Here is a 42,040-nt window from a genome sequence, read left to right on the forward strand (position 1 = left end):
ATTCCAATTGGTTCATCATTGAAATTGCGGTTTGAAAATTTGTTTCCGAAAAACCTAATATCGATTTGGACAATAATAAGGCCGTAACAAGCCCTACTGACACTGCTTCGCCATGTGAATATTTTTTATAAGCAGTAAGAGACTCAATGGCATGGCCTGTTGTATGGCCTAAATTAAGAACTGCCCGAAGACCTGACTCTCTTTCATCTTCTGCTACTATACTCGCCTTCACTCGAACTGATTCTTCTATCGCATAACGCACAGTATCCGATTTTTCATAAAAATCTGACCGTTTCCGTTTTGAAAGAGTTTCTAAAAAGAGACCGCCATCTAAAAAAGTATGTTTTACCACTTCAGCGATCCCACAACTCCATTCTTTTTTTGGTAAAGTTGATAAAGTAAAAAGGGGTGCAAATACAAACTCTGGTTGGTAAAACGCCCCAACCATATTTTTACCAGAATCAACATTGACGGCTACCTTACCACCAACGGACGAGTCAACCGAAGCAAGTAAAGTTGTTGGAACTTGGACAAAACGAATCCCACGTTGGTATGTGGCCGCAATGAATCCAGCAAAATCTCCCACAACTCCACCACCAAACGCTACGATGACGGCATTTCGATCGGCTTCTTCTGCAATCAATTGTTGGTAAACTTTTTTCACACGATCAATGTGTTTATTTTTTTCTCCTGCCTTTAGATAAATAAAACTAAAAGGAATGGATGTGTTTTTTAATTCTTTTGTGATGTATTTTTCGTAAATCCCTGCTATTTCGCGGTTTGTTAAAACAAAGATATGGGATACTTTTTTGAGTGAACTAAGTTTTTCAGAAAGACCAACAAAGTCTTCATGTAATTCGATAGGATAACGAAATCCCGATCCAACAATTTCTCTTTCTGATAACTTCATGGTTCATTCACCCATGGGCTGGAAATATATCGAGGTTTATTTGTACTTTTTGCTCGGAAGTAATGTTTTATATCTGGCCTTAAATCCATCGCCAAAATCTCTTTGGGAGTGAAATACCCAAATCCTGAAATTGCTTTTTCTTTGGCATTGAGAACTGGCAATAGTTCTTTCACTTTAGTTAAAAAAACAATTTGAATCAGATGTCTTTTTTTATTAGGATCGATGGATTCGTTGAGTAATAGAAATTCTGTGTGGCTGACTTCAAGAGACAATTCCTCTTTTAGTTCTCGTTTGAGAGCCTCTTCTCCTGATTCTCCAAATTCAATCCCACCACCAGGAAGTAACCAGTATCCTGATTGTTTTTTTTGTTGTTGGACGAGTAAAATTTTTCCTTTTGAATCTTGGATGAGAGCCGCGACACGGACACGCATGGATTTGGATTTTAACAAAAAATCGATCATAATAATTTTAAAATACGTAGAGCCGATTTTGCAGCCATTTGTTCAGCCCTTCGTTTATTTTTTCCATCACCACTTGTTTGGAAGTATTCTCCACACGACACTGAAACTAAAAATTCTTTATCGTGATCAGGCCCTTCTTCTTTCAAAAGAACATACTCTGGTAATTTTTTCCATTTCTTTTGGCAAAATTCTTGTAAAATGGTTTTATAATCTTTTGTTTCTTCTGCATTTTCCACCACCTTTTCCATCTTCTGGAAATGAGGTGTTAAAAAGATCCGACAACTGTTTAAACCTTGGTCTAGATATAATGCGCCAAGAAAGGCTTCGAAACAATCTGCTTGTAAATTGAGATTTGCTTCTCCCTTTTCCTTCTCCCCTTTTCCCAGAAGTAAAAAATCAGGAAATCGGTAGAGACGTGCTAGTTTGGCAATGGCAGGTGCTGAGACCATTTTGCTCTTCAATTTGGCGAGGATCCCTTCCTTGCCCTTAGGAAGTGATTTGTAAAGGTATTCGGCTGCAAGGATTCCAAGCACAGAGTCTCCTAAAAATTCCAATCGTTCGTTATCAGAAAGGTAACGATCTGAGTCTTCATTGGCAAATGACCTATGAACAAAAGCTAGGTGGAGGAGTGAAACATCCTTAAAACTCGTATTGGTAATGGATTGTAATTCTTTGAGGTTTGCGATTCTTTCGGGAGAAAGTTTGATGCGAATGGTGTTAGACAAGGGAAAAAGATCCGGGTTCCTCTATTCGGGGAACCCGGTTTTTGGATTGGGAATTACCCCTTAAGTTTATCGATGAATTTAATTACATCGCCTACGGTTTGGATTTTTTCTGCGTCTTCATCAGAAATTTCCACACCAAACTCTTCTTCAAGAGCCATCACTAGTTCAACTGTGTCAAGAGAGTCAGCACCAAGATCATTGATGAAGTGAGCTTCAGGTGTAACTTCTGATTCATCAACACCAAGTTGTTCTACGATGATTGACTTAATTTTTTCGAAATCTGCCATTTTATATCCTCCAGGCCACTGTGAACAGTGGGGCAAGTGTTAAATCGTTTTCCGCCAGGTATATATGTACGCCTAGCGTTTTTTTAAAATGAAATTGTCGGAATTTTTGGCAAGTCTAAATAGATTATTTTCCTCTTGAAACCTTTGACATCATTCTAACATCACCTAACAATTATTAATATCAAAGGACTTTCCATCTTTCCTACAAAAAAGAACCAATCCGTTTCCCATTTCAGCCAATGATAATATCTTACGCCGATTTCCAATCGATTGATCCATTTTAGCAGATTTATATTCCGTTATAACGAATACTCCTTCCCCTTTTGCGCTTCAGTGGAGAAACCGTTCTTAAGAATTTCAATTTTAGGAGAATTCCATGATTCAGAAATGGTCAACAACTCTTTCCGCATTCCTCCTCGTTTCCTTTTTCGCATCTTGCGCTGATAAAAAAGAGGACAATCATGCATTACTCGCAGGGCTACTGTTCCTTGCTGCCAACCAAATCAAAGTGAATACTGCGAGCGATTTGGTGAATGAATCCAACGATGATTACAACCAAAACAATTGGGGGCTCATCACAGCGTCTACTCTCAATCGTTTTGTTTCCGATTGGCAGGCAAACAAACCAAGCCATATCACAGGAAACCTGATCATCTTACAAACGGATGTTGCAAACAAAGCGAATGGTGGAGGCGAAGCATGGAATCCCTATGTCAAATCAGATGCAAATAAGGGTGTTTATGTTTATGCGCTCAATGATTACAAACCTGCTAGTTTGCCAAGTGGTGGTTTTCGTTTTAACCAGACAAGAGATTCTGGTCTTTTTTCCAATTCCATTCGATACCAAGCCAATGGCGAGTTTGTTGATGATTGGTTGAATACCTTTGGGATCAATCCCACAAAAGATTTGATCGTTTTTGCTGTAGGTACAGGAAACTCAGGCAACAATAGCGAAGATCCTATCACTGGATCGGCACCTGCAGCAGCAACTGCTGCTGGTGGAGTTCAAGATATAACTCGTGGAGTGTATTGGTTACGATATTGGGGAATTGATATCAAACACCTTGCGATTTTAAATGGAAACTTACGTAGTAATTTTGCACAGGTGTATCCGACTCAAACGAGTGCAACAAAAAGCACTCTTCCAGTAAAAGGAAATTTCACTGTCAAAAGTATTAGAATCGACAACACTGTCATTACATCGGGACTCGAGGATATCTACGAAATTGCAAAAAACAATTTAGAAGCACAAATACCAGGACTGACGACAAAACAGTTCTTAATTGATGCAAGACCAACAGCGCAATTTACCGGAGCCTCTGGACTTTCTGATGATAGAAGTACCTTAAACAACATCCCAGCTCAAGCTACAAAAGGGTACATCACAACATCATATGCGTCCTCTGGAGGCCCAACAGCTGGGGGAACACAAACATTTGTTCCTTTTGAAGGAAACATCAAGGGAGCTGTTTCTTTTCCCTGGCTAGCTTTATTTGAGGGAATCAACGATACAGGCACTTCCATAGACAATGCAGCAGCTTTTGCGATTGGATATCGTTACAAATCGAAATCTGCTCTTAAAACCATTTTTGCTAATAAAGGGTATACTTCTGGTGCCACAGTCGTTAGCCAATGCCGAACGAATTTTGAGGCGCAAGTCAACGGATTTGCTGCACTGAATATCCTAGGATATCCATCGACATATTATGATGGTTCCCTAGTTGAATGGACAGCCTTGGTAGCAGAACATGCATCTTCCGCTATCAATCAGGTACCTACTGATTTCAAATGGAGAACTGATTTGGCAAGCGTCTCAACTAAACTCTGGGATAATACTGCCACTTATATTGTTCGACCAACGGTTAATCTCACAGCAACCACAACAAAAAAATTCATCCAAGAAGACAAAGCTTACAAATAGTTCTGAATCTTTTCCCAGTTTACCCACACTCGTCTCCTGGTTAACGCCAGGGGACATCCTTTTCGAATTTCCCTTTTCAATTTTAGTTTTCCAACTTATTTTGTCTCTATGGCAAGGAATGAAAAAGAAGAGTCCATTCAGATTGGATTCCGTGAGGCACTGGCATTAATTTTACCTTACTTTCGAAAGAAAATTTGGATCCAGTTTCGTTCTGTGATTTGGATTGTCCTCTACCTCACTCTCTTCCAACTCCTTGTGTTACGTGTGCCAATCAAAGAGGCAGGACTGATCACATTAGGAATTGTTTCCGTGATCATTGGACTTAGTTTTTTTTTGGAAGGTTTATTCCTTGGTCTCATGCCACTTGGGGAAGCTTTAGGACTTAAACTTCCACAAAAATTAGGCATCGTAAGCATCATGGCATTTTCCATCTTACTGGGAATGGGGGCAACATTAGCGGAACCTGCGATTGCCATCTTAAAAGCTTGTGGCAGTAAAGTCACCCCATGGGAAGCACCTTTACTCTATTATTTGTTAAACGAAGGTTCGGATACCCTTTATATCTCCATCGCCACAGGCGTTGGGATTTCAGTGCTTTTAGGGATGTTACGTTTTTTATATGGATTTTCATTGTCCAAAGTTTTAATCCCATCGATTCTTTTATTGTTAGGTGTGAGTATTTTTGCCTACTTCGATGAAAATTTAAAATACATATCCGGACTTGCCTGGGATTCAGGTGCTGTGACAACGGGACCTGTGACTGTACCTCTCGTAGTGGCATTAGGGATCGGAATTTCTAAAGTATCAGAAAAAAATGAACAAAGTAGTGCCTATGGGGTGGTAACTCTTGCCTCATTATTCCCCATCCTTTCAGTTTTTTTGGTAGGGATTTACTTTTCAATGCAGGTTCCCAAGCCAATGTTAGAAGGAGAATTTTTCCAAAAAGAAATCCATTCAACGAAAGGTAAATTTTTGTTAGGTGGAAAAACCAAAGATTTCGAAACAAATCAAAAAACAAGTTCCACCACTCCAAATTCCCTTAAAAAGATTCCAAAAGGGATAGGAAATCATATCTACGATGCATTTATGATTGCCCTTCGCGCCATTTTACCTTTGTCCATTTTTTTGATCGTTGTCTTGTATTTGGTATTAAAAGAAAAAATTCCGTATCCAGAAGAGGTAAGGCTTGGCATTCTATTTTCGGTGATTGGACTCACCATCTTCAATTTTGGAATCATGTTTGGACTGAACCAATTAGGAGACCAAGTGGGATGGAAACTCCCTTCCACGTTTCGTTCCATCGAACTCACTGACTCAACTAAATACATTCAAAACTTTAATCCCAAAGCAGTTTTTACTGCCCTTAACGAAGAAGGAAAGGAAGAGAAGTTCTTTTACCTAAAGGAACGAAAATCCTACACAGAAATTCCCTATAGAGAAGAAAATTGGGACCAATCTAAAAAAGTTTATGAATTCACTCCCATCCATGGACCAATCTTTGGAAAAGAAGACAATTTACTTGGTTATGGTATTGTGTTGGTTTTTGCTTTTGTATTAGGATACTCTGCCACGTTAGCCGAACCAGCGTTATCTGCTCTTGGCAATGCTGTGGAGGAAACCACTGTTGGAACCTTTCGAAAATCACTTCTCATCCAATCCGTTGCCATTGGAGTTGGGTTTGGGACATTGATTGGAATTTTAAAAATCATTTTGGAGATTCCTATTGTTTGGATTTTAGTCCCGGTGTATTTATTTTTATTACTTTTAAATCGATTGAGTAAACCTGAGTTCATCGAAATTGCTTGGGATAGTGCGGGCGTGACCACGGGCCCCATCACCGTCCCCCTTGTGATTGCCATGGGACTTGGGATCGGAAACCAATTGGGAACAACGGATGGATTTGGAATTTTGGCATGTGCTTCGGCGTTTCCTATCCTCACGGTTTTAGTGATGGGGATCCTTGTGGAAAATTCTCGTAAACTTTCGTTAGACGATTCGGAACAAAAACAAAAGTAACCTTATGAAACAAAAAATGTCTAGGATCACTGCCATTGTCCATCGAGACCTAACAGAATCAGTGATTTCCGCTCTCAAAAAAAACGGAATTCTGTACTACCATTTAGAACAAGGAAGGTATCCAGTTCTTGCCAAAAGAGGAGTATGGTTTTTGGATTTTTACCAAAACCAATCCATTATCGATACTCCTGTTTCCATATTTGAAATCCTATGTGAAGAGAAGTCAGAAAATTTTTTACTCGCCCTCATCCGTGATTCTGCAGAACTCAATGTACCAGGGCATGGAAGTGTCTATTCAGAATCCATTGATTTCATAGGAGAAACACCGATTGGGTACACATTTACATCCAAAGAGAAAAGGGAACCAATAGGATTTACAGGTCTTACTGGAATTTTTTGTGTGTTACCGAGGGGTTCCGCTGAACCAATCGCCCGTTTGGTGTTACAAAATGGAATTGCTGTTCCCACCATAAGTTTTGGAACAGGGACTGGCCTTCGAGATCGATTGGGACTTTTAAGGATCACAATCCCCAAGGAAAAAGAAATCCTTAAACTTGTGGTTCATTCTTCAGACAGTGAACATGTACTCGATTTTATGATTGAAGTGGGTCGATTGGATTTACCCGGTAGAGGGTTTATTTTTGAATTCCCCGTTGGGAAAGGCCTTCTCAATACCAAAGTGAGTTTGGAAGGACCCAAACAGGCCGCAAGCATGGACCAAATCATTTCCGCCTTAGACCAGTTATATGGGAATATGGATTGGAGGAAAAAATCTAACCAATTTAGAATATCAACAAGGCATAGGAATTATTTTGAAGGAGTGAATTTAGTCCTTAACTGCAAAGAAGAGATGATTGAATTTGTAACAAGTGCCGTACGTAAAGTAGGTGTGACAAGTTCCACCATTTCACTCAACCGACTTTCCCATACAGGAAATACAGATAGTGTTTTCACACCTGCAAGAGAAGTGGCGACAGTCCTCATCCCGAAAAAAAATCTCACAGAAGTGATCGAAGTTTTAAACGAGATCCAATATTTTTCATCAAGTTTTGAAGGCATTGCCTATACAATGGAAATTCCCAGAGCCTTCTCTTACCAATCGAAGAAATCGAAATCCAAATAGAGCAGAAATGTAGGATTAAAAAGATGGGATCAAAGGAATTCTATTTCAATTTGAATCGATTATCGAATCAAACGCTCATAAATTTGCAAAAAAATCACACCTAAACCACCGATCGTTGCCCCCACAATTGGGATCCCTAAAATTCGAATGGTGAAGTTGATGGCATCCAATCTTTTTTCAATGGATTCAAAACGAGCGTCCATTGTCGATTGCATGGATTCAAAACGAGCATCCATATTTGTTTGAAAGGATTCGAATCGAAGATTCATCTCATTTCGCAAAGATTCTGACCTTTGGTTCATATCATAGCGAATGGAATCGAATCCCGTTCTCACTTCCTGGTGCATGGGAAGAATCTTTGTTTCTTGCATGTTGGTCAAACCTTGGTCTCGTTTCGCTTCAATAGTATCAACGATCCAGTCTTGGATTGCAACCGCGATTTTCGTATCGATATGGGCTTTTTCTAGAATTTGGTATAGTTTTGGTTGGGTACGCATTGATTTCTCTTTGGTATAGGAGAAATAATGCGTTCTTGGTTCTACTTTTTATGACAAAATCTTCCACTTGAGAATTGAATAGCCCAAGTGGAAGGAGTGATCCTAATTTTAGTGACCGCCACCTGGCAAAAATCCACCGCCATTGATATCAAGGATATGACCTGTGATAAAAGAAGATGCGTCAGATGCTAAGAAGGCAATTCCATTTGCGATGTCTTCAGGAAGACCAGCACGTTTCAATGGGATCGCTTGCACCATACCTTGTCTGATGTTCTCAGGGATTGCTTCAGTCATTTCTGTTGCAATAAAACCTGGAGCAATTGCATTACAACGAACCTTTCTAGATGCCATCTCAAGAGCTACAGCTTTTGTGAAACCAATCACACCTGCTTTTGAAGCAGAATAATTTGTTTGTCCAATGTTTCCATTTTCACCAGAGATAGAAGATAAGTTGATGATGGATCCACCATTTTCTTGTTTCATCATCACTTTGATTGCTGCTTGTGTACAGAGATAAGTTCCTGTTAAATTTACAGCAATCACTGCATCCCACTGCTCTTTTTTCATTCTCATGAGAAGTGTGTCGCGAGTGATACCAGCGTTATTCACAAGGATATCAACAGATCCAAATTCTTTTTTTGCAGAATCAATGAGTTTTTGCGCATCTTCTTCCACAGATACGTTTGCTACAACGGCAATGGCTTTATAACCTTTAGATTTAAGTTCTTCTGCAGTTGCATTGGTTGCCTCTGGGTTCATGTCTGCTACGACGATGTTTGCACCAAGAGATGCAAGTTTCAAACAAGTTGCCTTTCCAATTCCTCTTGCACCACCGGTTACGATGGCTGTTTTCCCTGATAAACTGATCATTTTTGGTTCCTCTTTTTTCTAATTCCTAAACAATTTACTTAACAAAATTCTAAAAAATAAAATAAAACCGATCCATCGATTCGTTTAACGAAAAAAAATCTAGTATAACAAACACTAAGCGATGGGAACTTAACTCCATCAATTGGAATCTCCCAAAATGGTTTTGTATTCACCAAGTCTTTCTCGTATCCTTTCGTTGATTCCATGTTTGGCACATTCAGCAATCACTCTCACTGCATTTTTAACAGCTAAAGCATTGGAAGACCCATGTCCAATCATACAAATGCCTTCCACACCTAACAGGAGTGCCCCGCCATATTCAGCGTAATCTAATCTTTTTTTCACGGCAGTAAAAGTGGATTTTAATAATAATGCGCCTGTTTGGGCAAGACTGGATTGCCTTATGGAATTACGTAACACATTAAAAATAGATTTTGCAAGGCCTTCAGTGGCTTTTAATACAATGTTTCCAATAAAACCATCACATACGACAACATCAACTTCGCGACCACTGCCATATAAATCTCGGCCTTCTACATTCCCAACAAAGTTAAATGGAATTTTTTTTAAGAGATCAAAGGTTTTGACGGAAACGGTATTTCCTTTTTTGTCTTCTTCCCCATTGGAAAGTATGCCTACCTTTGGATTTTTGACACCAAAGAGTTCTCGTGAGTAGATTTCACCCATAACCGCAAACTGTGCTAAATATTCGGGTTTGCAGTCTACATTGGCACCGGCATCTAACAAGATAACAGGTGGTCCTTCTTCTCTTGGAATGGGTGCAGCAATAGGAGGACGCAAAACACCTGGTAGTCGGCCAAGATGCAATAATGCAGCGGCCATAGTAGCTCCAGTGTTTCCAGGTGAAAACACACCGATACATTCTTTATCTGCTACCAAACGAACTGCTTTGACTACGGAAGAATCCTCCATAGCGCGAACTGCTATCGAAGGAGAATCATTCATACCGATGATTTCGGTAGAATGTATGACACGGATTTTTTCTGTGTCATAATCGAATTTTAACAGGATATCAAGTAACTCTTGTTCATCGCCAACGAGCGAAACAGACAGTCCGAATTCTCGTACTGCCAGTACCGCGCCCTCGACGATTGCTTCAGGGCCGTAATCTCCGCTCATCGCGTCCACGGCGACCCACATAACGGTTAGTTATCTTCGGTTGTTTTTTTAACTTTTTGAGCGACTACGAGTTTTCCCTTATAAAAACCGCAATAAGGGCAAACACGGTGGGACAGAACAAATGATCCACAATTGGAACACGGGTTTAAGTTAGGTTTGCCAATCGCATGATGGGCTCTTTTTGTTCTAACTTTCGATTTTGATTTACGTCTCTTTGGGACTGCCATGGCTATCCTCTATGGAATTATAACTGGTTTTTACTATGTTTTGGAAATCCGATGTGAAAACAATATTTTAATTTTCTAGGCTCTCGATAAGAGACCGTAATTCGGCGTGTTTGTGATAAAAAGAGGAGCGATTGCTTACCAAACGGGCCGTACTATACAAAATCGACTCAAATTCTTTGAGTCCATTGGCTTTTAAGGTTCCACCAGTGGAAACTAGGTCCACGATACAATCCGAAAGGCCCACAATGGGTGCTAGTTCAATGGATCCATAAAGTTTGATGATTTCACAGGATATGCCTTTGGAAAAAAAATACTCGCGGGTAAGGTTTGGGTATTTGGTGGCCACACGCACTTTGGAACGTTTGGCAAACAGATCAAAGTCAGGGAAGGAAGCGAGAGAAAGCCTGCATGCACCTAGTTTTAGATCCACAGGGGCTACAAGGTCAAAACCACCCTCTTTTAAGATGTCCCAACCAACAATTCCTGCATCCGCCGCAGCTTCTTCCACATAAGTGCAGACATCTTGGGATCTAACAAAAAGTAAACGGAGGCGTTTGTCTTCGGAGACATAGGTGAGTTCTTTGGAACCCTCAGATGGCAAGTTTTTTAGCCACCCTTTGGATTGCAAAAGAAGAGCAGTTTCTTCGGCAAGCCTACCTTTCGGAAGAGCCAAAGTTAACATAGATTAGTTTTTCCCGAGTTTCAGCAGTAAATAACTAGAAAGGAGTTTGACTTCTTCCCCAGATTCTGCGCCATCAAGTTTCACAGCTTTTTCCAGGAATTGTTTTGCTCCTTGTTTGTCACCAGTGAGGTAAGACAATCGTCCCGCTTGGTAGTACGACCACGCCTTAAACCCATTGAGTTCACGTGCCGGTTCCACCACTGTTGCTGCGATTTTATAATTTTCTAATGATTTCCCATTATTTTTTTCACGTTCACGGTAGTTGCCCGCAATGTAAAAATAAAGAGCTTTGATTTCTTTTGGAGTGTCGATTTTTTTTGCCGCATCTTCTAGGTAAGTTGCTGCCTTTCCGAATTCACCTTTTTCTGCATACAATTTGGAAAGGTCTTTCCAAACACGAAGTTCCATACGACCGGTACTTTGGTTTTGTAAAAAAACTTCCAAACTTTGTATTTGTGCATCCAAACTAACATTTGCTTTTTGGTGGGTAAGTTTTAAATCTTCTAATGTAACAGTTTCTTTTTCAAATAAGTATTGTCTATACTCAAAAAAACCGATGACACAAGCTAACACAATAATGGCGGAAGCGAGAGAAATAAAAACTGACTTACGATTTTTAGCTAAAAAATGAGTGAACTTTAAAAACAAAAGTTCTGCTTTAGAACCTTCAAAGTCAGCGAACTCATCCTTTTGGATGAGTTCGGCTTGTTTTTTTTGTTCGATGATGTTCTTTTTGTGAAACTTATCCATAGACCTATCGGTTTTGGTTTAAATTCATAAAAGATCCGATGGATTCACGTGAAGGTTGGTTGTCTTCCTTCATGTATTTCGCCATCTCTTCTCTTTCTACCGCTTTATCAAAGTCTTTGATAGAGAGAGAAATCTTTTTGTTGTTAGGTTCAATTTTCACAACCACTGTGCGAACGGAATCCCCTACTTTATAAAGATCTTCTAATTTAATGTTTCGACCATCTGGGATTTCAGAAATATGAACAAGGCCTTCGTAACCTGGTTCTACTTCTACGAATACACCGAAACTAACAATCGACTTCACACGGCCTTCCACAAGTGTACCCGGTGGGTATTTTTTGCGGAGTGCTTCGTATGGGTGCTCGGAAAGTTGTTTCAATCCACAGCTAATTCGTTGTGCGTCTAAGTTCACATCGAGGATTTTGTACTGAACCGATTGGCCTTTTTTGAGTAGGTTTAGTGGGTTCTTTTCTTTTTCATCCCAAGTGATATCAGAGATGTGAATGAGTCCTTCAATTCCACTTTCTACTTCCACAAATGCACCGTATTTCGTAATGCCTGTGATTTTACCTTCGAGCACGTTTCCGGCACGAACGTTAGCAGAAAGAGCTTCCCAAGGGTTAGGGAGGAGTTGTTTGAGTCCGAGAGACAAACGTCTTGCTTCGAAATCAATGTCTAAAATTTCAGAGTCAACTTCTTGGCCTTTTTTCAAAACATCTTTTGGATGAGGCGGTTTTTTAGCCCAAGAAAGTTCTGTTGTATGGATGAGACCTTCCAAACCTTCTTTGAGTTCTACAAAGGCTCCGAAGTTGGTAAGGGAAGTCACGATTCCTCGTACGACCATTCCTTTTTCAAGTTCCTTCTTCGCCCAAGCCCAAGGATCTTCATACAACTGTTTGATGCCGAGAGATAGTTTGTTATTTTCCTTATCAACTTCGAGTACGATGACTTCAACTTCAGCGCCGATGTTAAAGTATTGTTTGAAAGGAGCAAATTTTTTATAAGAGATATCGTTTTGGCGGAGCAGTCCCACCACTTCGTAAACAGAAAGAAAAACACCAAAGTTGGCGATTTTCACAACCTTTCCTGTAACTTTGTCCCCTACTTTGACTTTCCCGAGGAGTTCTTCCCATTTCTCGCCGTTGATTTCGTCGAGAAGGGTTTTACGAGACACCACACCGGTTCTTGTTTTTTCATTGAGTTCAATGATTTTGAATGAAAACTCTTTTCCACCTTCAGTGGATTCTTTAAATCGAACTCCCACATGAGATGCGGGAAGGAAGAGCTGAATGCCTTCACTTTCCACAAGGTATCCCTTGTTTTTCACTTCTCCAACGATTTTACCCGAAAGTGGGTAACCGTTTTGGCTTGCATCTTTGATGGTTTCCCAACCAACTCTTTGGTCCGCTTCTTTTTTGGAGAGGACACAATACCCGTCGACCCGTTTTTTGATGATCGCACTGACTTTCTCACCACGTTTTGGCGTTTCAGAGAAGTCTTCACGAGAAACACGAGCTTCTAATTTTTCTCCAATATCAAGGAAAACAGTGTCACCGATGACATCGACTACAGTCCCTTCAATCAGGGTGCCTTTTCCTGCGGAGTTCTCTTGTTCTTGTGCTTGTGACTGCGATTCCCACTTCTCTAATAATTCGCCGAAGGAAGTGGTCTCATTTTTGGGGGAGGATGGGTTGGTTGAATTCAATGGTTACCGGGATACAAAACTTAGATTTGCCCAGAGGGTGAAACCTTGGACAGGATAGTATTTAGGACAGTTTCTGTGTCGAGGGTGCTCGTGTCAATCAGGATTGCGTCCGAAGCTTGTTTGAGTGGGGCCACAGTACGGGTGGTGTCACTTTCATCCCTGGCCACGATTTCCTCTTTGATGTGGTTTAGGTCGGCTTTGAAGCCTTTGGCAACTAATTCATCATATCGGCGTTTGGCTCGGACTTCCACAGAAGCAGTGAGAAAAAATTTGTATTTGGATTTGGGAAATACTTCTGTTCCGATATCGCGGCCGTCCATAACCAATTTATGGGTTTTGGCAAATTCTCGGATGTGGCGGTTCAGAATTTCTCGGAAGGCACGTCTTGGGGCTATGTAACGGATTTTTTTTGTGATTTCTGGGTCTCGGATTTCATGGCTTATGTCCCTTTCGCCTAAAAACATAAGGTTTTCCCCTTGGGAAGAAAGTTCACAATGTACGGGGATCTTTGCGACTGAAAATCCGAACTCAGCTTCCTCTTTCTCAAGAAGGGTGGCATCGGCAAGTTTTTCGGTGAAAAAGGGAAATCGCGACTCATCTTCTTTTGTGGTAAGGAATTTTTCCCAGAGTGCAAAAGTCAACGCACGGTAAAATGCGCCTGAATCCAAATAATGATACCCCAGTTTATTTGCGATCATTCGGGCAAGGGTACTTTTTCCGGAACCGGCAGGTCCATCGATGGCGATTACGTTTTCTATCAATTGTAAACTCATAACTAGATGACCAAAATACTAGAGAGGAATTGAATTCGTCGAGAGGAATTCTTGGCGGGAATCTTAAGCTAACCAGAGGTAGTTGTATTCCTATTGACATGTTTTTTTTCGTCCCAATGATCATCGGAAGAAGGTGGGAATTTCGTGAAAGTTCGAAATCGTAATCTGGATCCAGAACGCATTGCTGACTTTGAAAGTTTCCGCAGTGGGATTTTGGAACTCATTGTCAAAAATGCTCCCCTTCCCTCCATTCTCAATGAAATCGTTTTAGGGATTCAAACCCTTAACCCATCGATGGTATGTACGATTGTTCTCATCCAAAACTCGAAAATCAAAATTGGTGCTGCCCCCACATTGCCAAAGGAATACAATGATGCCATCGAAGGAGCAACCATCGGCCCGGAAGCTGGTTCTTGTGGGACCGCAGCTTACACTGGCAAACGAGTCATCGTTACTGATATCGATAAAAGTCCATTATGGAAACATTATAAAGAAATCGCATTGAAAGTGGGACTACTTTCTTGTTGGTCAGAACCCATTCGTTCTCATGACGATACCATCCTTGGAACCTTTGCGATTTACCACCATGAAATTGCAAGTCCAGATGAATTTGATATTTTTATCATCACGGAAACAGCAGACCTTGTCAGTATCGCAATCGAAAAATCAAAGACATCAATGCAACTCACAGAAAGTGAAAAACGATTTCGTGATTTTTTTGAAAAAAACTCATCTATGATTTTGATCATTGATCCAGAATCAGGAGAGATCCTGGACGCCAATGAATCTGCAGTTTTATTTTATGGGTATCCCCACAAGGAACTCACCAAAATGAAAATTGATCGAATCAATCATTGGGATGAAACAGAGAAGGAACAAAAAAAAATTTCTGATTACCGGGAAGGCAAAAGTTTTTTAACCTTCACACACCTTTTGGCAAGTGGTGAATCAAAACAAGTGGAAGTATATTCAACACCACTTGAATCGAACCATCGCCAACTTCTCTATTGCATCATCCACGATGTAACGGAACGAAAGATTGCGGAAGAAAAAGTAAATGCCCTTCTCTTAGAAAAAGAAATGATCCTACGTGAAGTCCATCACCGAATCAAAAACAATATGACAATTCTAAGCAATCTATTACAGCTACAAATGGTATCAAATGATAATGATGCTGTCAAAAATTCCTTAAAAGAAGCGACAAGTCGCATCAAAACTATGTCAATCCTCTATGATAAGTTGTATGCGGGAAAACCTGTCCAAGAATTTTCTTTAAAGGAATACTTGGAACCACTTTCAACGGAAATCATTTCCTTGTTTCCATTTCCAGTACAACTCCAGTTCGTCGCAGAAGATTTCAAACTGAGTCCGGAAAAATTGCAAGCCATTGGGATCATCACGAACGAACTCCTCACCAATAGCCTCAAATACGCTAAAAATAATACAAATGATCTAACGATATCCATTCGAGTTTCGAGAGAAGGGAACCATTTTCATTTGGAGATTCGAGACAATGGGAGTGGGTTTCAAATTGAAACCACAAACACCGAAAACCAAGGTTTTGGAATCAATTTGGTGACTATGCTCACCAAACAGATTAAAGGTGATTTTTCCTTTTTTGGAGGGAATGGAGCCGAATATAAATTCAAGTTTCCTTTTTAAAATTCTTTTTCCTTTTTAGTCAAAAACAAAACGCAAATGACTCAACTTAGTTTGGATTCCAAAACTTTTAGGTTCATATGTTTGTAACCTCATCCATCCCAATCGATTCAAAACGATTTTAGGATATCAAAAAAACCTGGGAAACTTGTGTCAACCCAGCTTGTATCATCAAACGAAAGTTCGACGCCCGATAATTTTGACAGGATGGCGAAACTCATTGCTATCCTATGGTCCATAAAGGTTTCGATTTTGGTTTTTAGTATGGAATCAATTTCACCAAATTCATAACCGTCTTTCACTTCATTTACCTTCACACCTAATTTTTCTAAATTGGTGACCATGGAATGGATTCTATCTGACTCCTTGGCTCGGAGTTCCTCGGCATGGGAAATTTGGAAACCACCTTCGGAAAAAAGACCTGCAATGGTAAGGATTGGGATTTCGTCTATGATAGAGGGGATTAAATCTTCTGTGATGATCGTTCGCTTTAGTTTGGATGGGTATACAAGTAAATCTCCAATCTCTTCCCCACATTCCACTCGTTTGGCGATGATTTCAATTTTACCTCCCATATTTTGTAATACAGTGAGGATTCCTATCCGAGAAGGATTGAGTCCAATGTTTTTGATGAGGAGAGGTTCACTTCCCCCAACACAAAGTCCAAACACAATGTAAAATGCTGCACTGGAAATATCCCCCGGGATCACATACTTAGTCCCTTCAAAGTTGTAGGGAGGTTTGACAATAAAGTGAACAGGAGAGTGGTGGACAATGTTTCCACCTAGGAACCGAATCATGTTTTCGGTATGGTCTCTCGAAACTTCCGATTCTTTGTATTCGATTGAGATACCAGAAGCCAGAGCAGCAAGCACAAGTGCACTTTTGATTTGTGCTGAGGCGATCGGACTTACATAGGAGTAACTTTGGAGTTGTTTTCCATGGATCTGAAGTGGCGCTCGATCGTTCCCTGCAACGGAAAGGATATCAGCTCCCATTTCTTTTAATGGGTTCATGATCCTTGCCATGGGACGTTTGCAAAGAGATGCATCCCCTGTGAGAGTGGCATTGATTCCAGGAAGGCCTGCAATTAGCCCTGCCGAAAGCCGTATCCCTGTCCCTGCATTGCCGAAGTCCAATACCTTACTTGGTGATTTTAGATTGTTTTTGCCAGGGCTTACCACTTGGTAACTCCCCTTCCCTAGAGATGTGACAGAAAGTCCCATTGATTCAAAACAATGTAAGGTATGAAGAGGGTCTTCCCCTTCTAAAAAACCATGGATTTCGGATTTTCCTTGGGAAAGGGCACAAAAAAGCACCGACCGATGTGAGATTGACTTATCCCCTGGGACATAAATTTCTTTTTTGGCATTTAATTTGATTTGTGGTCGTAACATGTTGTATTTTTCTAAAAAGTATTTTGCAATTTGGCGCTTCTTTATTAGCGTTTGTCGGAAACCTAAGTTTCTTTTACGAACAACCAAATGCCTCTAGATACCAGTAAAAATAACCAAAAGATCCCAGTCAATCCAGGTGAAGTCCTTTTCATTGGCGGTAAGGCCTCAACGTCTATGAACATCCTCCACGAGGGTTCCGTACGAGTGGAGACTACTCTCGGCGATACAAGCATTGTACTTTATAGTTTGGATGGAGCAAACCTTACACCTGGTATCTTTGCACTATTAGAGGGGACACCTTACCCTTATACAATTCGTGCCAAAACAACATGTGTGGTATCCACGTATGTAATGAACCAAGCCAATGCAAAAAAAACACTCACGACAAAGGTATCAGTTGGGGTGATGGCCGTTCGTACCTTACTCAAGGAAATTGGAGAACTCTACAAACGAGTATTGTCCATCAAAGGACTTTCTGCAAAGTTTGAACAGACCATGGATAACCTTGGTGCCGTTTATTATATTTTAAATCCTTCAATCTTTTCTGATGTCACTCCAGGTGCTCTGATCACTCGGGATGATAATATCATTGATCCTGTGATGAAACTCATCCGAAACAATTTAGCTGGTTACCAAGAACACGGTGGAATTTTACCAGACAAACCTTCAATCACATTTTTAGAAGAAGACCATGGAGAGTTTTTCGAAAAAGATTATAATGAATCCATTGAATGGAATGATGCAGAATTCCATTTCATTCGAAAAATCCTTTCTGTGAATCCAAAAATTTCACAAGCTTTGTTTGAAGCCGATCCAAGTCTTTTGCAAAGTGCTGCGGAAAGTTATGTAAAAACCTACCGCGAGTTATTCGAACTTCTGAGCAAAGAAACTTTTGATTTATCTGAAATGATGAGTTCTATGTTTGCAGGAGAAAACGCACTCTTAGAAAAATTCAACCTCACATTAGATTTATTTAATACGGGTTATTCGACGATTCCTTCCACTACCCTTCTCCCAATCACGGAATGGGCATTAAAAAAATCAAAAGCATTACTTGAGGAATACAAACAAATCTTTGGAACAAATTATGCTTCACTTGGCAATAGTTTGGACAAATTAGAATCCAAACAAGCGGAGCTCACTTCCAAATACGGCCACGAACTCAGTGCACAAAAAAACAAAGAAGAAGCGATTGCACAAGGAGGGGATCCTATCCGCGCAGGGATTGATACCAAAGCGTTAAAAGTGGAGTTATTAAATTCCGCAAGTCAGATTCTCAATTATTCCCAAGCAGATCCCGAAGCAGTGAAAGAGTTTTCCACTTTAATGGTAAAACTTAAGTCTTTCAAAAACCCACTGGATCCAGAACCTGATAATCGTAAAATTCGTAGAACCATCGCCAAAACCTATTGGGATGTTTATAAAAAATCCTTCACCAAATGGTTACAGGCAGGTAAACAAGCACCCAAAGCCGTCGAACTCATGTTACGTTACGGTTATTTTGATGAAACCTTACTTGATGATGGGCATATCGTAGAACTTGTAGGGCGTTTGTACCAACCTGGAGGGAATCCGAGTGCTCCCATCCACCATGGCACCGATTGGTTAGAAAAAATTTATTCACGAGAAGTTCCAACTTCCGTGGACGAACTTGGCCAAACCTTTTTTGAAAAATTAAAAATGGATCTAAAAGACTCAGGGATCAAATCCGAAAAGGACATCCCACCTGATTATGATACAGGAGAAGCGAGATTAGCATCAGAAATATCTTCCATGTATGAACCAAACGTTCGTTTGACGTCAGGGAATATTGCGAGTCACTTTCCAATCCTTACAAAATACCATATCACAATCCCTCTTGAAAAATGTTTTGTTTCCAAAGATGATGTCGAAAAAGCCTTACAGTATATATTAAGTATTGATTACACTGCTTTCAATCGTGAGGTCATTTACCGAAATGAAGAAATTGGAATCAAAAACGAATTCATCCAAAGATCGATCATTCCTGATTTTATATTAGTTCCATCGATTGGACCGAAGATCATGATGTGGCAAGACCTTTCCATTTTCCGTGGCGCAGGTTCAAAGGAATCAAGAGGTCGAATTTGTATCCCACATTTTGTAACAGGTGATCTCAAAACCTTTATGTTGGAAGCGATTGCGGCTTTCCGATGGGAACTTTGTAAAAATATCCTTGGACCCGATTGGAACAATGTGGGAATCCCATCCATCACAGCAGATTACACAGATTATGTGCAGTTTTATAAAAAAAGTAAGGATCTGTCTCCAGAACTCAAAGAAAAAATTTCTTCTGAGTTCAAACGATTCCGTACTGACCGAGATAAATTTGCATACGACTATTCTTTATGGATTCGTTATGAAGCAGAAGGTGTACAACGGGTAAACCGTGTTGTCCGTTCGATCTTTTACAGACATATCCCTTTTCACAAAAACATTCGTGAGAAGGTTTCCACCCAACCAGCGTATTCTGAACTTCACAACCGCTTCAAAAACATTCGGACCCGCCAACACAAAGAATTTGAAAACAAGTATAAAAAGTACATGGATGCAAGTGGAAATTTACCAAAAGAATTGTATGAGAATTTAACGTTTTACGAAGTTTAATCCTTGCCAGATTCCATAAACGCAACATAGTTGCATTTATGGAATCCACTCAAAATGCTGATGTTGCGATCATAGGTGGGAGTTTTTCGGGACTCTCTGCGGCCCTTTCGCTTGTTAGATCCCTTCGCAAAATCATTGTCATAGATGCAGAAAGACCGTGTAACAAAAATACGCCTGCTTCTCATAACTTGATCACCCATGATGGGATTCACCCATCCATGATTCGTAAAAAAGCAATATCTGACTTAATGCAGTATCCAAACTTTCAATTATTGTTAGGAGAAGTTACAAAAATCAAACCAGATGGATCTGGATTTTTAATCCATGGAGATGGTTTTTCTGAAATCCAAACCAATAAATTGATCTTTGCGACTGGCTTAAAAGACATTTTACCGGAGATTCCTGGATTTGCAGAGGCCTGGGGAAAATCGGTCATCCATTGCCCGTATTGCCATGGATATGAATTTGTGGGCTCCCATACAGGTTTATGGATGAATGAACCAGGTGTATACGAACATTCTAAATTTCTAAAACATTGGACCAAGGAATTAACTGTTTACACAAATGGACCCGTCCAGTTTCCAAAAGAAGAACAAATCCAATTAGAATCAGAAGGGATTTCTATCGTCACCGATGTCGTAAAGGCGCTTTATCATTCGGAAGGACAGATTTCTTCGATTTCGTTCGGTTTTGGAAAAGAACATCCCATCCAAGCTTTGTATACGAAGTTACCAATGATACAACATTCAAGATTACCAGAAGAACTTGGCATTAAACTTTTACCCAGTGGTCATGTAGAAGTGACAAATTTTTATGAAACCAATTTACCAGGAGTTTATGCAGTAGGAGATATGGCTTCAATGTTTCGGTCGGTAGCACATGCAATCCACTCAGGGAACTTGGCAGGGGCAATGCTCAACCGAGCTATGATTTTGTCTTAATTAAACTTCTTCTACAAAGTAAGGTCTTGTGTATTCGCGGACAATCTCTACCACAAATCGACCCCATAACTTCGGGTCTTCTTGTGAGATGTTCACTTGTTTGATTTTAGGAAAGTAGGCTGTTGGTTTAAAAACAGTATGGGTCAACTCGAGCGCCCGTAAGTAATTATCCAATCGTTTCACTTTTACAAAATTGATGATTTCGGTTTGGATTTTTTCTTTGGGAAGGTATCCCACAATGATCATACGAGGAAACAGGTTTTTCTTGAGGAGTCCAATGAAGTCTTCAAAACTATCCACACGGTCTATAAAACCTTCGTACGCACCACCACCCAAATTCATGATCTGAGTCACAATGTCCATGGAAAAGGACACCCCTTCCATCGTAGACATGTCGGAAATGATGACAAGTCCTTCGTCTGGTTGGAAAACCTTAAACATATCCGCACCTTTGAAGTGCCTACGAAGCAGTTTTGCGGCAGAAACGTCAATTTCCTGAGCTTTTGCCAGAAGTACTTTCCCTTGTGGGTCCAAAATGGGGTCTCGGGTGATGAGATACCGTTTTTTCACGGCATTTTGGTTCATTACTCGAAAGGCCTTTACTTTTTCTTCAATTTCATCTAAAGTAGAGTAACCAATTTTGAGTACGTTCTCCCGTTTTCTTTTCCCTATGTCTGTTTCTTCCATGAAAGCTTGGTGCCTAAATCTTTGTATTGCTTATCCTATGGTAATTCTGCCAATGTATAGCATATTTTTGTCTAAGGGTTAAAATGCGGTTCAAATTTTACGGTTTTCTATGCATTTGTTTTGTTTGGGGATGTTCTTCTGTGGATTTTATCCCTGAACCCGATTTTAGGCCAAATGATCACCGTTATAGGGTGCAAACATGGCAAGAAGTGGAAATCTTAAGAGAAAGACCCAAAAAACTCTTTAAAATTGTGGGAGAAATCATCATTCGCAATACAGAAGACCTTACTTGGGAAGAGTATGAACCCAGATTGAAAAAGGACATGTTCCAACGTAAAATCGATGGAGTTTGGATGACGGAAAAAAATCAAACCATGATTGACAATGTCTCGGTACAAACCATGGACCAACGAGGTCGCACCACGAATTCCTACCTCCAACAATCAAACCTTCCCTATTGGAAAGGATATGCCTTTCGTTATAAATAACACCTATGCCAAGAAAATTTGATTCTGAAATTTATATCGCATCTAATGACGAATGGATCTTTCGCGGAAATCCTATCGATAAAGAAGAAATCCTCACCTATTTTCGTAACAACCTTCATGGAAATGAAAAAGGTGTGTATATCGAAAATACCTTTGGAGAACTTTCGGAACATGGATATGTAAAAATAGATGGGTTTCCTTGTCATGTTGTCCATGTGGAAATTGATAAAGGAGAAATTACCTTTATCACAGATGATGGCCGTAATTATCCATTTGGTGAATTTGAGATTTATGAAACGAATGACGGTGGAATCCTAGGACTTAGGTCAAATGAGGTTAGGATCAAATACCGTTTCACTTGGAATGCGGCAAAAGAATTGTCAGATTTGTTGATTGAAGAAGAGGGAATTACCTATTTAGATTGGGGTGGTGTAAAAATGCAAATTCCAATGTATGAGGGAGAAGTGAAAGTTCCTCTCCCCACTGACTACAGTTAATTGGAAGGAGCTTCTTCGTCTTTTTTTAGTTCCAACCAGAGTTCATTTGCTTCCATAAAATCTTTTTTTAAGGAAAGAGCTTTGTGAAGGTATTGTAAGGACCTTTCTGGACGGTTCCAAAGTTTGTAAAGTGTTGCTAAGTTGAAATATGAGATGTGAGGTGCATCATTTCTTTCACAACGAACAGATTTTTTTAACCAATACACTGCTTCTTTGTCATTCCCCATTCTGAGGAGTAAAACACCAATTTCATTGCATGGATTTCCATATTCATGGTCTAAACTGACTGCTTTGTAATACGAAGCCAAAGCATCACTCCAGGAACCTAGTGCGTTTTGGACAAGTCCCAAGTAAAAATAAGCTTCCTCTGATTCTTCCAATTCTAAACTGGAACGAAGGTGGAACTCGGCACGGTCTAAATCACCGATTTTAAAATGGTCTTTTGCTAAATCTAAAGAAAGTTGGAAAGAACTTGAAGACAAAGAGATCCTCACCTGTTTTCTTTCATTTTCGGAAGTCTTAAAAATCTCCTTGAAAACTTATTTTTTATTTTTGCAAAAGTAGAGTTAAATCCTCGGCAATTTGAGAAGCTGTCAAACGGTAATGCTCTAAGATTTGGTTCCTTTCTCCGTGGTGGATGGGTTCCAAAGGTAGGGCAAAAGTTTTTAAAAACTTGCCGATGAGTGAATTTGGAATTTCGTTTAAGAGGTAACCAGAAGCACCTGCGTGGAGGTAACTTTCATCTAAAATCACAAATTGTTTGGTTTTTGTAATGTAGGAATGGACAAGATCCTTATCGTATGGTCGTAACCAAAACAAATCAATCACAGAAACAGAGATTCCTTCCTTTTTCAAAATCTCAGCAACCTGTTTAGCAATAGGTAACATAAATCCAATAGAAAGAATCAGTAATTCGTTTCCTTCCAATACGACTCTTGCTTTTGCTTTTGTCACTTGGTTTGGAGTTTCAAACTTTAACTCACGTAAGTCGCCGTTGTCTTTTGGAAAACGAATCGCAATGGGATGGTCTGTATAGTCTTTCATAAAATGAAGGCTATCGATGATGTCTTGGGCCGAACTTGGAACTATAATGTCCATATTGGGAAGACCTGCAAGATACCCTAAGTCAGACAAACCTTGGTGGGTCTCTCCATCGGGTCCTACAATCCCTGCTCGATCAATGACAAACCGAACCGGTAAGTTCATTAGGGATACGTCTTCGACCAATTGGTCAAGAGCTCTTGTCAGAAAAGTAGAATAAATACACATAAATGGAATGGCACCGCCATTTGTCATGGCACCTGCAAAGGCAACTGAGTGTTGTTCGGCGATCCCCACATCAAAGGTGTGGTTTGGATAGGTCTCGTGATAATCCCGTAGACCTGATCCTTCAATCATTGCCGGTGTGATGACCGCAACACGTTTGTCTTTGTTTGTTAGATCGATCAGAGTTTTTCCAACGATTTTCGATAGACCAATTTTATTGGCATCAGCGGAAGCCATTTTACCCGATTCTTTATTAAACGGTGTGACTCCGTGGTATTTTATCGGATCTGCTTCTGCTGGTTTGTATCCTTTCCCTTTTTGTGTGAGAACATGCAGGAGGATGGGGCCTTGGATTTTGGATAGGTTTTGCAACATCTGAACCACACGATTCACATCATGTCCATCGATGGGTCCAAAATAAGTAAATCCCAAGTCCTCAAACAGCCCACCTGGGCGCATCATAAAATGTTTGAACGAAGTTTCCATATTATGAGCTAGCGCCTGCAAGGCGGGCCCAATGAGTGGAATCCATTTTAAAAATCCATAAAAGGCAGTTTTCCCTTTATTATAAACTTGGGAAGAGATGATTCGATTGAGGTAGTTGGAGATGGATCCAACATTTTTGGAGATCGACATGTAGTTGTCATTGAGGATCACAAGCATATTCGGTTTGATGTGACCACCATGGTTCATGGCTTCGAGTGCCATACCCGTGGCAATGGATGCATCTCCAATCACAGCAGCGACTTTATACGACTCTCCCATCAGGTCACGGGCACAGGCTTCTCCTAAGGCTTGGGAGATGGAAGTGCCAGCGTGGCCAGTGTTGTACAAATCATACGGAGACTCTTCGCGTTTGGGAAAACCAGAAAGACCCATCCATTTGCGAACCGTAGGGAGTTCTTTTTTACGACCCGTAAGGATCTTATGTGGGTAGGTCTGGTGGCCAACATCCCAAATGATTTTGTCTTTCGGAGTTTGGAAGACGTAGTGGAGGGCGACTGTGAGTTCGACAACACCAAGGTTACTGGCGAAATGCCCCCCCACATCGGAGAGGGTGTCGATGATGTATTCCCTGACGTCACGGCAGACGGCAGGGAGGTCCGTTTCCTTTAAGGTTCTAAGGTCTTCTGGAAAATTAATTTTGTCGAGATATGGATACGATGGCATTGAAACTTCATGTTGCCGCCTTTTGGAGAGGCCGCTTCATTTTCTCCATATCTTCTGGGTTTGTGATTCCAAGCAATTCGTAAATCCGAACAGGTTGGGTTTTTCCTTTTACACGCACCAAATCGAGTTCTCGTGTCACCACGCGGTCTTTTACTTTTTCGTAAGTGTATTCCGAGATGATGATATTTGTGGTGTACATTTTGTTAGATCCTTCCAATCGGGAACCAAGATTGATTGTATCACCCATACAAGTGTATTCCATCCTATGTGAGGAACCCATGTTTCCGACTACGGCCGGACCGGAGTTCAGTCCACATCCGATATCGATTACAGGGACATTCCGCTCAGCCCATTTTTGTTGTAGTACTTTCAAATGATCGAGCTGGGCAAGTGCTGCCACACATGCGTAATAAGCATGGTCTTCCAAAGGAACTGGTGCTCCCCAGAAAGCCATAATCGCATTACCCATGTATTTATCGATTGTTCCTTTGTATTCAATGATGATGTCCGTCATCGCAGAAAGGTATTCATTCAACAATTTGACCAGGTCTTCAGGTCCTAATTGTTCGGATATGGTTGTGAATCCACGAACGTCAGAGAAAAAGATGGTGATTTCTCGTTTCGAACCACCAAGTGCTAAATTGTCTGGGTGTTTGAGGAGCTCATCCACAACGTCTTTGGATACGAATTTCGAAAAGGTTTGGCGAATGTATTTAACGTTTTCCTCTTCTGTTAAAATCCTAAATCCAATGATGGCCACGAAGACAACAATTTGTTCGATTGTAACAGAAGGTAAAACCGTGATCAAGTTGAAGGCTTGGAAAATATAAAGTGCTGCCACAACATACAGTAATAACTGCGTTAACATAATCGCAAAACCGATATGTGTTTTCACACGTGGTTGCAAAAATCCGATCATCACACCAAGTCCCACATAAATGAGAAAAATCCCCCAGTTCGGTACAGTGGACAAAAAGTCTTGGTTTAAAATCGTGTTAACTGCATGAGCGTGGTGTTCAATTCCAGACATATCGCCAAACGGAGATAAGTGGGAGTCTTTCGAAGCCCCACGGCCTGTAGCATAGTACATCGCAACTAGGAAAATTTTGTTATTAATTTGGTTTGCTTCGAGTAATTCCTGATTCCAATCATTGGTGACTTCGAAGATTTCATTTTGTTTGAAAGAATACCTTCCTCCCACAAAGTTGATTTCCATTTGGCCTTCCCTATCAATGGGAATGACCACTTCCCTATTTTCATTTGGGATATGCATGACATCACGTTCTTCAAATTTACGAGCTTTGACGTTGAACTCGCGAATGATTTTTTTAGGGATGTTCTTTAGTTTAACATAATGGCCCATATTCACTTCGACGTCTTTTTGCACATTGATCCCGTAGTACTGGCAAACAATGAGTAAATCGATGGAAGGGAAATATTCTGTTTCACGATCACGTCCCGAGTTGTAAACCTTAACCACAAGAGGCATCTTTCGGTTGAGTCCAGATTCGTCTTTTTTGACGTTCGCAAAACCAAGACCAGCTGATAAATCACCGATTGGCTCGATTGGTGGTTGTGGGAATTTCACCCAAGAAATTCCTGCATCGTTTTCATCGATGACATTTTTGATTTGGAATTTTCTTAAGATATCAATTCGTTTCTCTAAATTGAGTACAGCTTCTTTGGACTCCGCACTGACTTCCATAGGGTAGTCAAATAAAACATTGCGATTCTTTTGCAATGCAGCGACCATCTCTTCGGTTTGGCCTGGTTTGTAATCTACGAAGAAAATATCGAACATTAGAATATTGTTCGAATCTTTAAATGTTTCTATGATATCCGCATAATAACTCCATGGCAGTGGCCAAGTCCCTTGCAATTTTTCAAGTGACTCTGTTGTGATACCAATGATATTGATATCCTTTCTGGCATTGGCTGGAGGATTGTATTGGATGTATTCAATACGACCTGTATCTCCTTCACTTTCTGTTTTGGTATTGGAACCTCTTAAAAATTGAAACCGAAATGAAATGGAATTTTCTTCCAACTCTTTCAAAGGTTGGAATGTATTTACCATCGTATACATAAAAATGGCAATTACATAAGACAACCAAATAGCACCTGACCTTTGTTTGTCTTTGGAAACTTTTTCAATGATTTTATATACAAAGTAGGAGGACGCAAGTAGGAGGAGCATCCCACCAATTAGGAAGGAATACTCGTATACCCAACCTGTCATCAGAACGGAAACGATCACACCAAGTGACCCAAGTGTGGCAACGGCAACACTGAGGTAATCCAAAATCGAAAGCGATTTTGATTCTTTGTCGGACATAGAGCCTCTTTATTCGTTTAGGAATTTCCGACCATTTTCTCGGAAATTTTAAAGAGACTCAAATGTTTTTGAGAGATTGTGGAAAAAAATTTAGGGAATGGATGCCCGAATCTTTGCAATGTACTCAGCCAAAGCATTTTGAGCAGTGGTCACGTTTTCCCCATTTTCTTCGATCACCCTTTGGATGGCTGATCCTATGATGATTCCATCTGCATACCCAGCGATTTGGCTCGCTTGTTCTGGAGTGGAGATCCCAAATCCTGCACAAATGGGAAGCTCGAGGGTATCTTTTAGGAATCGAATCCTTTCTTTTAAATCCACCGAGAATTCCCTTCTCTCCCCAGTCACCCCAAAGGAAGTCACATAGTAAATGAATCCTGATGAAGTTTTCTTTAAGGCTTCAATTCGTTTTTTCGTCGAGGCTGGAGTGACCAAATGAATCAAATCCATATCCCTATTTCTTAATTCTTGGAAAAGGGTTTCACTTTCTTTGGTATCAAAGGGTAAATCAGGGATCACAAGACCCACAACACCCGCGTCCTTTGCTTGGTTTAAAAAGTTTTGGATCCCACAATGGTAAATTGGGTTGAAATAAGTAAGATATACAAGTGGTGTTTCTTTTTTGTGTAAGTGGATTTCCTTCGTCACTCGAAAGATTTCCTCAAACGAAAATTTATTTTTTAAAGAACGAGCCACTGCTCTTTGGATCACTGGTCCATCTGCTACAGGATCCGAAAAGGGAATTCCTAATTCTAAAATATCGGCTCCATTGTCCAAAATCGTTTTCCCAAAAGTTATGGAGTCATTGTAGTTTGGATCTCCCATCGTAAAATATGGGATAAAAGCCGATTTTATTTTCCCACTATCAAAAAGATCTTTTATTTTACTCATTTGTTTTTTCACCTAACAAACGCAACACTTCAGTTACGTCTTTATCACCACGACCCGATAGACAAATGATGAGGTCTTTCTTTTTGCCTAAATCTTTTGCAATATCACGGGCTACATGGAATGCATGAGCCGTTTCCAATGCAGGAATGATTCCCTCTACACGTGTAACTTCCAAAAAAGAATCTAATGCTTGTTCATCGGTAACCATACGGTAATCAACCCGTTTGGTTTGAGATAGGAAAGCATGCTCAGGTCCAACACCAGGATAATCAAGCCCTGCGGAAACTGAATGTGCAGGTACAATTTGCCCACCATCATCTTGGATGATGAGAGTTTTTGTTCCATGTAAAAATCCTGTTTTACCATAAGTCAACGTGGCAGAGTGTTCTCCAGGTTTTGGTCCCAGTCCTCCTGCTTCGGCACCATAAATGGCAACGTGTTTGTCTTTTAAAAAAGCATGGAACATTCCAATTGCATTGGAACCACCACCCACACAGGCAACAATGGCATGAGGGAGTTTGTGGTTTTGTTTTTTGAATTGAGAACGAGCTTCTTTTCCAATAACAGATTGTAAGTCTCTTACAATTGTTGGGAATGGATGAGGCCCAATGGCTGAACCCACAATGTAATGAGTAGTGGATACATTGAGTGCCCAATCTCGCATGGCTTCACTCGTTGCCTCTTTGAGTGTGGCTTCACCTGCCGTGACTGGTAATATTTTAGCACCTAACATCTCAATTTTTTTGGCATTGAGATTTTGTCTTTGCACATCTACCGCTCCCATATAAACAACGGTTTCCATTCCAAACATAGCACCAACTGTTGCCGTTGCGAGACCATGTTGGCCAGCGCCGGTTTCAGCAATGATTCTTTTTTTGCCCATAAATTTGGCGATTAACGCTTGTCCAATGGCATTATTGATTTTATGAGCACCCGTATGATTTAAATCTTCACGTTTGAGCCATATACGAGCACCTCCCCAATGTTTGGTGAGACGTTCTGCATATGTTAAAGGACTAGGTCTTCCGACATAGTTTTGTAAGTAAAACTCTAGTTCTTTTTTGAACTTTTTACTTTTCTTTAACTTTTGATAGGTGGATTCAAGCTCTTCAAGAGCTTCTGTTAGAATTTCTGGTGCGTATCTGCCACCAAATTCTCCAAAATATCCAGGTTGGTTTTTGCCCATATGTCCCAAGATAAGGGGATAGGCGAATATGAAAACTGCTTCTTATGGGGGAAGTGAGGGATTTTTTCGATAGAATTCCCCGCCCGCATCGAACTGGGTGGGGATAACCACCCGCCACCCAATGACCTCTGTTTATCACAAAGGCCAATGATTATCGAGACGTTTCGTTGATCTTCAAAAAATTTTTTATAAAATGTTCATGTTCCCGCAAGAGAAACACCCGTTTGGAGCTCCTCTTCGAGAGTATGAATTTTCTTTTGGATATTTTTTACCAAATCTTCATTTGTCGTAAAGTGAATTGTCTCTTCTTCCATTGACTTTCGATTTAGGATCGTGATTTCATTTTTTTCTAAAAATCCTTTTCCTAACGTGATTCGAATCGGAAAACCAATGAGTTCAGAATCTTTAAATTTAAAGCCAGGGCCAAGGTCACGATCATCCCAAAGCACTTCTATACCCGCTGATACGAGAGAATCGTAAATCGATTCTATTTTTGCAATATCGTCTGGATTTTTCGCAATACTCACCAAACAAACCGTAAACGGAGCGATGGAGATCGGCCAAAAAATCCCTTTTTCATCATTACATTGTTCAATAACGGTGGCCATACAACGGTTCACTCCAATCCCGTAACAACCCATGGTTGTGATTGTGGCTTTCCCTTTATCATTGAGAACGGTAATGTCGAAAGCTTTCGAGTATTTTTGACCAAGTTTGAAGATATGGCCCACTTCAATCCCCTTCTCGGCGGTGAGTCCCGTTCCGCAAGAAGGGCATGGGTCACCAACTTTTGCTTGGGAAACATCAATTTTTGTAACTTCCTCTTCTTTGAAAAAAGATGAAAGTTGAACGCCTGCAATGTGGTGGTCTGCTTCATTGGCGCCAGCAATATAAGATAAATTCCAATCAATTAAAGCATCAATGTAAACTTTGAGTGATTCTGATTTCGGGAACCCTGGACCAATAAAACCAGGAACTAGACCCAGTTTCTCCATTTCTGCAGGTCCCATTGGCCTCAGCTCATTGCAACCCAAATGATTTTTTAGTTTGTTTTCGTTTAGCTCGCGGTCACCTTCCAATAAAACAAGAACGTATTGTCCATCGGCAACAAGTGCCACAGCTTTCAAAAGATTCTCTTCTTTTGTATTTAAAAATTCTGCAACTTCTGCAATTGATTTTTTAGAAGGAGTGTGAAGTTTGCCTTTTCCACTAAACGCTTGTTTTGTTGCATTTTTATTCGTTATAACAGGAGTTTTTTCAATATTGCCTGAGTAATGACACGATGGACAAATCGTTAGAGTTTCCTCTCCAATTGGTGACACTACCATAAACTCTTCTGATGCAGAACCACCCATATTTCCAGAATCAGCTTGTACAGGAATGGTTGAGAGACCCATTCCTGCAAATATCCTGCGGTAAGTCTTTCTCATAGTTTGGTACGTTTTATCTAAGGATTCATCATCCAAGTGAAAGGAATAAGCATCCTTCATAGTAAACTCACGAGATCGGATCACCCCAAATCTTGGGCGGATTTCATCACGAAACTTGGTATGGATTTGATATACATTGATCGGTAAATCTTTGTAAGAACGAACCATCGGTTTCACTAACACACAAAACGATTCTTCATGTGTGGGACCAAGGCAACTTTCATTATCATGACGGTCTTTTAATCGAAACATTTCTTTACCCATTTTGTCCCAACGACCTGACTCTTTCCAAATTTCACTTGGAGTTAAGATGGGGAGTTGGAATTCCAATGCACCGGCATTGTCCATTTCCTTTCTGACAATGTTTTCAATTTTACGAAGGACTCTTAAACCCATTGGTAAATACGAATACAATCCCGCTGCAGATTTACGAATAAGACCCGCACGCATCATCAATTTATGAGAGGCAACGACTGCATCTTGTGGGTCTTCTTTCGCGGTAGGTATTAAATAAGAACTAGCTTTCATAACATTTTTCTCTTTTTATCACAATCTAACAATTCAAAGTTTGATTTTTAAAAAATACGCATCACATCATTAAAGGACACGTATAGTCCAAGTCCAATGAGAAAGAAAAATCCTAATCGGAAAATGGCTTCAATTGCCTTTCTTGGAAGTGGTCTTCCTGTGATGGCTTCATATGCATACAGAACAATGTGTCCGCCATCTGCCATGGGAATGGGAAGTAAATTCATCACCATAAGGGCGAGGGAAATTTTGGCCACAAAATCAAGGTAGGTCACCCACCCATATTCCAAACTGATCCCTGCAATTTGTACGATTCCAATCGGGCCAGATAAATTTTCCTTTGCTGATAATAATCCTGAAAACAACATCCCAATCCCTTTTAAAGTTGTGGAAACATTTTCATAAACCTTATTCCCTGCACCCACAAGAGACGAATAAACGGTGGAATCTTTTTGTAATTTCTCGGCTTCAAATTTCATAGAAGCGCGAAATCCAAGTAGGCCGATGGGTTTTACGTTCACATCTGCAAAATATTTCATGTTCCCAATCCAAATCTCTTTTTTGCCAGAATTGGTTTTTAGATAAGCAGATAAAGAATCGGCAGACTCAAAAATTTGGTTTTGGATTTTCAAATTGGATAATCGGTTTTCAATTTCGGCGTCATAACTATCCAACCGAAAATATGGGATTGCTAATTCTGGAAATTTTGGATGTTCAATATTCCAAAATTCAAATACATTAGCACCTAACACAGGAATTTGAATCGTCACTTTTTCAGTTGCCCATGGAGTAAGGAGAGGATAGGTTTTACGTTCCACTTCTACCGGGATTGTTTTTCCTTGGTGTTTCCCAAGTTCTGTTTGTAATTCCGGAACTGTATGAACATCCACACCTGCTACTGTTAAGATCATGTCTCCGTCTTTCAAAAAAGATAGAGCACGGCGCCTAAGAGATTTTTCCCGTTCAGCAATTTCATGTTGTTTGAGAAGTTCTTCAGGGATTTCAGTTTTACGTTCCTCAATTTTCTCTTGGAAATAATGAGAAGATTTATCTTCCTTATCCAAAACATTTGCCATAAAATGGCTGATTTGTTCCCCGTAGGTAAAGGTTGCGACTACCCTTCTTTCCCCGTACGGCATGACACCAATGGTTGGGTGTCCTCCAGCAGAGTATAAATTAGGGACAATTTCTACGGTTTTGATTTCTTCATTTCGTTTGTATGTGACTAGGATGGGGTCACCCGATGTTAAACTCACATTGGTAAAAATATCTTCAAAACTCTCAGTTGGTTTTCCATTTATCGAGAGGATCAAATCTCCGGTTCTGAGACCTGCATGATAAGCGGGACTTGCCACTTTGTTTGCATCTTCTATGAAAATGCGATTGGAAGAAGGGCTATCACCCGAGAGTTCTAAAATAAAAAGCAGAAAAAAACCTAACACTAAATTGGCGAAAGGTCCACCCAGAACTGGGATCATCCTCCGAAGGGGAGGCGTGGCAAGTAAATCACCTTGTTTTGGTTTTTTGTTTTTGCTATAATCATCCCCACGAAATAAAACGTAACCGCCAATTGGAATGGCAGTGATTTGGTAGATGGTTTTTCCAATTCTTTTTTTCCAAATCCCCTTTCCATAACCTAACGAAAAAATGCGAGCTTCAACTCCAACTAATTTTCCACACAAGAGGTGCCCCAACTCATGGATAAAAATCGATACAGCTAACATGAATACGGCGCCGAAAATCATTATGATCATGTAGTCACTCCCCCTTTTTTGAATTCTTTTTGGATATAATTTCTTGTTTCTTTGTCTTTCTCCAAATATCCTTCCAAGGTTTCTGGAAATACATTTGTGATTTGATTTAATGCAGATTCAATAAGCCTTGGAATCGTGGTAAAAGAAATTTTTTCCTCTAAAAATAGAGCCACTGCTTCTTCGTTTGCGGCATTATAGATACAAGGTGCCACTCCACCTGCCCTTCCTGCTTGGAAAGCCAAGTCTAAACCGGGATACCGTTTGGTATCAGGTGGAAAAAATTCTAATGTTTTCCAAGTGGATGGTTTTCGTTCAATCAGCATTTGTGGTGTTGGATTTGGGTAAAATAAAGAATGAGCGATTGGATACACCATATCGGGATGACTCGTGTATTGCAAACAAGCACCATCCAAGGTTTCAATAATCCCATGCGTCAACGACTGCGGATGGATTACCACCTCTATTTCGTCAAACGAAAATCCAAAAAGAAAATGAGCTTCGATTACCTCTAGTCCTTTGTTGATAAGGCCCGCTGAATCTACAGTGATTTTGGGTCCCATGGACCAAGTTGGATGGTTTAATGCCTGTTTCACGGATACATGTTCCAAGGCTTCTATGGGAAGTGTCCGAAAGCTCCCCCCTGAGGCAGTAAGCGTAATGGCACGTATATTGGAACGCGTTTCCCTTTCAATGAGTTGGAAGAGTGCATTGTGTTCGGAATCCACAGGGACCATAAGGGTTTTGTGTTTTGCCACCAGTTGGTTGATAAGAGGTCCAAAGGTAACAAGTGTTTCCTTATTCGCGATTGCAATTTTTTTACCAGCTTCAATGGCAGCAATGGTAGGAAGGACTCCCCTGGCACCAACCACTGCGGTGACGACCACGGCAACATTTGGCAATTTTACCAATTCTGAAAGATTCTCATCTCCGTACAAAATTTTTGTAGATCCAAAGGAATCACCAAACTGACCCACTAACTTTGGATCGGTGATACAGATGACTTCAGGAGAAAACTCTAATACCAATGATTTGGCAATTTCCCAATTAGAATGAACGGAAAAACTACGTAAAGAAAATTGGTCTCGGAACTGGCGGAGGACTTTCACAGTGGAAGACCCAACAGAACCTGAAATTCCTAAAACAGAAACTCCTACCATATACGCTTTAGACTGTCCGAACCGAGGACTTTAAACTGGGAAACCAAGGAAACCTTTGAAAACAAAGTAATAATAAATTACGGGCACAGTAAATAAAAGTGCATCAGCTAAATCGAGAATCCCACCATGTCCAGGAATCAGACTTCCTGAGTCCTTAATTTTGGCATCTCGTTTCATAGCTGACTCAGCCAAATCTCCCATCACTGAAATGACAGAAATTACAAAGGATAAAATAACAGTTTCCAATATTCCTACTGGTAACTTCACACCGGTAAAATGTTCCCAAGTCACATTGAGAATTTGGGCTCCAATGACAGCGGTTAGGTTTCCTGTGACATACCCTTCCCAAGTTTTTTTCGGAGAGATTTTAAGGCCAGCTGGGTGTTTACCAAACCAACGACCTCCAAAATAAGCACCCGCATCACTCATAAAGGTAATCACTGAAACAAGGAAGATGTAATAAGTTCCAAATGGAAGGGCAAGCAGTAATAAAAAATGACCAATCGGAATGGCAATGTAAATTGGGCCAAGCATTGTTCCGCCAACGGAAAACAATGCTCCATCTAACGGGCGCTTGAGAATCTGTAAAATCCATACCGTGATCGACAAAGCCACTAACAAAAAAGGAACCGGGTGGAATCCTTCTCTTAAAATCTTGGAAAGTTCTAAAACAAATCCAGGAGGAGTCACTTCAAATTGTAATCCCAAAAATTGGATGTAGTACACGGTAAAAATCAATAGGGAAAAGAGTAATCCTGTTCCAAAAAATGGTTTGGATTCCTCTGTTTTGCAGAATGCATATAATTCTTTTAATCCAAGGTAAATCAAAACAACACCGAAGGTATAAAATTCCAAGTAATACCAGGAACTGTGAAAGATCATAAATACATAAACAAAAGTTAAAACAATTGCAGATAGGATACGGAGTGTTGTCTCACTCATAACAAACCACCAAATTTTCGTTTTCGGGAATCAAAAAAAAGAAGAGCTTCCTCAAGAGAGGTCCTTCCAAAATCCGGCCAAAGTGTACTCGTAAAAAACATTTCTGCATACGCACTTTGCCATAAAAGAAAGTTAGATATCCTTTGTTCGCCCGCAGTTCTGATCAATAAATCTACGGGTGGTAAAGGAGATGTATACAAATATTTTTCAAATTCTTTCACCGAAATGGCTTTATCCAAAGGCTCTTTTTTTGCCTTTCTTGCGGCCATGACACGCGAAAAACTACTTAAAATTTCTTCATGTCCACCGTAATTCAAACAAAAGTTAGCTGTGAGTTTTTTATTCTTTTTGGTCACAGCCATTGCATGGTCAATTTTAGAGAGAACAGTTTTAGAAAGTTTGTTCCTTGCCCCACTATGGTGGATCCGAATTCCTTTTTCGTGGATGGTATCGAGTCGAGTTTCGATAAACTCAACTAACAGACCAAAGATAGCTTGGATTTCGCTGATTGGGCGTTTCCAGTTTTCCGTGGAAAAGGCATAAAGGGAGATATTTGGGATTTTATATTCTAAAGCCACGTCCAAAAGGCGATCAATAGCATTTGCCCCTTCTCTATGGCCTTCGGTTCTTTTTTTCCCTTGGTTTTCCGCCCACCTACCATTTCCGTCCATAATGACAGCAATGTGGGCAGGGATGGTTTGCAACTTCATAGGAAATTAAAGAGTAGTGATCTCTTTTTCTTTTTCCTTTTCTAAATCTCCCAATTTGGCGATATAAGAATCCGTAATTTTTTGGATTTTATCTTGGTGGCCTTTCATTTCATCTTGGGACATTTCGGATTGGTGTTTTTTTAATTCATCATTGGCATCACGGCGGATATTACGAATCGCAACTTTTTTTTCTTCCGCTTTTTGTTTGACCACTTTTGCCAATTCTTTTCGTCTTTCACCTGTTAGCTCAGGGATATTGATCCGAATGCTAGAACCATCGTTGTTAGGGGTAAGTCCAAGGCTTGCCGCAAAAATTGCTTTTTCAATGTCTTTTAACATTCCCTTTTCAAAAGGAGTGATGAGAATCACACGTGGTTCAGGGCATGCAATTTTACCAAGTTGGTTAAGAGGAGTTAAAGTTCCATAGTAGTCAACCCTTACATCTTCTACCATCATAGGACTTGCTTTACCCGTACGAATTGTACCAAAATCTTTTTTTAAAGCATCAACTGTTTTGTCCATTTTGGACTGCATGGATTTTATAATTTCATCTACCATCTAGAATCACTTCCTCTGTATTGGAGATCAATGTACCAATTGGTTCTCCATCGATTAATTTTCTTAAATTACCAGCTTTAAATATATCAAACACTATGATTGGCATGTTATTATCCATACATAGACTGAGTGCTGTTGAATCCATAACCTTTAATCGGTGTTTGATGGATTCCATAAACGAAACTTGTAAATACCTTTGTGCGCTCGGATCCTTTTTCGGATCAGCAGTGTAAACGCCATCCACTTTTGTTGCTTTCAGTATCACTTCGCATCCAACCTCAACTGCTCGTAACGATGCCGTTGTGTCCGTTGTGAAGTAAGGGTTTCCTGTCCCACCAGCAAATATAATCACACGATTTTTTTCCAAGTGTCGCACTGCTCGCCTGCGAATGTAAGGTTCTGCAACAGATTTCATTTCGATGGCAGACAGTACTCGGGTAAACATCCCTTGTTTTTCGCATGCATCTTGTAAGGCGAGTCCATTCATGATGGTTCCAAGCATACCCATATAATCGGCAGTGGCACGGTCCATTCCTGATTTTGCCAAGGTTTCGCCGCGGATCATATTCCCACCGCCAACAACCACAGCCACTTCCAGGCCTAAGTCATGAACTTCTTTGATTTGTCCGGCAAGTGAGAATGTTTTGTTGGTATCAATACCAAGTTCACCCTCACCGGCGAGTGCCTCGCCGGAGATTTTAATTAGGATGCGTTTGAAACGCGGACTAGTTCCCACCTACTTGGAACCTCGAGAACCTACCAACAGTAATGTTCTCTCCAAATTTCGCAATGGCTTCTTGGAGGAGGTCATTGATGGTTTTGGAGTTGTCACGGATTGATTTTTGGTGGATGAGACAAATCTCTTCGTAGTACTTTTTCATTTTACCAGGAAGGATTTTTTCGATTTGATCCGCTTTTTTCCCTTCTTTTTCTAGAAGAGCTTTTTGTACGTTCATTTCGTTCTCAATTTCAGACTTAGGGATGGACTCTTCACTCACATAGAGTGGGCTCATGGCAGTGATTTGCAGTGCAATTTCTTTTCCAAGTGCTTCAAACGCTTCGTTGTTTGCCACAAAATCAGTTTCACAGTTCAGTTCGACGAGAACTCCTGTTTTACCGGTTCCATGAACGTAAGCGATGACCTTACCCTCACCAGTTTCGCGACCAGCTCGTTTTGCCGCTTTCGCTAAACCTTTTTCTCTTAAATAGGTAACTGCTTTTTCAATGTCGCCACCCTTTTCTTCGAGGGCTTTTTTGCAGTCCATCATCCCCGCTCCCGTACGTTCGCGGAGGTCTTTGATTTGTTCGGAGCTAACAGCCATTACTCTTTACCTTCTGCTGGTTTTTCTTCTGTGACTACTTCAGCAACTTTTTTAGCCGCTTCAGCATCCACTGGGATGTCTTTTGCTACTGGAGGAAGTTCATCGTCCATAATGAATTTTCCGGACTCATCATACTCACCTTGGTATTCAAGAGCAAGTTGTTCTGCGTCCATATCTTCAGCAAAATTCGTTTGAATGACTTCTCCACCTGTTCCCTCAAGCACTGCATTTGCCATAGTATCAAGGAACAAGGAAATGGCACGGATCGCATCATCATTACCTGGAATTGGGTAATCGATAGGCTCTGGATCACAGTTTGTATCAATCACAGCAAAAACCTTTAAACCAAGTTTTTTTGCTTCGTTCACTGCGATTTCTTCTTTTTTGGGATCGATTACAAAAAGAATTTCTGGAACCACTGCCATATCTTTAATCCCACCAAGTGTTTGGCGGAGTTTCTCTAACTCGCGTTTGAGGGATAGTGCTTCTTTTTTCGTTCTAGCTTCTTGTTCGAAAGAGTTGTTCTCTTCCATTTGCTCAAGTCTTTTCAAACGAGCAATTGACTTCTTTACTGTATTCCAGTTTGTTAAAAGTCCACCTAACCAACGGTTAGATACATAGTACATACTGCACGCTTGTGCTGCTCTTTCGATGGCACCACGAGCTTGTTTTTTTGTTCCAACGAAAAGAACTTTTTTTCCTTGGCCAGTTAACTTTTTCAAAGCATCATAAGCTTCTTTTGTTTTTTGAACTGTCTTTTGGAGATCAATGATGTGGATACCGTTACGAGCTGTATAAACATACGGGCTCATTTTTGGATTCCAACGACGTGTTTGGTGACCGAAATGTACGCCTGCTTCTAGCAGACTTTTCATGGAAATTACTGACATAGTTACCCCTTTTTTAGTGCGAGATATCCAGACGCTACAAGACCAACGATACTTGCAGGGGTTAGCTGGAACTCGACCTTAATTATGTAAAGCTCAAAAGATACTGGTGACTCGAACAAAAACCTAGAGAGTGTTGTAGTGCCAAAAAGTCTGTCTAAGACAACTCCGGCCACAGCTCCCGCCATCAGTCCCAAAAAAAGCACCAAAAGCAGGTTCCCCATCTGGGTTTTGTTCATCCAAAAGCACCTTTCTCAAGCTTTCCTGTCAGGATTTGGAATTTGGGCAGATTGTCAAGGGGAAAGGAATTGTGTGGCCTCGAAATTGGACCTTAGCGCTTCCGAAAGCACCCCAAACATGGCCCAAATTTCCCATTTCCAGTTTGGGCGGCTCCCATCCGTTCTCATTGCCAGAACGCTACCGGAAAGGACCGGGCTCTTTGTTCCAATCTCCGCTCTGCTCCGATTTCCACTGCGATCCCTGCCGCAGGAATGAAATGCTTAAATTGCTCTCAATAGAATGCAACTTATAATAGGATTGAGCAACTAATGGATGTCAATTGTAATTATCAATTGCCGTTTCACTCAAAGCTCAATATTTAGTCATAAATACTTAAGAATATTAACGAAATAATTGGTAATTTCGTTCATTGCGGGCTGACAAATTTTATCTTCTCAAGTGGAAACATATTGTGACTAAACTCGACTTTCAAAATCTCAAAAGAATTTCAATACATCTGATCCCTTTCGTGTTATTCCTTATTGGTTTCACCGTTAATATGATTTATGCAGGAATCGGTTATATGCCACTTGATCAATCCATTGTTTTTGATGGCGCATGGCGAATCCTTCAGGGCCAAACTCCTTACTTGGATTTTTATTTGCCAAATGGCCTCGTTCCGATCTATCTACAAAGTTTATTTTTCTATATATTAAAACCAAGTTATCTTACTTACTGCCTGCACTCGTCCATATTCAATGGACTCTTCGCAATTCTATCCTATTTTTTTCTATTAACATTTCTAAAAAATAGAACCAGTTCATTCCTTTATTCTTTAGCTACTTCATTTATTTTTTATCCGCCAATGGGTACGCCTTACTACGACCAACACTCCTTTTTCTTTATGCTTGCAACTTGGCTTACCATCTTACAGCTCAACTCTTCCATTTCTAAGAAAAAAGCAATAATTCTTGGGATTATTACCTCGGTATTTTTTGCTGCTGCATTACTTAGCAAACAAGTTCCTGCAATTTTCCTAATCCCAATATTAATTTGGATAATTATACGAAATTATTCTTTACACAACAAAACTACCTCAGCTTTTTTAATAGGTTCTTTTTTGGCTGGGATTTTGATCTTAATTGCGTTTTGTATATCCTTGAATTTAACCTCATTCCAAATGTATGCAATAGAACTTCCATCAAAAGTAGGCAAAATTCGAACGGCGGAATTAATGGATAAACCTTCAAAACTAATATCCATTACTTTGGATTCTTTCGATTATGTCCGCTTGAGCTTTATCACTCGAATTTTTCATTTAAATTTTATAATTTTCGCGTTATGTTTCGCCTCATATGCATATTCTTTTTTAAAACCTGCATCAAAAACTTCACTCAGTCAGTTATTGCGAAGATTTGCACCAAATATCAAAATTGCGACAATAGCCATTGCATTATTGATGATTTGTTTTTTTTACAATGCCTTCACAAGAAACGAAGTTTCAAATGGGATACCATTCATTTTTCTCTCGTTAGGTCTATTACATAAGGTTGGCTTAAATGGAATTAGGCTGATTTCCAAGACTATGATTAAAGTTTACGAAAAAAAAGAATCATACTTTAAATTAGCGCAAGTTATTCGAAAGATTGGACCAACCATCTTTGGAATTTCCATGATTTATTTTCTTTTAAATTCAACCTTTAAATTTGATCGCGCTGTTAATAAAACTAGAATTACTTCTAATATTTATTATATAAGCCAAGACCCACTTCTATCTCCCATTTCCCCTTTGAGTTTTTTAAAAATGGAAAATGGTTTTACCGACCACGTTCGGACGGAAGAATTAAATGGAGTTATGGAGTTTTTTAATCAATATAACGGGAACTTTTTTCTCTTTGGTGACTCTTCAATTTTATACGGCGCAACGGGTCGTCCCTCAATCTTTCCTTCCCTTTGGTTCCACCCAGGGTTAACATACCCCGAGTTAAAATCGAAAGAATTTGATAACTACGATTCACTTCTCCTTTCTCGCATCAATTCTTATGCAGTGATTCATTTTGTAATAGAAGGAGAAAAAACATACATGAATGCACGTATAAAAGAATTTCCAAAAGTGTATGATTATTTCAACAAAAACTATTGCCTCAATAAATCAGTTGGGAAGTTTCAGATATATTCGCTTTGCAAGAAATCAAAGGATACAAATGACAAATCAAAAAAAGGTAACATTTTATTAAATTTTTAAAAAGGAACCGAAGCATTACTGTTTATTTAATTTCAACGTCTTTGTTTGTATTTTTTGTCACTTTAGCAAGGACATGGAGCAATTGGATCTATCATTTGTTGGCGATCAATATATCTTTCTCTTCGCAGAACATCCTATAAGTAACCATAGTTAAAGATTGACCCCATTTAGAAAACACAGGTAATTATGCCGATCTATTTCTCTAGCGACATGCCATGAAGTTCCTAAGTAAAAATATACTCACGAATAGGCATGAAATTCATTTTCAAATGTAACAGGAGCTTTGTATCCAATTTTAGAATGCAAACGCTTTCTGTTATAAAAAACCTCGATATACTCAAATAGAGAACTTCGAGCCTGTTCTAAGGAATGGAAGTTCTTATGATTTGTAAACTCTCTTTTTAATGTAGCAAAAAAAGATTCAGCAGGAGCATTGTCCCAACAATTTCCTTTTCTACTCATGCTTTGAATAAATCCTTTTGATGTTAGTTGTTCACGAAATTCTCTACTCGCATACTGACTTCCTCTATCGGAATGGATGATAAGTCCTTTACTTGGTTTTTGATTCTCAATAGCATTTTCAAATGCTTTCATAACGAGAGATGTTTTCATATGAGTGTCAACAGCCCATCCAACAATCTTCTTTGTGCATATATCTTTGAATTTACATAGATATAGAAATCCAAACAAATAGGGAATGTAGGTAATATCAGTCACATACACTGTGTTTGGTGTAGAAACGTCAAAGTTTTGTTCAAGCAAGTTTGGACTAATTGTTTCTTCATGATTGGAATCTGTCGTCACAGGAGGCTTGAATTTCCTTGTTGTAATGGCTTTTATCCCATTTTCCCGCATAATTTTAGCCACAGTAGGTAAACTGACTTTGATTCCCCTTGCTTTTAGTTCTTTCTGAACTCTCGGACTTCCATAAGAAAGCAAATCTCCCTTGTGGAATCTTTGAATTTCAGATAAAATCTCTATACTTTTTTGATTTCGAATCAACTTCGACTTTTTCAACCAAGGATAAATCCCTTGTGTTAATATCTAATACTTCGGACA

General features: G+C 40.0%; 40 protein-coding genes (1 of these 40 running past the window's edge). 9 read left to right on the plus strand and 31 right to left on the minus strand.

Features of this window, described 5'->3' with window-relative positions; all coding sequences use genetic code 11:
* The 4 genes in view from aroB to acpP are tightly spaced (at most 53 nt apart) and all read right to left on the minus strand, a layout consistent with a single transcriptional unit that may run on beyond the window.
* On the minus strand, positions 1-910 hold the 5' portion of the coding sequence (aroB, locus tag LEP1GSC202_RS17085; protein WP_015678973.1) for a 3-dehydroquinate synthase. 191 nt of this gene lie to the left of the window's left edge; only the first 910 of its 1,101 coding nucleotides appear in the window; the start codon lies at positions 908-910; its stop codon lies off the left edge, out of view.
* On the minus strand, positions 907-1,368 hold the full coding sequence (locus LEP1GSC202_RS17090) for an NUDIX domain-containing protein (protein ID WP_425256027.1): 462 nt from the start codon (positions 1,366-1,368) through the stop codon (positions 907-909). The genes aroB and LEP1GSC202_RS17090 overlap by 4 nt, the downstream gene beginning before the upstream one ends.
* Entirely contained in the window at positions 1,368-2,096 is a 729-nt protein-coding gene (gene rnc / locus LEP1GSC202_RS17095) for a ribonuclease III (protein WP_015678986.1), read from the minus strand. The genes LEP1GSC202_RS17090 and rnc overlap by 1 nt, the downstream gene beginning before the upstream one ends.
* 53 nt (positions 2,097-2,149) lie before the next feature.
* The gene (acpP, locus tag LEP1GSC202_RS17100; protein WP_002974954.1) at positions 2,150-2,383 is read right to left on the minus strand and encodes an acyl carrier protein; all 234 of its coding nucleotides are present in this window, start codon (positions 2,381-2,383) and stop codon (positions 2,150-2,152) included.
* Between the two features lie 376 nt (positions 2,384-2,759).
* On the opposite strand from acpP, the gene LEP1GSC202_RS17105 reads away from it, so the two are divergent.
* The 3 genes from LEP1GSC202_RS17105 (at position 2,760) to LEP1GSC202_RS17115 (ending at position 7,443) form a co-directional block, all read left to right on the plus strand.
* Positions 2,760-4,304 carry a sulfurtransferase gene (locus tag LEP1GSC202_RS17105; protein WP_015678942.1) on the plus strand — a complete coding sequence of 515 codons (1,545 nt, stop codon included), beginning with the start codon at positions 2,760-2,762 and terminating at the stop codon, positions 4,302-4,304.
* A gap of 108 nt (positions 4,305-4,412) precedes the next feature.
* Positions 4,413-6,320: a DUF1538 domain-containing protein gene (locus tag LEP1GSC202_RS17110; RefSeq protein WP_015679011.1), complete on the plus strand. Its 1,908-nt coding sequence runs from the start codon at positions 4,413-4,415 to the stop codon at positions 6,318-6,320.
* Between the two features lie 4 nt (positions 6,321-6,324).
* The gene (locus LEP1GSC202_RS17115; protein ID WP_015678994.1) at positions 6,325-7,443 is read left to right on the plus strand and encodes a hypothetical protein; all 1,119 of its coding nucleotides are present in this window, start codon (positions 6,325-6,327) and stop codon (positions 7,441-7,443) included.
* Between the two features lie 59 nt (positions 7,444-7,502).
* Here LEP1GSC202_RS17115 and LEP1GSC202_RS17120 read toward each other — a convergent pair whose 3' ends face one another.
* The 8 genes from LEP1GSC202_RS17120 to cmk form a co-directional block, all read right to left on the minus strand.
* On the minus strand, positions 7,503-7,940 hold the full coding sequence (locus tag LEP1GSC202_RS17120) for a hypothetical protein (protein WP_015679005.1): 438 nt from the start codon (positions 7,938-7,940) through the stop codon (positions 7,503-7,505).
* A 108-nt stretch (positions 7,941-8,048) separates the two neighbouring features.
* Positions 8,049-8,810, minus strand: a complete 762-nt coding sequence (gene fabG / locus LEP1GSC202_RS17125; RefSeq protein ID WP_015678965.1) for a 3-oxoacyl-ACP reductase FabG — start codon at positions 8,808-8,810, stop codon at positions 8,049-8,051.
* Between the two features lie 138 nt (positions 8,811-8,948).
* Positions 8,949-9,971 carry a phosphate acyltransferase PlsX gene (gene plsX, locus LEP1GSC202_RS17130; protein ID WP_015678954.1) on the minus strand — a complete coding sequence of 341 codons (1,023 nt, stop codon included), beginning with the start codon at positions 9,969-9,971 and terminating at the stop codon, positions 8,949-8,951.
* A 5-nt stretch (positions 9,972-9,976) separates the two neighbouring features.
* Positions 9,977-10,177, minus strand: coding sequence for a 50S ribosomal protein L32 (gene rpmF / locus LEP1GSC202_RS19755; protein WP_015679024.1), 201 nt, complete (start codon positions 10,175-10,177; stop codon positions 9,977-9,979).
* Positions 10,178-10,244: 67 nt separating this feature from the next.
* Positions 10,245-10,859, minus strand: coding sequence for an ATP phosphoribosyltransferase (gene hisG / locus LEP1GSC202_RS17135; RefSeq protein ID WP_015678972.1), 615 nt, complete (start codon positions 10,857-10,859; stop codon positions 10,245-10,247).
* A 3-nt stretch (positions 10,860-10,862) separates the two neighbouring features.
* Complete coding sequence (locus LEP1GSC202_RS17140) at positions 10,863-11,609, minus strand: tetratricopeptide repeat protein (RefSeq protein ID WP_015678943.1); 747 nt, start codon at positions 11,607-11,609, stop codon at positions 10,863-10,865.
* Between the two features lie 4 nt (positions 11,610-11,613).
* Positions 11,614-13,314, minus strand: coding sequence for a 30S ribosomal protein S1 (locus tag LEP1GSC202_RS17145; RefSeq protein ID WP_015679004.1), 1,701 nt, complete (start codon positions 13,312-13,314; stop codon positions 11,614-11,616).
* Between the two features lie 20 nt (positions 13,315-13,334).
* A complete protein-coding gene (gene cmk, locus LEP1GSC202_RS17150; protein ID WP_015678959.1) occupies positions 13,335-14,087 on the minus strand; it encodes a (d)CMP kinase in 753 nt (250 codons plus the stop codon).
* A gap of 144 nt (positions 14,088-14,231) precedes the next feature.
* Here cmk and LEP1GSC202_RS17155 point away from each other — a divergent pair, with 144 nt between their 5' ends.
* A complete protein-coding gene (locus LEP1GSC202_RS17155) occupies positions 14,232-15,749 on the plus strand; it encodes a histidine kinase dimerization/phosphoacceptor domain -containing protein (protein ID WP_015678984.1) in 1,518 nt (505 codons plus the stop codon).
* Between the two features lie 107 nt (positions 15,750-15,856).
* On the opposite strand, the gene aroA is transcribed toward LEP1GSC202_RS17155, so the two are convergent.
* Positions 15,857-17,143, minus strand: a complete 1,287-nt coding sequence (aroA, locus tag LEP1GSC202_RS17160) for a 3-phosphoshikimate 1-carboxyvinyltransferase (protein WP_015678980.1) — start codon at positions 17,141-17,143, stop codon at positions 15,857-15,859.
* 87 nt (positions 17,144-17,230) lie between these two features.
* Between aroA and LEP1GSC202_RS17165 the strand changes: the two genes are divergently transcribed.
* Positions 17,231-19,768, plus strand: coding sequence for a cyclic nucleotide-binding domain-containing protein (locus LEP1GSC202_RS17165; RefSeq protein ID WP_015678995.1), 2,538 nt, complete (start codon positions 17,231-17,233; stop codon positions 19,766-19,768).
* Positions 19,769-19,806: 38 nt separating this feature from the next.
* Positions 19,807-20,709 (plus strand): NAD(P)/FAD-dependent oxidoreductase, encoded by a 903-nt coding sequence (locus tag LEP1GSC202_RS17170; protein WP_015679030.1) that lies wholly within the window; start codon positions 19,807-19,809, stop codon positions 20,707-20,709.
* Here LEP1GSC202_RS17170 and LEP1GSC202_RS17175 read toward each other — a convergent pair whose 3' ends face one another.
* Entirely contained in the window at positions 20,710-21,396 is a 687-nt protein-coding gene (locus tag LEP1GSC202_RS17175) for a hypothetical protein (RefSeq protein ID WP_015679003.1), read from the minus strand. It lies immediately after the preceding gene.
* An 83-nt stretch (positions 21,397-21,479) separates the two neighbouring features.
* On the opposite strand from LEP1GSC202_RS17175, the gene LEP1GSC202_RS17180 reads away from it, so the two are divergent.
* Together LEP1GSC202_RS17180 and LEP1GSC202_RS17185 are read left to right on the plus strand one after the other, a co-directional pair.
* A complete protein-coding gene (locus LEP1GSC202_RS17180; protein WP_039929351.1) occupies positions 21,480-21,884 on the plus strand; it encodes a lipoprotein in 405 nt (134 codons plus the stop codon).
* 5 nt (positions 21,885-21,889) lie between these two features.
* A complete protein-coding gene (locus tag LEP1GSC202_RS17185; RefSeq protein WP_015679031.1) occupies positions 21,890-22,381 on the plus strand; it encodes a hypothetical protein in 492 nt (163 codons plus the stop codon).
* Here LEP1GSC202_RS17185 and LEP1GSC202_RS17190 read toward each other — a convergent pair.
* From LEP1GSC202_RS17190 to LEP1GSC202_RS19940, 16 genes are all read right to left on the minus strand, one after another.
* Positions 22,378-22,863, minus strand: a complete 486-nt coding sequence (locus LEP1GSC202_RS17190) for a tetratricopeptide repeat protein (protein WP_015678939.1) — start codon at positions 22,861-22,863, stop codon at positions 22,378-22,380. The genes LEP1GSC202_RS17185 and LEP1GSC202_RS17190 overlap by 4 nt on opposite strands.
* A gap of 64 nt (positions 22,864-22,927) precedes the next feature.
* Complete coding sequence (gene dxs, locus LEP1GSC202_RS17195; RefSeq protein WP_015679012.1) at positions 22,928-24,817, minus strand: 1-deoxy-D-xylulose-5-phosphate synthase; 1,890 nt, start codon at positions 24,815-24,817, stop codon at positions 22,928-22,930.
* Positions 24,818-24,824: 7 nt separating this feature from the next.
* Positions 24,825-27,152: an adenylate/guanylate cyclase domain-containing protein gene (locus LEP1GSC202_RS17200; protein ID WP_015678951.1), complete on the minus strand. Its 2,328-nt coding sequence runs from the start codon at positions 27,150-27,152 to the stop codon at positions 24,825-24,827.
* Between the two features lie 90 nt (positions 27,153-27,242).
* Positions 27,243-28,043 carry a tryptophan synthase subunit alpha gene (gene trpA, locus LEP1GSC202_RS17205; RefSeq protein ID WP_015679017.1) on the minus strand — a complete coding sequence of 267 codons (801 nt, stop codon included), beginning with the start codon at positions 28,041-28,043 and terminating at the stop codon, positions 27,243-27,245.
* On the minus strand, positions 28,036-29,229 hold the full coding sequence (gene trpB, locus LEP1GSC202_RS17210) for a tryptophan synthase subunit beta (protein WP_015678992.1): 1,194 nt from the start codon (positions 29,227-29,229) through the stop codon (positions 28,036-28,038). Before trpB ends, trpA begins: the two co-directional genes overlap by 8 nt.
* Before the next feature lie 197 nt (positions 29,230-29,426).
* Positions 29,427-31,187, minus strand: coding sequence for a proline--tRNA ligase (locus LEP1GSC202_RS17215; RefSeq protein ID WP_015678941.1), 1,761 nt, complete (start codon positions 31,185-31,187; stop codon positions 29,427-29,429).
* Positions 31,188-31,234: 47 nt separating this feature from the next.
* Positions 31,235-32,941 (minus strand): site-2 protease family protein, encoded by a 1,707-nt coding sequence (locus LEP1GSC202_RS17220; RefSeq protein WP_015678983.1) that lies wholly within the window; start codon positions 32,939-32,941, stop codon positions 31,235-31,237.
* Positions 32,938-34,098 carry a 1-deoxy-D-xylulose-5-phosphate reductoisomerase gene (gene dxr / locus LEP1GSC202_RS17225; RefSeq protein WP_015679040.1) on the minus strand — a complete coding sequence of 387 codons (1,161 nt, stop codon included), beginning with the start codon at positions 34,096-34,098 and terminating at the stop codon, positions 32,938-32,940. The genes LEP1GSC202_RS17220 and dxr overlap by 4 nt, the downstream gene beginning before the upstream one ends.
* Before the next feature lie 30 nt (positions 34,099-34,128).
* Positions 34,129-35,040 (minus strand): phosphatidate cytidylyltransferase, encoded by a 912-nt coding sequence (locus LEP1GSC202_RS17230; RefSeq protein ID WP_015678952.1) that lies wholly within the window; start codon positions 35,038-35,040, stop codon positions 34,129-34,131.
* Positions 35,037-35,750 carry an isoprenyl transferase gene (locus LEP1GSC202_RS17235; RefSeq protein ID WP_015678966.1) on the minus strand — a complete coding sequence of 238 codons (714 nt, stop codon included), beginning with the start codon at positions 35,748-35,750 and terminating at the stop codon, positions 35,037-35,039. The genes LEP1GSC202_RS17230 and LEP1GSC202_RS17235 overlap by 4 nt, the downstream gene beginning before the upstream one ends.
* A 6-nt stretch (positions 35,751-35,756) precedes the next feature.
* Complete coding sequence (frr, locus tag LEP1GSC202_RS17240; protein ID WP_015679023.1) at positions 35,757-36,308, minus strand: ribosome recycling factor; 552 nt, start codon at positions 36,306-36,308, stop codon at positions 35,757-35,759.
* The gene (gene pyrH, locus LEP1GSC202_RS17245; RefSeq protein WP_015678934.1) at positions 36,298-37,044 is read right to left on the minus strand and encodes a UMP kinase; all 747 of its coding nucleotides are present in this window, start codon (positions 37,042-37,044) and stop codon (positions 36,298-36,300) included. Before pyrH ends, frr begins: the two co-directional genes overlap by 11 nt.
* Positions 37,034-37,630 carry a translation elongation factor Ts gene (gene tsf, locus LEP1GSC202_RS17250; RefSeq protein ID WP_015678950.1) on the minus strand — a complete coding sequence of 199 codons (597 nt, stop codon included), beginning with the start codon at positions 37,628-37,630 and terminating at the stop codon, positions 37,034-37,036. The genes pyrH and tsf overlap by 11 nt, the downstream gene beginning before the upstream one ends.
* A complete protein-coding gene (rpsB, locus tag LEP1GSC202_RS17255; RefSeq protein WP_039929355.1) occupies positions 37,630-38,520 on the minus strand; it encodes a 30S ribosomal protein S2 in 891 nt (296 codons plus the stop codon). Before rpsB ends, tsf begins: the two co-directional genes overlap by 1 nt.
* 2 nt (positions 38,521-38,522) lie before the next feature.
* Positions 38,523-38,756, minus strand: a complete 234-nt coding sequence (locus tag LEP1GSC202_RS17260; protein ID WP_039929358.1) for a hypothetical protein — start codon at positions 38,754-38,756, stop codon at positions 38,523-38,525.
* Positions 38,757-39,807: 1,051 nt separating this feature from the next.
* A complete protein-coding gene (locus tag LEP1GSC202_RS19940; protein WP_156825417.1) occupies positions 39,808-39,999 on the minus strand; it encodes a hypothetical protein in 192 nt (63 codons plus the stop codon).
* Between the two features lie 322 nt (positions 40,000-40,321).
* Between LEP1GSC202_RS19940 and LEP1GSC202_RS19945 the strand changes: the two genes are divergently transcribed.
* The gene (locus LEP1GSC202_RS19945) at positions 40,322-40,981 is read left to right on the plus strand and encodes a hypothetical protein (protein WP_156825418.1); all 660 of its coding nucleotides are present in this window, start codon (positions 40,322-40,324) and stop codon (positions 40,979-40,981) included.
* 240 nt (positions 40,982-41,221) lie between these two features.
* On the opposite strand, the gene LEP1GSC202_RS17275 is transcribed toward LEP1GSC202_RS19945, so the two are convergent.
* Positions 41,222-42,025, minus strand: a complete 804-nt coding sequence (locus tag LEP1GSC202_RS17275; protein ID WP_039929360.1) for an IS3 family transposase — start codon at positions 42,023-42,025, stop codon at positions 41,222-41,224.
* Positions 42,026-42,040: the final 15 nt, after the last annotated feature.

This window comes from Leptospira yanagawae serovar Saopaulo str. Sao Paulo = ATCC 700523, assembly GCF_000332475.2.
In the GTDB taxonomy this organism is placed as follows: Bacteria; Spirochaetota; Leptospiria; order Leptospirales; family Leptospiraceae; genus Leptospira_A; species Leptospira_A yanagawae.

Excerpts from the sequence above, each read along its gene's own strand:
- plsX (WP_015678954.1), bottom strand. The coding sequence starts at position 9,971 with ATGTGGGTCGCCGTGGACGCGATGAGCGGAGATTACGGCCCTGAAGCA.
- LEP1GSC202_RS19945 (WP_156825418.1), top strand. The coding sequence starts at position 40,322 with ATGATTAAAGTTTACGAAAAAAAAGAATCATACTTTAAATTAGCGCAA.
- LEP1GSC202_RS17110 (WP_015679011.1), top strand. The coding sequence starts at position 4,413 with ATGGCAAGGAATGAAAAAGAAGAGTCCATTCAGATTGGATTCCGTGAG.
- cmk (WP_015678959.1), bottom strand. The coding sequence starts at position 14,087 with ATGAGTTTACAATTGATAGAAAACGTAATCGCCATCGATGGACCTGCC.
- LEP1GSC202_RS17230 (WP_015678952.1), bottom strand. The coding sequence starts at position 35,040 with ATGAGTGAGACAACACTCCGTATCCTATCTGCAATTGTTTTAACTTTT.
- hisG (WP_015678972.1), bottom strand. The coding sequence starts at position 10,859 with ATGTTAACTTTGGCTCTTCCGAAAGGTAGGCTTGCCGAAGAAACTGCT.
- LEP1GSC202_RS17120 (WP_015679005.1), bottom strand. The coding sequence starts at position 7,940 with ATGCGTACCCAACCAAAACTATACCAAATTCTAGAAAAAGCCCATATC.
- acpP (WP_002974954.1), bottom strand. The coding sequence starts at position 2,383 with ATGGCAGATTTCGAAAAAATTAAGTCAATCATCGTAGAACAACTTGGT.
- LEP1GSC202_RS17200 (WP_015678951.1), bottom strand. The coding sequence starts at position 27,152 with ATGTCCGACAAAGAATCAAAATCGCTTTCGATTTTGGATTACCTCAGT.
- LEP1GSC202_RS17105 (WP_015678942.1), top strand. The coding sequence starts at position 2,760 with ATGATTCAGAAATGGTCAACAACTCTTTCCGCATTCCTCCTCGTTTCC.
- LEP1GSC202_RS17185 (WP_015679031.1), top strand. The coding sequence starts at position 21,890 with ATGCCAAGAAAATTTGATTCTGAAATTTATATCGCATCTAATGACGAA.
- LEP1GSC202_RS19940 (WP_156825417.1), bottom strand. The coding sequence starts at position 39,999 with ATGGATATTAGTTTTGAAGGTTTATCCATTAATTCCGCCGTTCGAATT.
- dxr (WP_015679040.1), bottom strand. The coding sequence starts at position 34,098 with ATGGTAGGAGTTTCTGTTTTAGGAATTTCAGGTTCTGTTGGGTCTTCC.
- LEP1GSC202_RS17170 (WP_015679030.1), top strand. The coding sequence starts at position 19,807 with ATGGAATCCACTCAAAATGCTGATGTTGCGATCATAGGTGGGAGTTTT.
- LEP1GSC202_RS17220 (WP_015678983.1), bottom strand. The coding sequence starts at position 32,941 with ATGATCATAATGATTTTCGGCGCCGTATTCATGTTAGCTGTATCGATT.
- rpsB (WP_039929355.1), bottom strand. The coding sequence starts at position 38,520 with ATGTCAGTAATTTCCATGAAAAGTCTGCTAGAAGCAGGCGTACATTTC.
- LEP1GSC202_RS17115 (WP_015678994.1), top strand. The coding sequence starts at position 6,325 with ATGAAACAAAAAATGTCTAGGATCACTGCCATTGTCCATCGAGACCTA.
- LEP1GSC202_RS17165 (WP_015678995.1), top strand. The coding sequence starts at position 17,231 with ATGCCTCTAGATACCAGTAAAAATAACCAAAAGATCCCAGTCAATCCA.
- LEP1GSC202_RS17215 (WP_015678941.1), bottom strand. The coding sequence starts at position 31,187 with ATGAAAGCTAGTTCTTATTTAATACCTACCGCGAAAGAAGACCCACAA.
- LEP1GSC202_RS17140 (WP_015678943.1), bottom strand. The coding sequence starts at position 11,609 with ATGGATAAGTTTCACAAAAAGAACATCATCGAACAAAAAAAACAAGCC.
- dxs (WP_015679012.1), bottom strand. The coding sequence starts at position 24,817 with ATGCCATCGTATCCATATCTCGACAAAATTAATTTTCCAGAAGACCTT.
- aroA (WP_015678980.1), bottom strand. The coding sequence starts at position 17,143 with ATGTTACGACCACAAATCAAATTAAATGCCAAAAAAGAAATTTATGTC.
- LEP1GSC202_RS17175 (WP_015679003.1), bottom strand. The coding sequence starts at position 21,396 with ATGGAAGAAACAGACATAGGGAAAAGAAAACGGGAGAACGTACTCAAA.
- LEP1GSC202_RS17260 (WP_039929358.1), bottom strand. The coding sequence starts at position 38,756 with ATGAACAAAACCCAGATGGGGAACCTGCTTTTGGTGCTTTTTTTGGGA.
- fabG (WP_015678965.1), bottom strand. The coding sequence starts at position 8,810 with ATGATCAGTTTATCAGGGAAAACAGCCATCGTAACCGGTGGTGCAAGA.
- tsf (WP_015678950.1), bottom strand. The coding sequence starts at position 37,630 with ATGGCTGTTAGCTCCGAACAAATCAAAGACCTCCGCGAACGTACGGGA.
- rpmF (WP_015679024.1), bottom strand. The coding sequence starts at position 10,177 with ATGGCAGTCCCAAAGAGACGTAAATCAAAATCGAAAGTTAGAACAAAA.
- frr (WP_015679023.1), bottom strand. The coding sequence starts at position 36,308 with ATGGTAGATGAAATTATAAAATCCATGCAGTCCAAAATGGACAAAACA.
- trpB (WP_015678992.1), bottom strand. The coding sequence starts at position 29,229 with ATGGGCAAAAACCAACCTGGATATTTTGGAGAATTTGGTGGCAGATAC.
- LEP1GSC202_RS17180 (WP_039929351.1), top strand. The coding sequence starts at position 21,480 with ATGCGGTTCAAATTTTACGGTTTTCTATGCATTTGTTTTGTTTGGGGA.
- trpA (WP_015679017.1), bottom strand. The coding sequence starts at position 28,043 with ATGAGTAAAATAAAAGATCTTTTTGATAGTGGGAAAATAAAATCGGCT.
- LEP1GSC202_RS17235 (WP_015678966.1), bottom strand. The coding sequence starts at position 35,750 with ATGAAGTTGCAAACCATCCCTGCCCACATTGCTGTCATTATGGACGGA.